This window comes from Vibrio sp. R11-SG3-ISO3-SZ (assembly GCF_059834345.1).
In genome coordinates this window covers 1-57,671 of sequence record NZ_JCBDGX010000130.1, presented here as the reverse complement: position 1 = coordinate 57,671, position 57,671 = coordinate 1, and the positions used below count along the sequence as shown (strand labels likewise).

Sequence of the window (57,671 nt, the reverse complement as noted above, 5' to 3'; positions counted from 1 at the left end):
GCAAGCCAGAAGTGGGCGTTGATCATGCCAACAGAGTACATACGTTGCTGACCGAACAGACGCGGAACCAAGTGGTAAACCGAACCAATCGACACCATAGCAACCCAACCTAACGCCCCTGAGTGCACGTGACCGATTGTCCAGTCAGTGTAGTGGGAAAGGGCATTGACGGTCTTAATCGACATCATCGGGCCTTCAAAGGTTGACATGCCATAAAACGACAGAGATACGATGAGGAAACGCAAAATTGGGTCATAACGAAGTTTGTGCCATGCGCCAGATAGCGTCATGATGCCGTTGATCATGCCACCCCAAGAAGGTGCGAACAGTACGAGAGACATCACCATACCGAGCGACTGAGTCCAGTCAGGCAGAGCCGTGTAGTGAAGGTGGTGTGGGCCTGCCCAGATGTATAGCGAGACCAATGCCCAGAAGTGAACAATCGATAAACGGTATGAATAAACGGGACGTTCAGCTTGCTTCGGAACAAAGTAGTACATCATGCCAAGGAAGCCAGCGGTCAGTAGGAAACCTACCGCGTTGTGTCCGTACCACCATTGTACCATTGCATCAACGGCACCGGAGTAGACAGAGTAAGACTTACCCATAGAAACCGGAATCGCCATGCTGTTGACAATATGCAATACAGCGACAGTGATGATGAACGCACCAAAGAACCAGTTTGCCACGTAGATGTGTGATGTTTTACGCGTAATCAGTGTGCCGAAGAACACTACTGCGTAAGCCACCCAGACAACAGCGATCGCAATATCGATCGGCCATTCTAGTTCCGCGTACTCTTTACCCGAGGTAAAACCGAGTGGGAGAGTGATCGCGGCTGCGAGGATAATTGCCTGCCAACCCCAGAAGGTGAAGGCGACGAGAGGGCCACCAAATAGACGTGTTTGACAAGTTCTCTGTACAACGTAATAAGACGTTGCGAATAGGGCACTTGTACCAAACGCAAAAATAACCGCATTAGTATGCAGAGGACGTAAGCGACTGTACGTCAACCACGGCGTATCAAAGTTTAGCTGTGGCCAAACTAATTGAGCGGCAATCAAAACACCAACAGCCATGCCGACGATACCCCAGAGAATAGTCACTAAGGTAAACTGACGGACGACCGTATAGTTGTAGTTTTGTTCTAGCTGCTTTTCTTGGCTCATTTGCATGCTTCCAATTTCTAATTAACTACACTTTACTTCCAACACGACACATGTCGTAATGCCACCCAAAACCTCAAGAAAATGTCGCCAATCTCAGTTGGTTAAATAATCTTGCCAGTTTTTAAAAAAAGTGGCACTTTCAGCCGCCAACTATACTTCATTTAACAATTCAATGACAGCATAGTAACCTTACACTTGGTCAGGTTTTGGCCTTTTATTTTAAAAGTTTGAAGTTTGTTACACGGAGAACCCAACAGAATGGCTGCCCAAAAACTAACAAGAGGTCGTTTTGCTCAAATAATCATCATGTTAACCCTGCTTCTGACGGCGTTTTTCTGGCGTACTATCACGCACAAAGATGCGATAGAAGTGGTGTGCGAACTCAAACCCGCGTGCACATTTGTTGTCGAAAACGACCGCTTCACCGCAAAATTTGAGGCAAACGAGATTATCATCACCAAGCCCAATACAAACTGGCTGCTAAAATCGTTAGAATCACCGCAAACAATTACGGAAAGTGATACTGACTGGAGACTCGAGGCTACCGTCAATGAAGCGTTAAGTCTAAGCTTGCAAGACCTCAACAAGACCAAAGAAGCGACAATCAAGTTTCGAATGTAACTGAGCCCAAATTTGGGAAAATTAACGTCCTACAATCCATTTTGATAGCCAATGGCTCGAACAGTGAGATGTTAAATTTGACGCGAACGAGAGAGAAAACGTGCGAGTTCTTCGTCGAAATCACAAATTATGGTATCGCTCAGCACTAATAATCAGCTTTGGAAATCTTTGATTAACAAACTGATTATTAGGTATTTTATGGTAAATGAAATTATGTTTAATGGAATAGCTTATGGGATGGGTAGATTGGATAGGGAGTGGTCTTTCCTGTGTTTTTCTAAAGTACATTTAACATAATATACATAATGCGTACTGTTATGTAGGCACAATCAAGTTGTGTCAGATTCTAGTCTAGCTATTTATAGTTATCCTTATTTGCTTAATTAAATTTTTGAGCTTTGAGGACCTCAACCGATGCTAATTCCCATGAGTGGCCAAGAAATTAATCGCTTCTAAATACGATACCGCCTTCATCAAATCCAAGGCAGACATCCTAAAACGTTTATCGAGTCAGCTAAGTCAATATAGCGTCTTTTCTTTGGCACATTTCCCCCGGGGCGATCCTAGTAACCGACATTATCCCGCTGCTTTTCTTGGTTCAACTGCGAAGATTTGAGTTTAGATTTTTCGTGCCAGTTTGCTTATCAGGTTAATTGGTGGTTTGTATTTACCTCAAACAAATTAGTTATAGTGCCTAATATCTACTAACATGGATATGAATGATGGCGTGTGGGATTGAGGATTTGTAACGCTTTCCTTTGGGGATCACTTTCTTTGACTGGTCACATACCTGATGATCACCAGATGAGTTAACTCGGATAACTTTCAGATACTTATCGTCAAATTTGGTGTGTACGTATACGTCACAAAAGCCTTGAACACCAGATTTGTTTAACTGCTTTAGCACTTGTTTCTTGATCTTTTTTGCTACAGTGTAACGCTCTGCATCATCAGCAAAAGCTGAGAATGCGTGAAAGAAACAAAAGAGAAAGATTAGTAAAGATTTCATGTGGTCACCTCCTCTACCACCTTACTTATTGCAAGGTGGCGTGGTGAGACTAGATGACCGTTTTACGACGAGGCACTTTAATTATCATGCGAAAGCCATACGTTAATGGGCTTTCTTTCCGGATTTCGATTTAAACCCTTGGTGTGGAAATACATTTCTAATGCGTTGCTGGACCTTTTTAGGAACTTGCTTAGAGAACACAAGTTTAGTCCCGGTACGTTGTTGATACACTTTCAACTCCCCATCAAAAGGCGTTCTTTCCGCAATCTCTAAGACATTGTGGCGAAAGCTTGGTGGGAAATGGCCTTTCTCGCTTTCTAATTTACCGTTTACGAACTTCGCTTTTAAAATCGGTCTATCGACGGCGACTAACCAAAAGATAACGACCGCCGCAATGACAATCACATACAACATACAAACCCCTTAATCTAACAGCTTACTTAAATCTTCTTTCAAGCTACTCACCGTCTTACTCGCTTTTTCGCTGCGTGATGCTTCGGTGAGTAAGTATTCGATAGCATCTGACAAGGTACACCCCAACTCATTCGCGCGATAAGACAGTTTCTCCCACACACGATAATCAAGATCGATGGACTTCTTCTTGGTGTGGATTTGTTCTGCATTGAAGTGACGCTTTCTTTTGGCTCGGATTGCTTGCTTTAACTTGATGTCCAACTCGGGCGACATGTGTTTGTCTATCCATTCAAGAACCTTTACTGGCTCGTGCTGGATTTGCTGAAGAGACTTAACAGCGGTCTCGGCTTCACTTCGATCAACATAGCGTGTAATCGACTCACCGGCCTTCCATTTGTTGATGAGATAAGTCCACTTCCATCCGCATTCCAAGTTTTCCAATTGTTGGTATTTCATGTCAGCCGTTCCCTAGTCGTTCTTCCCCTAACCGTTTGAGTGACAGCGTAACTCACAACGCGCTGAGTTGAAAGTGATTTGTGAGCAAATTAAGAGCAAGAGCAATGACACAATACGTTATTGCCCGTTATGCCCCCCGATATGTAACTTATACATGATCCCCCTATATAAGCCGGGCAGTTTTCTATATAATTCCACTCCATTTTTTAATAAAACAATTGGATTTCAATGAAGCAAGAAAGCTGGCGCACTGTGACCCCACACTATGATCATTTTGACGCGGTGTTGGCTCAATTCTCGACTCTACCGCAAGTGAGTTTTCTCGATATTCAAACGCGCCTTAAGCAGACATTGAACACGTTTTGCAAACTGGAACACTATCGTTGCCTAGTGCTTAATGCACCGGATAATGCACACTACCGAAGCCTGCTGAAGCAATCCCTTCACAAGGTTGATGAGTCCAAACATGTTCTATGCTCTGAGTCCATTGACGCATCCTCACTTTTAGGTCACTACAGTTGCAATGAATCTGGTGACGTTGTCACCAAAATAACGGGGCAACTCCAACAAGCGACTGACGACGGAATCGTCATTATCTCTGCCAACTTGCTACTTGCTCACCCTGTTCATTGGCCAGCAATCAAGTCAGCGATAATGGGAGAGTCCTACCCGCTGATCAATAGCAACCCCGCGCGCCCCGCGAATCAAGCCCCTACGGCAATAACCCAAGCAAAACTCATCGTATTGGGCGATCAACACCAACTCGCTGAGCTCGAATACCTAGAACCTGAGCTTTTTAGCCGCCTGGCGATGTACAGCGAGGTGGAGCTAGATGTTGCTCTCAACCAAGCGACCATTGAACGTTACTTGGGCTATCTCTCCTGGTTATCGACACAGTACCAACTTCCAAGCTTGGAGGTAGATGCGGTTAAGCGCGTCATGGTTGCCGGTGCAAGGCACACGGAAGACCAAAGCTTTATGCCACTTGATGTGAGTTGGTATCAATCGATTATTAAAGAGGCACTGCTATTTTCTAAGAGCGATGTCATCACTGCCAACGACATAGAAAGTGCGATTGATGCTAAGTACCAGCGTGAGTCATATCTTTGTGAGCGCGCCCTGTCGGACATCACCGAAGGACAAGTCGTGATTGAAACGCAAGGTGAGTGTGTTGGCCAAGTGAATGGACTCACTGTGATTGATGTCCCAGGACACCCGCTCTCATACGGTGAGCCGGCTCGTATCTCTTGCGTGATTCATTTTGGTGATGGCGACATCTCTGATGTAGAGCGAAAGGCCGAGCTAGGCGGCAATTTACACGCGAAAGGCATGATGATCATGCAAGCGTTCGTCAGCAGCGCACTCAATCTCGATGAACCACTGCCATATTCCGCGTCTGTCGTGTTTGAGCAGTCGTATAGCGAAGTGGATGGTGACAGTGCGACTCTCGCTGAGCTCTGCTCTTTTGTCAGTGCCCTTTCCGAGTACCCTATTAATCAGCAAATTGCCGTAACGGGTGCGGTCGATCAGTTTGGTCGTGTTCAGGCGGTCGGTGGATTAAACGAGAAAATCGAAGGTTTTTATCACGTCTGTAAGCACCAGGGATTCACCGGGCATCAAGGCGTCATTTTACCTAAGACGAACTTAAAACACTTAGCGCTTCACAAAGACGTCATAGAAAGTATCAAGAATAACGAGTTCCATATTTGGTCGGTGTCTACAGTTGATGAGGCCATCCCGTTGATCATGGGTAAGCCCTTCCGAGGAGAAGACGAATCGAGCGTTATCAGCAAAATCGCTGAGCGTATAGAGAGCTTTGAGCGCCATGACCAACCCCTAAGCTTAATGGACAAGATCAAGAGTTGGCTTAGCTAAAGCTTTCTTTTCGTCACATTTTTACTGATCGGAGTTGTTTAGCGTACACGTGTTCACTAACATGCTGCTATCAAAATTTGGAGTAATTGATAATGCAAAACAAACAAGATTCTTATAACCGCGAAGATTTACTGGCATCAAGTCAAGGTGAGCTGTTCGGACCAGGCTACCCTCAGCTTCCTGCACCGAACATGCTAATGATGGATCGCGTCACTAAGATGTCTGAAACAGAAGGTGATTTTGGTAAAGGTTTGATTCTGGCAGAGCTTGATATTACTCCTGACCTTTGGTTCTTTGATTGCCACTTCCCTGGTGACCCAGTGATGCCAGGCTGTCTTGGTCTTGATGCGATGTGGCAATTGGTTGGTTTCTTCCTCGGTTGGGTTGGCGGTAAAGGCAAAGGCCGTGCACTTGGCGTGGGTGAAGTGAAATTCACCGGTCAAATTCTCCCAACAGCGAAGAAAGTGACGTACGAAATTCACATGAAGCGCGTTGTTAACCGTAAGCTTGTTATGGGTCTAGCGGATGGTCGCGTACTTGTCGACGGTAAAGAGATTTACGTAGCGAAAGATCTTAAAGTTGGTCTTTTCCAAGATACGTCTGCTTTCTAACATTCTAAATCTTTTCTCTAGCGACTCACTCGAGTCGCTTTTTTGTGCTCAATCTGGCTAGTTATAGTGCACTAGATATCTACGATAAAGCCCCTTTCGGGGCTTAGTTCCTTGCAGTATGTGGGTTAAGAGTTATTTGTAGAGACCTGACTGCTTGTCGTCCCTGGCATCACGCCAACCACCGAGCCAATACGACCGAGCATCCATCTGCTGATACGGGCAGGCTTCCATTGAGCGGCCATTCAGCCCCGCTTTGTACCCTTGAGATTGAGCTCGCTCTAAGCGGTCACGCTTTTGTCTCTTCATAGTGTCGTCCTCATACATACGGTGTTTCTTAACGTACTACTATTAACTTTTCATGGAGCTTTTGTGACTCCACAGTTAAGAATCGTCGATCAACGGCACTTTCACAAGATATAAAAAAAGCACAGCGTCAAAATTGTGAGGCTGTGCTCTAGTTTAAAATTTAACCTACTTTCTACGGAACCCTAGGAATGAAAGTAGCATCAAAGCAAAGAAACCTAGTGAACCGCCCTGTCTGTCAACGGTGTCAGTAGTCGCGGCGGGACGTGACTCAATCGTTTGACTAGACGAGTTTGGTATAAGTTTAACTGCGACGACTTCACTACCGCTGTCGCAAGATGATTCAATTGAATACGTAGAGAATCCACCAGCACAATAATAAGCAGTGCCCGAAATGACACCTGCATCATTGATATCGGTCGCATCAATAATACGATACTCATTATTTGTATCTGGTGAACTAGCAGAATAGGTGAGGTCATCTAGATAATGACTCGTTTTAATAGGTGTACTATTGCTGCTATCCAGCGTAGTAATGAATGCTCTCTGAGCTCGCGGTTTACCGTTGTACTCGCGGTGCGTTTCAAAATCAACCGCGCCAACCACTAAATCATCATTGTTGATACCACCAGCTTTACCGTTGGCACCGTAGAAAAGCACGTCATCGTTAAACAAAGTTGCAGTGGGAGAAGTGACATCACTGACGTAAAACAGGCCATTTGAATATGAACCATTTACGACAATGTCACGCAGTTTATAGGTTCCTATCGCCTTACCATTTTCATTGACAGCGGATACAACGGAGTTGAGGTAGTTACTAATGCTCCTGTCGCCAGAGTCGAAACCGGATACGAAGGTACTTGACCAACTATTTGCTCCCGTTCTGGTAAATACAGCAGCTCTTAAGTATTCATCACTGTCGCTATTATACCCGACTGCGTACATCGTACCATCTACAGACGCAATATCTCTAGCTGCACCTTGAGGTTGAATACGATCGTTGGACGCGGCTCCAATCCACCCGATTTGCGTTGCTGTACCATCTTCCCAAATGGTTGCTTTGGATGTGTAGTCAGAAGAATTATTAGTGGCTGATATTGACACACTTCCCGCAACATATTTAATACCATCAGATTCAACATACTTCCATGCACGAGAAGTTTCTCCAGATTCTAACGTTGAATTACCAACGAAAGCGGTGTTTCTTCGAGTGGACGTTTGGTAGTTACCTACCGCTTCGCTACTTGATGAAATACTATTAACAACGACATTGCCAAAACTACTTTGAACAGGTTCTGTTACCGTCTCCACAAACGAAGCAGTACCATCAAAATTGTTACTCTCTTCGTTCAAGTAGCCATAAGTATACTGGTTGGTAGCCCAGTTCTCGCACAAAGTATCCGCATACCCAAGATAGTTATAGCAGTAATTTCTGAAATTCGACCAAACATCATCACCTGAGTCAATATAATCGAAACCAAAACGCGTCAAGAATGGGGCCTCATGACGGTATTCAAAGCCTTCATTATAGTTCTTGCCTTCAAATGCAATCTTATGATCTGTTGCATGAGTAGAACTACAATCTGTGTTCCAGCAATTTACTGAAGACGGCTGAATCGCGACACCATAATGTTTGTCGTATCCAGAGTTGTCATATCTCTCTACAACTTTATATAACGCCGCATTAGCACTAAATGCCGCCGATACCGTGGCGGCAATCATGGATATTTTGAAGATCTTACTACTCATCGTATTGTTTAACTTTCCTGTTGCATTGCCTCGAGCTCTTCCCAACGCTCGAAAGCAACGTCTAACTCTTGCTCTGTATGAGCGAGCTTATCTAAAATCGTTTGTGTTTGCTCAGTCGGTTTGGCGAAGAAATCTGGGTCATTCACCTGCCCTTGTAGCGCTTCAATTTGCGCCTCGAGCTCTTCCAACTTAGCGGGTAAGGCTTCTAATTCTCGCTGCAGTTTATAAGATAACTTCTTCGGTTTTGCCTTAGTGACTGCAGATTTGGGAGTTTCCTCAACTTGTTTAACTGCTTTTGCTGAATTTTCCACCACGCGGGCTTGATGCGCTTGTACTCTTTGTTGCTGAGCATCGTGGTAGCCACCAACAAACTCTTCAATCACACCATTACCTTCAAAGATCCAACTGGTCGTCACTGTGTTATCAACAAACTGACGATCGTGGCTCACCAAAAGCAACGTACCCTGATAGTTGGCAAGCAAATCTTCTAAAAGTTCCAGAGTTTCGATATCCAAATCGTTGGTGGGTTCATCCAGCACCAATAAATTGTTCGGTCTGAGGAAGATACGCGCCAGAAGTAGTCGGTTTTTTTCACCGCCAGAGAGCGCTTTTACCGGTGTACGCGCGCGTTTTGGCGCAAACAAGAAATCTTGCAGGTAGCTCAGTGCGTGCCTTGGCTTTCCGCCGACCATCACTTCTTGTTTACCGTCTGCAAGGTTGTCGATCACCGTCTTTTCCGGGTCTAGTATTTCTCGATACTGGTCAAAGTAAGCGACTTCCAGTTTAGTTCCGCAGTGGAGTCTACCGCTATCAGGCTGTAAAGAGCCAAGTAACAGCTTGAGAAGCGTACTCTTCCCACATCCATTCGGCCCAACCAATGCAATCCGATCGCCACGCATGATATTGAAAGAGAAATTGCGCACAATTGGGTTACCCTCAATGGAGTAATTGATGTTCTGCGCTTCGAAAACAATTTTTCCTGAACGCGCAGCGTCATCAATCTGGATATTCGCTTTACCCTGCACTTCTCGCCTGTCGAGACGCTCCTCGCGTAACTTTTTCAGCGCACGAACACGTCCTTCGTTACGCGTACGACGGGCTTTGATGCCCTGACGAATCCAAACCTCTTCTTGCGCCAGTTTCTTATCAAACTCTGCGTTTTGCACCTCCTCAACGCGCAACATCTCTTCTTTTTCTACGAGATAGTTGTCGTAATCTCCAGGAAACGAGGCAAGCTGACCGCGATCGAGATCGACGATGCGTGTCGCCATAGATTTGATAAAAGCGCGGTCGTGGGAGATAAAGATGATAGAACCACGAAAATCTTTCAGGAAGGTTTCTAACCACTCAATCGTGGTCACATCGAGATGGTTAGTCGGCTCATCAAGCAGCAATACATCGGGATCACGCACTAGAGCGCGTGCCAATGCGGCTTTACGCTGCCATCCACCTGACAAGTCGGTCAATTTAGTGTGGCCATCAAGTTTAAGCGCGGCTAGGACGTTTTTAATCCTGTCTTCGAAACGCCACGCACCAGTGTGTTCAAGTTGCTCCTGAATACGGGCTAATTTGTTGATGTTTTGCTCAGATGGATCAACCGCTAATAGATCGAGTTGATCTTGGTAGATCTTAATTTGCTCACCAATTTCAGCCAGTCCACCCGCGACATAATCAAACACGGTGCCTTCTTGATTTCGTGGCGGATCTTGCTCAAGACGGGATACCACCACATCTTGCGTGACGGTCAGTTTACCGTCGTCAAGCAGCACTTCGCCCGCGAGCACTTTCATGAGCGTCGATTTACCAGCGCCATTTCGCCCAACCAAACAGACACGCTCATTGTCTTGTAATGCGAAGTCTGCGTGGTCAAGTAAAGGGTGATCACCGTATGCGAGTAATCCGTTATTGATGGTAAGTAATGCCATTATTCTCTAACCATTGAATCAGTTGTTGTTTGTCAAAGGGCCAATTAAGCTCACTCTCGTTTGCGCGAAGCACAGGAATAGTGACACCGTAACGAGAGAAGAGCTTATCGTCGAACGCGATATCGACGTGCTCAACGAGACGGTCAATGCCGACGCTTTGACAGAGCGAAAACGCCATCTCACAGAGATGGCATCCTTCAGTGCTGTATAAAGTAATCATCGATGCTCTCTATCCTTGTTCATACACCGAGTTTACTGGCGATGCGTGATCAACCAGCAGTTATGAATCTGTTTATTGCGAGCGAAGTCCATCGGCAACGTTTGGTGTGAGATATTCTTTGCCTCCAAACCAAGCTCGGACAGCGCATCATTGTCCATCTTAAAGTGACGCTTGTTGTTGGAGAACACAATCATACCGTCATTGCGCAATAGGCGTTTCAGCTGGCTCATCAGTTGAATGTGATCTCTTTGCACATCGAACGACTGCTCCATGCGCTTTGAGTTCGAGAACGTCGGGGGATCAATGAAGATGAGATCAAACTGAGCCGTCGATTTCTCAAGCCATTGCAAACAATCGGCTTGCTCGAAACGGTGTTGACGCCCCACTTGACCATTCAACGCCATGTTCTCTTTCGCCCAATCTAAATAGGTTTTGGACATGTCGACGGTGGTGGTCGACTTTGCACCACCACACGCAGCGTGGACGGTCGCAGAACCTGTGTACGCAAACAGGTTCAGGAAGTCCTTACCCTTTGCCATCTCTCCCAGTCTGCGACGTGTGATTTTATGATCTAAAAACAGGCCGGTATCGAGATAATCATGTAGGTTCACGAACAGCTTCACGCCGTACTCGGAGACCTCCATTTTTCGCGACTCTTGCGACAACTTCTGATATTGAGCGCGCCCTTTCTGCTTCTCACGGACTTTGAGCACGACTTTATTCGCATCGGTCCCCGTCACTTCAATCGTCGCTCGAATAATGTCGGTTAGACGTCGCTTTGCCGTTTCCTCTGGAATGCTTTTAGGTGCGGCATACTCTTGAATCACCAGGTGATCACAGTACACGTCAATCGCCACGTTGTAATCGGGCAGATCTGCATCGTAGACGCGATAGCAGTCAAGCTCTTCTTTACGCGCCCACTTACCAATTTTCGCAAGATTCTTTTTGAGTCGATTTGAGAAGTCAGGTGCAATACTGCTTTGACGAGTCTCACTCGACTCTGCATCTTTACGTGACTCTGCTGAGCGAGCTGAAATCGAGTAGTTCTTTTGGTGACAGGGTAACGCACCATTATTTAACTTAAACTGTTTCTCTGCACGCATGCGTAAACAGCTAAGCAACTCGTCAGAGCTTGAGAATATTGACGCGTGACAGCCACCAAATTCCGCCTTCAACTGGGCGCCGAACGCCGTATAAAGCGCAATTAAGCCAGGATGCGTACCTAGACGTTCACCGTAAGGTGGGTTACAGATCACGACTCCAGAATCGAAATCCGCTGGGCGTGTCACTTTTGTTGCGTCACTCACCTCAAAGTGGATCAGTCCATCGACACCCGCGCGACGGGCATTATCTTTGGCAATCTGAATCACGCGGCTATCGTTATCAAATCCGTAAAACTTAGAGTCAACTTTCTTGACACCACGACGAGCTTGAACCGCCGCTTCAGATTTAATTTCCGCCCACACCTCAGGTTCGAAATCTTCTAAGGATTCAAAGCCCCACTTTGCGCGTTTGACGCCTGGCGCCATGTTGGCTGCCATCATCGCAGCTTCTATTAGCAAGGTGCCAGAGCCACACATAGGATCAAGTAAGTTACTGCCTGCTTGCCAACCACTGCGTCCGATAATGGCTGCAGCGAGTGTCTCACGCAATGGCGCTCGGCCAGATTCGCTACGGTAACCCCGTTGGTGTAAGCCGCCACCGACCATATCAATACCTAACAAGGCTTTATCTTTGTGTAAGCGGACATGGATACGAAGATCACTATGATCTTTACTGATCGACGGTCTGGGTAAGTTTTTCTTTTCAAAGCAATCGACAACCGCATCTTTGACCTTCATCGCTCCATACTGACTGTTACGAATCTCGCGGTTTGTGCCGTTAAAATCCACGACAAACTTCTTTGAGCTGTGGAAATGGTTGACCCAGTTGACCGCAGAGGCAGCAAGGTAAAGATCCATATCATCATTACAGGTGAACTCTGAAAGCACGCGAACAAAACGTGAGGCCAAACGGCTCCATAGACACACACGATACACTTGCTCATTCGTGGCTTTAAAGCGAACCCCTGCCTGAACAGGTTTCGCGTCCTCTATTCCCAAGTTCGTCAGCTCTTCAACTAACAGGTTCTCCATACCATTGGATGTAACCGCAAGATATTGATGCATAGTGATGTTTATTTCTTTAAAAAATGACCCGGCATTATAACCGACATTCGTTCATTGCGTTACTCCCTGCGCACTTTATCTCACTTAATTACTACGTTAATCGATGATTCATTCACCACTCATCCTGTTTATGGTGCTCCGAACGGCATACCCATGATTTGTCGTACCTAATCCAACTTCACTTTTTGTAAGCAACAACGCTACGTACCTTTCAAGCGAAGTGAATACTTATTTACACTCAAATTGGTGTATACCAGTAGGTATTTTAAGTGTAATTTTATTTCAGAAACACCTCAATAGAGGAATTTTTCGTTGAATTTGATGATTGTAAGGGTTCAGAGCGCGTGGTTTAGCTGGTCACTTGTTGAGCAAAACTGGCAACTAACTCACACTTGTGAGACAGATAAACGTTCAAAATTAAGAAAAAAAATCGGCGCTTGGCCGATGGAAATGAAAAATGAATCAAAGGAATGAATACAACGAGGAAAGTCTTATCGTTAATTCGCTAACAGCTAGCCCACCAGCGCCATAGGCTGCGTTTGAAACTGTTGGTTGGCCACACGCATGCGATCATGCATCACCTTAATGGCTTGGCCAAACTGGAGTGATTTAGAAGGGTTGAGGTGAAATGCTTCGAGACTAACCTGGGCACACAGGCTGGCGCTATCCCCAACTTCCAAAACAATAAAATAACCTTGGCTAAGCTGATTCGACAGATAAACAAAATAGCCCTCTTCAAGGGGTTGTTCACCGTCAGAAATATTGTCGAAAAACCAGCTTTTCGGTTGAACCGGCTTATGGAAACGCTTAGCCGCTACACAGTAGAGTGCGAGCTCAGCTTGACGCGGTTCACTAAGACCAAGGAGAGAGATTTGCTCTTTGTACGTTTGAAATGCAGACGCATCATCAACGCTAAATTCGTTAACGCCAACGGCACAGTCTACGATAAGTTTGCGGGAAAGGTTGGTTTTGAAGACCATGTTGTCACCGAGATCGAGCATAAGGTGCCCTTCGGTGTCATCATAGTACCAAGTCCATTTGTCACTGGGTTTAAGCATCGTTCCGTCTCTTCGCCTGATGGGTTTAGGTAAAACGCTTAATTACCTTTCCAAGTCTTAAGGCTGATTTTATGCACTCATTGGCAAAAAAAAAGAGGAAATGAATTCTCATTTCCTCTTAGATTACTCTATTTATAGTGATATATTTATCAGGTGACGGCGTCACTCTATCCAGAAATACAGGGACAGATTATAGATTTTTGACAATGTCTTTCACTAAGCCAGGGCCGTGGTAGATAAAACCAGAATAAACTTGTACTAGCTTTGCCCCTGCCATCAGTTTTTCTTTGGCGGCGACATATGAGTCGATACCACCCACACCAATCACAGGGATCGCATCCCCCAACTCTTCATGTAAACGTCGCACAACTTCGGTGCTGCGAGATTGCACTGGACGACCACTTAGGCCCCCTGCTTCGTTGGCGTGTTTCATTCCTTCCACAATCGATCGGTCGAGAGTCGTATTAGTCGCAATGACACCATCGATATTGTTCTTAAGGAGCGACTGACAGATCTGGCTGATCTCATCATCGCTCAGATCTGGTGCGATCTTAAGTGCTAATGGCACGTAGTTACTGTGTTTTTCAGCAAGCTCTGCTTGTTTGGCTTTGAGTTCACTCAATAATTCATCGAGCGCTTCACCATATTGCAACGAACGTAGTCCCGGAGTGTTTGGTGAGGAGATGTTGACAGCGATATAACCCGCATATTGGTAAACCTTCTCCATACAGATTAGGTAGTCATCGGCACCTTTTTCGATCGGTGTGTCTTTGTTCTTACCGATATTGATACCAAGTACGCAGTCATACTTGGCTTTTTTAACATTCTCGACAAGATTATCGACGCCGAGGTTGTTGAAACCCATGCGGTTGATGATCCCTTGTGCTTCAACAAGACGAAACAAACGCGGCTTGTCGTTACCCGGTTGCGGACGTGGTGTGACCGTCCCTACTTCGACAAAACCAAAACCCATGGCATCAAAGGCTTCAATACATTCGCCATTTTTGTCCAGACCCGCTGCAAGGCCTACTGGGTTGCGGAAAGTCAGACCCATGCACTCGACTGGGCGATGCGGGAGTTGCTGTCTGTAGAAAAGATCCAATGGTGTGCCGGTAAAACGTTTGAAGTTTTCAATGGCGAGATCGTGTGCCTTCTCGGCATCAAGTTGGAAAAAGCCAGCTCTGGCAAGACGGTAAAGCATTGTGCCTCCGAAAGAAAAAAGCCCCGTATAAACGGGGCAGTATTATTCAACGTTTTACCGAATAATTCAACGATTAACGCAAACGGTTACTCATTGGCAGAGCAGTTTAGGTTGAGGAGCATCAATTCACGCAATGCGACTGAGAACTTGGCGAATTCATGGACTGCCCCCACTTTAAACTCGTTGAGAATATTTTCCCATCGATGCAGCGACACTTCGTTTTTCTCAATCCAGTCTTCGAGTGCTTTCATTACATCAAGATCTTTCGGATCGCAGTTGCAACTCAACACTTGCCCAGTTAACTGACGTTGTTGCCAATCAAGATCCTCTCTAAATGCTGCGCGAGCCAAGGCTTGCCAATGGTTGTCCACGGCTTGAGTATTGATTTGTTTCAAGAACCAGTGGAGAGACAAACGATCGCCCAAGTTGTAGTAGAGTTTTGCACTTTGCTCAACCGATTTGCCTTTTTCACGAGCCACTGTAGATATATCCAGTACTGAGTATAGACTCGACAAACGCGCAACATAACTCGCCAACGCTTCGGATACGCCCTGCTCAATCCAACGGTTTGCCATCTGGTTGTGCTCTTCCACTTCCGCCGGAACCAACATGGTATCAAGTTGCTGTTTGATGGTTTCTACGTCTGCTTTATAGAGATCAATCATGGCTTTGACACATTGGCGACCAGTACGATTACGGATCAACCAACGTGACAGACGACGCAGCGTACGTCTGACATAAAACATCATGTCATACTGAGCGTCGGTCGAGGCATGGTTATCAAGAGCACGAAGTTGCGTGAACACCTCACCCAAACCGAAGATCTCACGTGCGGCGACATACGCATTGGTAATATCGACGACATGTGCTCCCGTCTCCTCACGGAGTCGAGTCACAAAGTTGCACCCTATCTCATTCACCATTTGATTGGCGAGCATGGTGGCAATGATTTCGGCTTTCAGTGGATGGTTGTCCATCTGCTGATCATAGTTACGGCGTAACTCTGTTGGGAAGTATTGGATCAGTTGCTGCGCATGCACCTGATCATTGGCAATGTCGTCATGCACCAATTCTTCTTTCAGAACCATCTTGCCATACGCCACCAGCACAGAGAGCTCAGGGCGAGTCAGTGCTTTACCCTGCTTTTCTCGCTCTAATAAGGTTTCATCGTCAGGAATGTACTCTAACGCTCGATCCAGTTGACCCGCTTTTTCTAACGTATGGATGAAGCGAATTTGTTCCTTAACCAGTGATGTGCCTTGGTGTTCGGTGACAGAGATCGATTCAGATTGGCAATACGCATCTTCAAGGACAATCTCACCGACCTCATCTTCCATCGACTCTAGGATTTGATTGCGCTGTTTAACCGTTAAGTCACCATTCGCCACCAATCCGTTGAGGAAGATCTTAATGTTGACCTCATTGTCCGAGCAATCAACACCGCCGACGTTATCAACAAAGTCAGTATTGACGCGGCCACCTTTCAACGCGTACTCCACTCGACCGAGTTGAGTCATGCCCAAGTTGCCACCTTCACCGACCACTTTAGCGCGCAGATCGCGTCCATCAATACGCAATACATCGTTCGCACGGTCACCAACATCCGAATGCGTCTCCTTAGACGATTTCACGTAAGTACCGATACCGCCGTTCCACAACAAATCGACTTTCATTTGCAGGATCAGTTTGATCAGTTCATTCGGTGCTGCCGACGCTTTCTTCACCCCTAGCATTTTTTGGATCTCAGGGGAAAGAGGAATAGACTTCGACTTGCGTGAGAACACACCGCCGCCTTTGGAGATAAGTTCCGGATTGTAATCTTCCCAACTTGAACGCGGTAGATTAAACAAACGTTGGCGCTCTTCCCAACTGCTCGCAGAATCAGGATCAGGGTCAATGAAAATATGCAAATGGTTAAAGGCAGCCTGCAAGCGGATATGCTTCGATAGCAGCATGCCGTTACCAAACACATCCCCCGCCATATCACCCACACCAATCGCGGTGAAATCCGTCGTTTGACAGTTGATGCCCATTTCACGGAAATGTCGTTTGACCGATTCCCAACCACCCTTGGCCGTAATGCCCATTGCTTTGTGGTCGTAACCGTTCGACCCCCCTGAAGCAAACGCATCCCCTAGCCAGAAGTTATATTCTGCGGAGACTGAGTTCGCCAAATCCGAGAACGTCGCGGTGCCTTTATCCGCTGCAACAACAAGATACGGGTCATCCTCATCATGACGCACGACATGACTTGGCGCGATGACTTCCCCTTCAATGATGTTGTCAGACACATCAAGTAGTGCACGAATAAAGCGTTTGTAACAGCGCTGACCTTCAGCAAAGATTTCGTCACGACCGCTCAGTGTGTGTTGACGTTTACAGACGAAGCCCCCTTTCGCGCCCACCGGCACAATCACGGTGTTTTTCACTTGCTGCGCTTTCACCAAACCTAAAATCTCGGTACGGAAATCTTCTTGACGATCCGACCAACGTAAGCCGCCACGCGCGACTTTTCCGCCACGCAAGTGAACACCTTCAATGTCCGGCGCATAAACGAAAATTTCAAAGGCCGGAACCGGCTGAGGAATATCTGGGATGTTACGCGGCTGAAGTTTTAACGAGAGCCAAGGTTTAGGCTGGTTTTGGTCATCCACTTGATAATAGTTGGTCCGAACCGTCGCGGTGATCATTTCCATGTAACGACGGATGATGCGGTCATCGTCCAAGCTTTCAACGTGATCAAGCTGCTCAGTCATTTTCTCGACTAAGTCCGCTTGTCCTTTTTTGCTACCTTTGAATTTAGGATCAAAGCGCTTAGCAAACAGCATGACTAGGCCTTTGGCAAGATCAGGGTAATGACTCAGTGTTTCTTCAATGTACTGTTGGCTAAATGGGAAGCCGACTTGACGCATGTATCGAGCATAAGCGCGTAGAATCGAGACTTCACGACCAGTTAGCGAAGCGCCAAGAACCAATCGGTTAAAGCCATCGCTCTCTAGGTCTCCCGCCCAGATTGACGCAAAGGCTTGTTGAAAACGATCGCGTGCGACGCGAAGATCAACGGTTTTCTCGCTCTTATGCAGCATCGAGAAATCCAGGATCCAATAAACTTGTCCATTAGCTTTGTGCACTTCGTACGGAGATTCACCGATGACGCGCAGCCCCAAGTTTTCCAACATCGGCATGACATCCGAAAGATGAATCGGCTCATCACGGTGGTAAAGTTTGAGTCTCACCGATTTCGAATCTTTGGCCAGTTCTTGCGGGCGATAGAACAACATGCCCAGTTTGTTGTCGTCACTGAGCGCTTCGAGGCGTTCAATGTCGGCGACGGCCGAGCCTGGCATCACATCTTCTTTGTAGGATCTTGGGAAAGCGCGGTTGTACTCTTTCGACAACGGCAACCCTTTACTCTCACCAAAGTTCGCAACGATCGCATCAGAGAGACGATCATCCCAAGTCGACGATGCTTCCATTAAATTTTGCTCTATTGTTTTCACATCAATGTCCATGTTGTTATTGTCAACACGAACGATGTAGTGGGTTCTTGCCAGTGGGCTTTCAGAGAAGTAAGTGGTGAACTCCACTTCTTGCTCACAACCAAAATACTGTTTCAAGATGCGTTGAGTTTGTCGGCGCAGCTCGGTGTTGTAACGATCTTTTGTCACGTAAACCATGCAGCTAAAGAAACGACCGAACGGGTCTTTGCGCACAAACAGACGCAGCAAGTCACGGTCTTGCATCTGCACCACGCCCATACCGACTTCTAGCAACTCTTCTTCTTTGGCTTGGAGCAGTTCATCACGCGGATAGTTTTCTAGGATATTGTGTAGCGCTTTGTATGAGTAGGAACCTTCGCGATACCCGCTGGCTTTGAGGATTCGCTCGACCTTTTCACGAATCAGTGGAATGCTCGCCACACTTTGGTTGTACACCGCAGAAGTGTAAAGCCCAGTGAAACGATGCTCACCAACCACTTTGCCATTCTCATCAAATTTTTTGATCCCGATGTAATCGGTATACGCAGGACGATGAATACGAGAAGCGACGTTTCCTTTGGTCACAATCAATAAAAAGGGTTTCTTCGCTTCGAGGCGCGCAGAATCAGGGAAGTCAGACAGTTTCACGCTGCGCACACGATCCGGATTGGCAAACAAGCCCAGACCTTGTTCTTTGGTTGGGCGCAGTTCTGTATCGCCGTCTGTAGAGACGAGGTCATACTCTTTGTAACCCATGAACGTGAAGTTGTGATCGCCAAGCCAACGCAAAAAGTTCAGTGTATCTTCATAGCGATCCCCTTCGACGGGAATACGCTCTTTTTGTGCTTCCAGTTGGTTGGTCACTAATTCAAGTTTCTCAACCATTTGACGCCAATCTTTGACCACCATACCGGTATCGGTGAGAATTTTGATCAGCTCATCTTTGAGTGACGTCATCGCCGATTTGTCACTGAGTCTATCCACTTCGATATGAAACAGCGATTGCAACGCGCCCTCACCCTCATTAATCGATTTAATCACCCCTTTGGCACCGCGTTCGATTTGCGTTGGACCATGCAACATCAGATGTGACGCCATGTCTAAACGGCTCAGCGCCATTTTGATTGAGTCGACAAGAAATGGACTGTCGGGGACGACAATTTCAACGATAGTGTGCGTCGATTGCCAACCTTGACGGCTTACCGTCGGGTTAAAGACGCGAACCGATATCTCATCGGGTTTCTTTTCATTGATGTGATGCCACAAACTGACGACCGCACCGTAGAGATCCGATTCGTTTCGTTCAATCAGGTCGTCTTGAGCAATATTACTGAACAGGTGTTGAGCAAGTTGAGTGACTAAAGGTTGATGAGCAAGCTCGAGTTTGTCTTGAATCAGCTTGTAGACTTTTTCAAGCAGAACCGGCATTAGGGTTTCACGCGCGGTCATATTCACACTCCACTATTAGAATTTTTTTAAGTAGGGGGATGTCGTAAGCATCGTTCTTTAGTTGTAAGAATAGTGCTTTACACGGGTAATGCCGCTTTATTGTAAAAGCTTTATTGATAAATGGTTAATTCTTTTAGGAGTGGTAGGAGGTGAAATGTTTGAGAATGTGATTAAGGTTCTATTTAAACTTCTATGAAATCAATCTCTCACAGAACTTCTAACTTAATAAACTTGTTATTTTGGTCAGTTGTTAATCTGAATCGTCCTTTCAAGCCGATTTGACTGACAAACGGTCGAAAACGCATCGCTGGCAGTTGCAAACGAAGTCCATTGTCCGTGGTTACCAATATCTGGCTCGCCGCACCATTGTAGTGGTTTAGAAACGATTGATAAGAGATATTGAGCGAGAAATAGTAGTGGTTCATGAGTTATTAATGCATTACTGTATAAATAAACAGTAGCACAATTACGTGCTACTGTTGGGTAGTGGATGACTTAGGCTTCTAGCGCCTTGCTGACTTTTTCGAACAAGTCTTTGGCAAGGTTATCCATCGATTTCAGCGCTTCTAACTCTTTGCGAATCAGCGCTTGTCTCTGCTCATCGTATTTACCCAGCTTAAGCAGAGGATCAATCAAACGCGACGCCACCTGAGGGTTCGAGCTGTTGAGTTCTCTTAAGATTTCGCCCGCAAACTCATAACCTTTACCAGATTTGTCATGGAAAGCGACAGGGTTCATGTTCAAGAAAGAACCAATCAAACTGCGCGTACGGTTAGGGTTTTTCAAGCTAAACGCACTGTGATTCATAGTCGACCTGATCACATCAAGTGCGTTGCCCGCTGGGTTGGTCCCTTGCAATATGAACCACTTGTCCATCACCAATCCATCATGTTGCCATTGCTCGCTGTAGTCACTCATTAAACGCTCGCGACACGGTAACTGCGCGCTATTTGCTGCGGTCATAGCCGCCATGGTGTCCGTCATGTTGTTGGCCTGATCATATTGCGCTTCAACGAGACGATTCCCCTGCTCTGTATACGCTAAATACGCTAGCGCCGTGTTTCTAAGTGCACGTTGGCCAATCGCTTGATGGTCAACTCGATAGTCACTTTGCACTAGAGCATGGTACAGCGCACTGAACTCATCCTCTAACTGCTGTGCAAGTTGAACTTTAATGCCTTTAAGTACCGCAGCAATGGCATCCACATCGACCTGCTTGTACCAACCTGACACTTCATTGTGACTTGGCAGCGCTAACATCTCTGCAATAAACGCAGGTTCAAGAACATCAGACAAGAGTACGCCGCGGAACGCATCAATCAGCGCATCCGGTAGCGTGACATCGAGATTACCTTGCTGAATACGTTCAACATTACTGCGAATGTATTTTGCTAATAACATTTGGCCTGCATCCCAACGCGCGAAGTCATTGCGAGCATGAACCATAAGGAAGGTTAATTCATCGTCACTGTAATCATACTCCAACTTCACTGGCGCGGAGAACTCTCTCAATAACGATGGGATCGGACGCTCAGCGACGTCTTCGAATACAAAACTCTGCTCACTTTGCGTGACATCGAGAACGTGATGAATCGGCTTTCCGTTACAGCGTAACTCAACAACTGCTCCCGTTGGGGCGTACAACTCGACATCAAATGGAATGTGCAACGCTTGTTTGTCTTGCTGATCCTGCGTCGGCTCAGTCGATTGCTTGACATGCAAGGTAAACGTCTTAGCATCATTGTCGTAATCACTGGTCACACTGACCGTCGGCGTTCCTGACTGGCTGTACCAGAGACGGAATTGCTTGAGATCGACACCCGATGCATCTTCCATGGCGGAAACAAAATCTTCGCAAGTCGCCGCCGTGCCGTCGTGGCGTTCAAAGTAGAGCTTCATCCCTTTTTGGAAGCCCTCTTCACCCAATAACGTGTGCATCATTCGAATAACTTCGCTGCCTTTTTCGTACACGGTTAAGGTGTAGAAGTTATTCATCTCGATCACTTTGTCAGGACGAATTGGGTGAGACATCGGGCTCGCATCTTCGGCAAACTGGGGTCCACGAATAATGCGTACGTTGTTGATACGATTGACAGCGCGCGAACCAAGATCAGAAGAAAACTCTTGATCGCGGAACACGGTCAACCCTTCTTTGAGACTGAGTTGGAACCAGTCACGACAGGTCACGCGGTTACCCGTCCAGTTGTGGAAGTACTCATGGCCAATGACTGCTTCAATACCAAGATAATCGCTATCGGTCGCGGTGTTCTCATTGGCCAACACATACTTGGAATTAAAGATGTTGAGTCCTTTGTTCTCCATTGCGCCCATATTGAAAAAGTCGACAGCGACAATCATGTAAATATCAAGGTCATACTCAAGACCGAAACGCTCTTCGTCCCACTTCATTGAGTTGATTAGGGAGGTCATCGCGTGAGGCGCTCTGTCCAAGTTGCCTTTGTCGACAAAAATCTCTAAATCGACAGGGCGGCCAGAGCGAGTCACGAAGGTGTCGCGCAGAACATCAAAATCCCCAGCGACCAAAGCAAACAGGTACGCCGGCTTAGGGTGTGGGTCTTGCCACTGAACCCAATGACGGCCATGATCTAAATCGCCAGCGGCCACTCGGTTCCCGTTACTCAATAAATACGGGTATTGCGCCTTGTCTGCAATCACTTTAGTGGTGTACTTGGCCAACACATCAGGTCTGTCCAAGTAATAGGTGATTCGACGAAAACCTTCCGCTTCACATTGGGTGCAAAACGCACCACCCGATTTATACAAGCCTTCAAGCGCGGTATTGGCTTCAGGATCAATGTGCGTCACTATGGTCAGTGTAAACTCGCGCGGCAACTGGTTGATGGTCAGCGTGCTCTCCGTCTGCTGATAATCGCTCCAAACCTCACCATTCACTTGCAGCGAAACCAAAGTTAAGTTCTCACCATCGAGCTGTAAGGTACTGCTCTCTTTGCATTGCTGAACTTTAGAGATAGCCGTAACCACCGTTTGGTTATCATGCAAATCAAAGGTGAGGTCTATAGTAGAAATCGTATGAGAAGGCGATTGATAATCTTTGCGATATTTGGCTTGTGGAGTCTGAGCCATGTCTGAATCCTTTTGACTGAATATGAGATGAGCCAACACGGGCATCAAGCACTCGTGGGCAAACGTAATTAGCTTACCTCTAGCCAATCAAAAAAACGAGGTATTGACGACAATAACCTCGCTTTTTATTCATGTAGAACACATTTTGTCTATATATCACCCATCGATTCGCCGATATCACTAGCGAACGCGATCGAGCACCGCATAAAGCGCCCCTTCTTCCATTTCAAGTGTCAAGGTATCACTGTCGAGTACGTAACGTGTTTCGTGCTCGCCATTTTCGTAGAGAAGTACAAGGTGTTCACCTTCTGTGTAATAAACGCCGCGATGCACCGCTTCATCTCCTTCATCGTTGCTGACACGGAACATAAACACAAAGTCGGGTTGCAGCACTAAATCCATCTTATCAACATCACTGGCTGAGACATCGTGCCCGCCTAAACTCTGACTCGACCAAATGCCAGCCAGTGAATTGGAGAGCGCCTTAGTAAATGTCACACCGTTGAGATTAAGCAAATGGTGATTACCCGAATAGCGGTACGCTTGTGGCTCAGAAGAGTTGAGTCCGAGTATTAGGGTATCATCGTTGGCTGTGTAGAGACCTTGCCAATGATCCACCGAGTAGTCTCGCTTCTGAATGTCGATTTGAAACTGATAGTTAGAGCTTAACGAAAGCTTGATGGCGAGAAAGTTTTCTGCTGATTCATCAGGACTCGGATTGACGAGATACCAGTCCCCCAACAAGAAAGGGTGATCAAATTGAGTAAGATCACTGTTGTCGTGTACTTCGGGCGAGAGCCTTTCTGCACTGACCCACGCGCTACCCATTAAAAGAATTAGTCCGATCCATTTCATCACGCATCCCTCACTCTTTTCTTAAAGCTTAGGTAGGGTTTTACGAATACGCGAAAAATTAGATCCAAATCACATTAATTGTCTGCACAAAAAAAGCGAGCACATAGGCTCGCTTGGTGTTATTTGTGGATTACAAGACAGGTAACAGGAAAGATGCCGACTTACTGCAACTTCAACATGTCCACCATGATCGCCACCGACTCATCCAAATAAGCGTCAGGCGCTTCGTAGTCTTTGGGTAAGTCGTCAAGATCGGTGTACGGCTCCTCACCCAATGCTTTTTGACGTAAATTGATGCGAGCCAGGCGTTCTTTATCTGCCTGTTCACTCTCCGCTTTACGCACTTTTTCATTGAGAGACAAAGCGTTGTCATCTTTTTCAGCACGATACTTTTCAATATCTTGCGCGATAAAACCGAACTCTAAATCGTTGGCAATACGCGCTTTGTGCTTGTCGTCTAATGCAGAAATCAAGGCATCGTTACGTGCTAACACGGTGTAATTGGCGCGATCAATACTATCCCAAGGTAGAGCGTTATCTTCGACACTCTCCCCGGTTTCATCCGCGTCTACAGCGGTTGGGAAAGGAATGTCAGGTGCTACACCTTTGTTTTGCGTACTGCCACCATCGATTCGATAGAATTTTTGAATCGTGTACTGCACGTAGCCCAACTCTTTATCAAACAAATCGTAGATATGGTTGAGAGAGCGGTGCTGCTGCACAGTGCCTTTACCAAATGAGTTCTCACCGAGAATGATCGCTCGGCCGTAATCTTGCATCGCAGCGGCAAAAATTTCTGACGCGGACGCACTATAACGGTTAATCAATACCGTCATCGGTCCGTCGTAGCTGATTTTGTCGTCTGTGTCTGCATTCACGTTCACACGGCCATAACTGTCGCGAACTTGCACCACCGGACCGCTAGTAATAAAGAGACCAGATAGCGCAGTGGCTTCGGTTAACGCACCGCCGCCGTTGTTGCGGAGATCGACAATGATGCCATCGACACCTTTCGCTTTCAGTTGGGAGATTTGCTCGTCGGTATCTTTAGATAGGCCGACATAAAAACTCGGCACTTCGAGCACACCAATCTTCTTACCATCACGCTCAATCACTTCTGATTTGACCGCACGATCTTCTAAACGAATTTTGTCGCGCACGATAGTAATGACTTGCGATTTCGCCTCTTTACCCTCAGGCAAGATTTGCAAATTCACCTTAGTGCCTTTCGGCCCTTTGATCAATTGAACCACATCATCAAGGCGCCAACCGATAACATCAACGATCGCTTCACCATCTTGGCCGACACCAATAATACGATCCCCTTCGGACAACTGCTTGCTGTTCGATGCCGGTCCACCAGCCACTAATGAACGAATGACAGTATAGTCATCAGTCATCTGCAACACTGCACCAATTCCTTCGAGCGATAAATTCATCTCAGTTTGAAATTGATCAGCACTGCGCGGAGAGAGGTAACTGGTGTGCGGGTCAACTTCACGCGCAAAGGCATTCATGTACAACTGGAAGGCATCTTCATTGTGCGTTTGGCTGAGACGCTTAAGCGCATTGTTGTAACGTTTCTCAAGCACCTCTTTGATCTCTTTCCACTCTTTACCTGTGAGTTTGAGATTCAATGCATCATACTTAACACGTTTACGCCACAACTCATCCAACTCAGCTTTATCTTTTGGCCAAGCGGCTTTGCTGCGGTCAAGCTCAATGCTTTCATCGACATCAAACGTCATTTCGTCATCAAGCAGCGCCAGAGCAGTTTGAAAACGTTCATAACGACGCTTCATCGACAAGTTATAGACATCAAACGCAATTTGGTTGTTGCCGGATTTGAGCTGATCGTCAATCCCTACCGCCCACTCTTTGAACGAGTCAATATCCGCTTGAGTAAAGATATTTTTGTTGTAGTCGAGCATTTCGATGTAGCGATCGAAAATGGCTTGAGAGAAGGTATCGTCGAGAGTGAAATGTTTGTAGTGAGAGCGTGTGAATCGAGAAGTCACGCGCTTACTGGCAGTTTCGTGTTGAGTCTCGGGAGCGAGTACGGGTAAGTCTTTTAGACTCAGTTTAGCTTCAAGAGCATGGGCTGAAGACGCTGCCAGCCAGAGGCCAGCAGCAATCAGCGAGAGTTTTGAACGGCATTTCATGCGTAGGAGATTCTCCTTTATGCGCGCAAGTGCTCCGCTTTCACAACCATTTGTAGGCCGTTAGACAGTTGGACGCGCACATCTTCCTTATTGATTTCAACGATAGTCGCAGCCATATTTCCTTTGCCCATGTTCACGTTCACTTGGTTGCCGACGGTCATTTCGTCTGCATTCAATGCGCGCGTTTCTACAGGCTGTTTGGCTTTCTGTTCTTTACTTTGTTGTGGGCGGCGGCTCTGCGGCTTTTTCGCTGCCGGTTTCGCTTTAGCCTTCCCTTCTTCGCGCGCTTTTTGAGCTTGTTCTTTACGACGAGCCTGAACTTTTGCTTTGCTCTCTGCTAGTGCAGTTTTCGCATGTTCAACGTGCTCTTCTTCCAGTTCACCCGCTGGGTTACCGTCTAAATCTACACGTACTGCACCTGGCTTAACACCATGTAGGTAACGCCATGATGAAGTGTACTGTCTTAACGCTGCACGAAGCTGGGTCTTACTCACTTTTGGGTCGTCATTGAGACGGTCCGCAAGATCTTGAAAAATACCGATTTTAAGCGGCTTTGCTTCACCTTCTAAAGTAAAGCACTTAGGGAAACATTCAGCAATATATGCAATCACTTCTTTGCTGTTTTTTAACTTTTCAGTGTTTTCCATGAGGATTCCTGGTTATTGCGGCTTGTCCGCGAGCATTAAGAGTTTTAATTGAGGTATTATAGTGACCTGCAAATGAAAAACCACAGCCAATAGGCAAATTATGCCGCGATAGCGTGCGAATTAAGCAGCTTTTCCACTTCAGTCATCAAAAATGTTAGCCCCTGCTCGTCAATTTCGCTGAAACGCCCTACACTCGGGCTATCAATATCAAGCACGCCTTGGATTTCACCATTGATTGAAAAAGGAATCACGATCTCTGAATTACTCTCGGCGTCACACGCAATGTGGCCCTCGAATTCGTGTACGTCATGGATACGTTGAACGCTGTTAGTGGCGACCGCGGTACCACACACTCCTTTACCAACGGGAATACGTACACACGCAGGCTTGCCTTGGAATGGACCCAATACCAACTCACCGTCTTTCATCAGATAAAAGCCCACCCAGTTAAGGTTCTCCAGCTCCATATTCAATAGCGCACTGACATTGGAGAGATTGGCAATAAGGTCTGTTTCTGATTCGATAAGTGCAACCGCTTGCTTGGTTAAACGTTGGTATTGTTCTATGTTCATTGTATATACATCCGATTGAAAACTAGAGACTTCCACACGGTTTGTGCGTACAATTTGCACAAACCAAATAGTAAGCATTCTCATTATAATGATTGATAATCCCAACACTATTAGCCGTTCTTGGTTGATAACTCAAGTAAAACTTCATAAGACCAAGTTAATCGCTGCGAATTTGGTGGCGATTGCTGCGACTTTAATCAGTGTCCCTATCCCACTCTTGATGCCATTGATGGTCGATGAAGTGCTATTAGACCAACCCGGAGCCGGGCTGCGTGCCATGCAATGGCTCTTGCCGAGTAACTTTCATACCCCTACCGGCTATATAGTGTTGACCTTACTACTGGTCATTGTGATGCGCACGGCAAGCCAGGCGCTGAACATAGTTCAGAGCCGTCAGTTCACTCTGGTCTCCAAAACCATTACTTTTGAAATGCGACGTAAGATGATCGACAAATTGGGTCGCATCAGCATGAAGGAGTACGAGACAAGAGGCAGTGGCGGCATCAATGCCCACTTGATTACCGATGTTGAAACCATTGACCAGTTTATTGGCTCTACGTTAAGCAAGTTCCTGATAAGCCTACTGACCGTACTCGGCACCGCTGTTGTTTTGCTCTGGTTAGATTGGCGCTTGGGCCTGTTCATCTTACTGGTTAATCCGGTGGTCATTTACTTCTCCCGCTTGCTGGGCGGCAAAGTGAAACATCTTAAAAAGCGCGAAAACCAATCGTTCGAGCGCTTTCAAAATCGGTTGATAGAGACACTCGATGGCATCTATCAATTGCGTGCCGCAAATAAAGAAAAAGCGTATCTCAAACAGTTAACCGAACACGCCGATCAAATCCGATCCGATGCTGACAAGTACGCCTGGCAATCGGAAGCGGCAGGGCGTGTCTCCTTCTTACTGTTCCTACTTGGCTTTGAGCTGTTTCGCGCTGTCGCTATGCTTATGGTGCTGTTTAGCGACCTGACGATTGGTCAAATCTTCGCAGTGTTTGGCTATCTGTGGTTTATGCTCAGCCCTGTGCAAGAGTTGTTGGGCATTCAGTTTTCGTGGTACAGCGCAAAAGCAGCACTGACTCGCATCAATACCCTATTGAGTGTTGGCGAAGAACAGCGCCCTGTGTCAACCGTCAACCCATTCACGCCAGACCGAGAAGTGGACGTCTCGATAGAAAAGGTCAACTTTGCTTATAACGAGGAAAACAAGGTGTTACGCGATTTATCGCTCACCATTCCGGCAGGCAATAAAGTCGCACTGGTTGGAGCAAGTGGCGGGGGGAAATCTACCTTAATTCAATTGTTAATCGGTGTTTATCAACCGGACTCTGGCATCATTCGTTTCAATGGTGAGCCATGCCAGGATATCAGTTTCGATATCATTAGAGATCAAATTGCTGTTGTATTACAACAACCTATACTATTTAACGATAGCCTGAGGCATAATCTGACCCTTGGCTCAGACTACCCGGATGAGCAGCTGTGGCAAGCCCTTGAGATTGCTCAAATGCACGATGTCATTCGTCAACTCAGTGAGGGTCTCGAGACGCAAGTGGGCCGCAACGGGATTCGTTTGTCCGGTGGACAGCGCCAACGGTTGGCCATTGCGCGCATGGTGCTGAGCAATCCAAAATTTGTTATTTTGGACGAAGCAACGTCCGCGTTGGATACCGCAACGGAAGCCGCCCTCCACCGTGCTTTGACGGAATTTTTGAAGGGACGCACAACTCTGATCGTTGCTCATCGCTTATCTGCCGTAAAACAGGCGGATCTGATTTACGTTTTAGAAGATGGACAAGTCACTCAGGCAGGGACACATGGCGAACTGGTCGAACAGCAAGGTTTATATCAAACGCTTTACGGCGCTGTACAAACTCACGCCTAAACCGCGCCTTTACAGTGACAACGTCACACAAAGAGGCGCTCAATGAAACGCGCCTCGCCGCTCCACTCTCACACTAGCGAGATTCGCCAAGTTCGTCTTTGTCATGGCTGCGAGCTCGCAGTGGACACCTGTGAGGTAGAACAAGGAAAGAGCGCATTTTGTCCGCGTTGTGGAACGCAACTCTATCGGGGTGGCACCCCTTCTCTCTCTGGCAACTTAGCCATCGCCATCACCTGTTTGATGCTGTTTATTCCCTCGCACTTTTTTGACTTCATCAGTATCCGGTTGTTTGGTGTCATGATCCCAGCGACACTCCCGGCCGGTATTATCGCGCTCATTGATGAAGGCTTTACATGGTTAGCACTGCTGGTGTTTTTTTGCAGTTCGATTGCGCCGTTTTTGGTGTGCTCGAGCGTTCTGCTTGCCCACATTGCCCTCGCCAAGCGCCACTTCTCTTTACTTAAGTGGTCATTGCAAACCATCGCGGCACTCAAGCATTGGGTGATGATTGATGTCTTTCTGGTTAGCGTTGCGATCTCTTGCTTCAAGTTGCAAGACTATTCAGACATCTTCGTCGGTGTCGGGCTTTATGGCCTAGTGCTATTGCAGTTAGCGACCGTGCTACTCTTAACTCGGATTAGTATCCGACGTTATTGGGAAGCCTACCTGCCTGAAGAGACATTAACTCTGGGCGAAAAATCGCTCCACTGCCACCATTGCCACTTGTCACAGCCAGAAGGTACGCACTGTCGCCGCTGCGAAAAACCTATCCATCATCGTAAACCGCGCTCAGTCCAAACAACCTGGGCTTACTTGGTGGCGGCAACGATAGCGATTTTTCCCGCCAACCTGATCCCGATCTCGATATTAATCACCAACGGACAACGTTTAGAAGACACCATCTTCTCGGGCGTTGCTTCATTGGTGAACAATGATATGGCGGGCATTGCGGCCATCATTTTCATCGCAAGTATTGTCGTTCCGGTCGCAAAGATTCTCGGCTTAGCGTACATCTTGCTCGCCATCCATTTTCAACGTTCGATCAATCATATTTATCGAATGAAAATCTACTTTATCGTCAAGTGGATTGGCCGCTGGTCAATGATGGATCTGTTTGTTATCTCCATCATGATGACCTTGGTTGACCGTGGCCAAATTTTGAATTTTACCCCAGGGTACGGCGCCGTCTTTTTTGGTATCGTGGTCATCTTAACCATGCTGGCCGCAGACAGTATCGACCCAAGACTCATTTGGGATAACCACCCTAAAACCTCCTACAAGGACACCCCTTCACATGAGTAATGCTTCGCCCAATCAGAATGCTTACACGCCAGATATTAAGCGCAATAAAGGCTTATCGCCGCTATGGATATTGCCAATTTTGACCATGGCACTGGCAGGTTGGCTGGTGTTTAAAGCCATACAGGATGCAGGCCAGCGCGTGCAGATCTATTTTTCTGATGCACAAGGTTTGGTCGCCGGGCGCACCACCATTCGCTACCAAGGGCTCGAAGTGGGCATGGTGCGCGACATCAACCTGTCGAGCAATCTGGACAACATTTACGTGGATGTCGACATCTATCCCGAAGCGATTCAGTTACTTGGTCAAGATACGCGTTTTTGGATGGTCAAACCGACCGCCAGCCTTTCCGGCATTTCCGGTTTGGATGCTCTGGTCTCAGGGAACTACATTGCGATTCAACCCGGTGATGAAGCGTCTGAACCTAAGAGTGTTTATACCGCGCTGGATCGCGCCCCGTCCGATCTTCTCGCACGTCAAGGGTTAAACATCACCTTGAAATCGCGCGATCTGGGTGGAATCTCTATCGGATCACAGATCGTCTATCGAAAAATCCCAATTGGCGAAGTCTACAGCTACAAATTGGATGACGACGCGAAGAACGTTCTCATCAAAGCGTCAATCCGCGAGCAATATCGCCACATCATTACCAATCAGAGCCGCTTTTGGAACGTCAGTGGCATTGGCGCCAATATTGGCTTTGAAGGGGTTGATGTGCGCCTGGAAAGCTTGAGCGCCCTGCTCAGCGGTTCTATTGCAGTTGACTCCCCCGATGGCGGAGAGCCCGTCGAAGACAACGAAGAGTTTCGTTTGTACCGTGACCTAAAGACCGCTGGACGCGGTATTGCCATCCAAATTGCGCTACCTGACGACAACCATATCAAGGCCTCAGGGGCGCCCATTATGTACCGTGGTATTGAGGTCGGGCAGATTACCGGATTGCAGCTCAGTGAAGGACGCGAAAAAATCATCGCTTCCGCCGCGATTCAACCAGCATTCAGCGATATGCTCACCACCGGCAGTCGTTTTGTTCTCGAAGAGGCGAAAGTCTCGCTATCGGGTGTGGAAAACTTGGCTAACTTAGTCCAAGGTAATTACCTCACCTTGATCCCCGGAGATGGTCAGCGCGCAAGGCAGTTTAACGCCGTGCGTCAATTTGAATTTAACAAGCAGCAAGCACGTTCAATTGCGCTGCAACTGACGTCCAACAACTCGTTTGGATTAGATGCCGGGGCGAACATCCTCTATAAAGGCATCACGGTTGGCTCCATCACGCAGGTATCACTCATTAATGATCAAGTCATTTTCGACCTGCTGATTGACGCGGAATATTCCGAATTAATCCGTTCTCAAAACCGATTTTTTGTCACCGGCAGTGCTAGCGCTGAGCTCACCGAATCTGGACTCAACATCTCTGTTCCGCCGGCTAAACAGCTGTTGACAGGCTCGGTGAGTTTTGTCAGTGAAGGCAGTGGTGAAGCCAAAGAGCGCTATCCGCTGTATGCGAGTCAGTCTTTGGCTGAGCTTGCCAAATACAATGTCTCTGGCTGGCAAACCCTTACACTGTTTGCCCCCGAATTGCCCTCAATAAGCAAAGGTAGCCCACTGCTTTATCGCAACTTGCAAGTCGGCAGCGTCTCGGATTTTCGCTTGGTTGACGGTGGTGTGATCATCGATGCGAATATCGAAAATCAATACAAACACCTGTTGAGTGAGCAAACCGTGTTCTGGAATCGCTCTGGCGTCGAGGTGGATGCCTCTTTAACGGGAGTCAACATTACCGCTGCGCCACTGAAAACCATCATCCAAGGTGGGATTGCTTTTGATTCCTTGCCGGGGGTCGACAACCGCCAAAAAGACAAGTGGTTGCTGTACAAAGATTTCAAAACCGCACGTAAATACGGCCAACGTGTCACCTTGCACTTTGACGGCAGCACAACGATCACAGCAGGCACACCTATCCACTACAACGGTGTCCAAGTCGGCGAAGTCACGCTTGTCACCCCCATATTTTCCAACGGAGAGTTCTCAAAGGGCGGCGTTGAAATTCAAGCTCGCATCTTGCCGGAATACGCCCAAACCATTGCGGTTTCAGGGTCGCACTTTTGGCAATCACAGGCAGAGATTGGCCTCTCGGGAGTAAAAAACATCCACAATCTGATCACGCCAAGTATCAATGTTGAGCCTGGCAATGGCCAGCCCCAACATCAGTTCGCGCTTAACACTGCGCCTCAAATTCATAAGGGTGTGCAATTTAGATTGCAAACCGAAAGCCGAGGCTCAGTCACCAGTGGCACCCCGATTTTGTATCGTGAGATCGAGGTGGGCCAAGTGCGAGCAGTATCGTTAGGTGAATTTGCCGATCGCGTCGATATCGACATTGATATTCTGCCGGAATACGCCTACCTAGTGCGCCGTAATAGCGTATTTTGGAACACCTCTGGTGTGGATGTCTCGATTGGACTAACCGGTGCCAATATCAAAGCAGGTACGGTTGAAAGCATAGTGCGAGGCGGGATCACCTTTGCTACACCACAACAAGCACAGCTCGAGCCGATAGCTCAAGATGGCCACACCTTCTACCTACACCCGAAAGCAGAGGAGAGCTGGCGCAGCTGGCGAACGGTGATACCAAAACCTTAGCCAAGACCTATCACCTATCATCAGTAAAAGCGCAGCCAAGTGGCTGCGTTTTTGCTACACTCTCGGCAAATTTTCTACTTAGAGATGCAGAGTGCACCAAAACGTTTATCTCCCTGACGACTTTCTCGCTGAAATGCAAACCATCCTTCCGTCTCATTTGACGATGGATGACTTCATCGCCGCTTGCCAACGACCACTTAGAAAAAGTGTCCGCGTCAACACTCTCAAGACCACAGTGGACGATTTTAAAGCGCTGGCTGAGCAGCAAGGATGGGTATTGACCCCAGTGCCTTGGTGTGAAGAAGGATTTTGGATTGATGCTGATGAAACCCGCGTGCCACTGGGGAATCGTGCTCAACACATGTCGGGGCTGTTTTACATCCAAGAAGCCAGTTCCATGATGCCTGTCTCTGCGCTCTTTTCTGGTGATGACACCTTTCAGGCGGTGCTCGATATGGCGGCGGCACCGGGGTCAAAAACGACACAAATCGCTGCGCTGATGGACAATGAAGGTGTATTGGTGGCGAACGAGTTTTCCGCTAGCCGCGTGAAAGTACTCCATGCGAATATTGAGCGCTGCGGTATTCGTAACGCCGCATTGACCAACTTCGATGGCCGCGTGTTTGGTGGTTGGCTGCCAGAGCAGTTCGATGCCGTTCTCATCGACGCACCCTGCTCTGGCGAAGGTACGGTTCGCAAAGATGCCGAAGCGATGAAAAACTGGAGTAAAGCGTCAGTGCTATCCATCGCCGAGACGCAAAAAGATCTGATCGAAAGTGCTTTTCACGCCCTAAAACCGGGCGGTGTCATGGTCTACTCGACCTGTACGCTCAGCGTGGAAGAGAACCAGCAAGTCTGCCAGCACTTAAAGTTAACCTTTGGCGAGTTGGTGGAATTTGAAAGCCTTGAATCCTTATTCCCGGGTGCTGACGAAGCGCTAACCGCCGAAGGCTTTTTGCACATATTCCCTCAAGTCTATGACTGTGAAGGATTCTTTGTGGCAAAAATACGTAAAACTGGCACTGCGACACCACCTGATGTAAAAAAACGCCTCGGTAAATTTCCGTTTCAGAAAGCATCGGCAAAAGAGCAGCAAGCGATCGCTAGCGCACTGCAAGACGCGCTGTCTGTTTCGCTGCCTCAACACACCACGATTTGGCTGCGTGACAACGATGTTTGGTTGTTCCCCGATGCGCTCGAGCCAATGCTCGGCGAACTGCGCTTTTCACGTATGGGAATAAAAATCGCCGAAGCGCATAAGAAAGGCTATCGCTGGCAACACCAAGTCGCCACCGCACTGGCAAAGGGGAATGAAGCGAACAGTGTCGAACTTTCTATTGATGACGCCAGAGAGTGGTACATGGGAAGAGATGTGAGACCGGGGCAAACAGGCAAAGGTGAAGTGCTGGTCAAATACGGTAACGATGTGATTGGACTCGGGAAATGGGTCGGAAATCGAATCAAAAATGGCCTACCTAGAGAGCTGGTAAGAGACAAAAATCTGTTTTAATCCCTAAACCAAGGTATGAAATTTCGTCATTGCCTGGCGCTATACTTATCTTGAACTACAATTGAAGTATTGATTGGTGATGAATATCAGACAGTTAGCGCAGGCTCTGTAGGAGCCCTTCCCCTAGGCCCAAAGCATGATCCGCTTCGGGCCTTTTTTTCTCAAGTCGATTAATCAGCGAGATAAATCCCATCTTGCTCGATACGAATACGACCTTGCTTGTAAAGACCGCCAATGGTTTTCTTGTACGTCCCTTTACTGGTTCGAAACGTTGAGAAAATGGCTTCTGGCGATGACTTATCATTAAGAGGGAGAAAGCCGCCCTTTTTCTCCAATAACTCAAGCACTTTCTCACTCAAGTCATCCATTTTGCCTACACCGACTTTTTGCAGCGAGAGATCGATTTTGCCATCTTCACGGATCGCTTTGATGTAGCCTTTAAGACGCTTACCAATAAAGAGTTTTCCAAACACGTCAGACTTAAAGATCATGCCCCAGTGTTGGCCTTCAACGATCGCTTTAAAGCCTAAGTCGCTGCGCTCTGCAATCAACAGCTCGACTTGCTGGTTTTTGCTATAAGGCGCAGGCGTTTTATCCAGCAGTTTGTTGAATTTGGTGGTTCCGACGATGCGCCCAGATGCTTTGTCAGTGTAGACGTACACCAACACAGTTTGACCTTCTTTAAAGCGGGCACGCTGCTCACTGAACGGGATCAACAGATCCTTTCCTTTAATTCCCCAATTGGCGAAAGCACCGGTGCTGTTGACCCCTTGGATTTCCATCAGCCCCCACTGGCCCACTTCGGCAATCGGAGTTTCAGTCGTCGCCACCAACTGGTTGTCGGAATCAAAGTAGAGAAACGCATCAATAAATTGGCCCACTTCCGCGTCTTTTGGCGCAAAGCGATTTGGCAGCAAAGAGGTGCCGTATTCTCCAGCATCCAAAAATAGTCCAAAGTCGGCTTTTTTTACAATTTCTAAGTGGTTTACCTTACCAACGTTAATCATTTCAACGGTCTCTTGCTAAATTTGCGGCGATTATACCCAATCTCTGATATGCTTTCGCCAGCTAATTTGAACTTTATGGAGATTTTCTTGGTCACGGTAGACAAACAAGATGGCATCACTCTCAAAATTTCTCACGCAATGGCTTCGACCAAGAAGTCGGATCTCGACCTCTACTTTTTCATTCCCGGTGAGCTTGGCTTAAACGCTGACATCGTCAAAGAGAGTGAATTCTATTACGAGTCTCTGGCGCAAAAACGCGCTTATTTCAGTGATAAAACTCTGCTTCCGCTCGTGCACAGTCGACTTGCCAAACGAGGACGACTCTCTTCAACTCAGTACCGCGTCAGTTTAAGTTTGTTCGCTTACCAATATGTGATTGCGTTAGATAAAGCGGTCAGCGAATTGAACAAACACAACTCCGAATCCGTCACCACCGATGAAGTAGACGAAGTCATCGAACTCTCTCTCGATATTTTGAAAAAGCTGCGTCGGAGTATTCCGTATGAAGAGGGGCTGAAACGCTACTACGCCAACATCGATAACTACCTCTCTTGGTACACCGGGCAAAGGCTGATGTCATTGGTTGCCCACATGCCACGTGACAGTGAATACAAGACGCTCAAAGAGCGCTTGCTCACTATCGTTGAGAAAGAAGCTGCGCACCGAAAACTCAACAACTACAACTCAGAAAGCGTTAGAGGCGATGTGACCCGCTTGAGTAACAAAATGCGCTTATTAAGACGTTTGATAGAACATCCCATCGTCCTGCAAGAAAAAACGCAATCATTGGGCAACAATCTAAAGCGAATTGTGAAAGGCAGTGCAACGGGGTTTGTGATGGTGTTTGTCACCATTACCGCGATTCTGGCTCGTGATTATTGGGGTGAGATCACCGCATCGTTCATCATTTTGATGTCATTTGTCTACGCGCTACGCGAGATATTTAAAGACGATCTTCGAGACGTCATGTGGCGCTGGATTCGACGTGGCCGACCTAAGTGGCGTAAAACCTACCTGGATCCGACAACCAAAAAGACCGTCGGGCAAAAACTCGAATGGCTTGATTATCTTGGGCTCGACAAACTTCCCGACCGCATCAAGTCGATTCGCAAAAAGCGCGTCGTCCAACGGGAAGAACAAATTTTACACTATCGTTCAGAGACGGAGATGACTACATCGAAGTTTATGAGCGGTTATGAAGAAACGCGCGAAACCTTGTTACTCAGCATGCGACCGTTTACCCGTTTGATGGATAAGGGCTCAAACAAAATTTATACTCTGAACAACAGTCAGGTGAGCCGCGAATCCGTTGAAAAGCGTCACCTGCTCAACTTGATTGTCAAAGAAGACAATCACGACGGAAACCCAAACTATTACCGTTGGAAAATCGTGCTCAACCGCAGCAAAATCGTTGCGATTGAGCAAATTGAGGTGGATGACTTCACTCACCCCTTCGCTTTAGTGACAGAGTAAGTAAGAATTCCGCCATCGGCTCATCGCCATGTAGGCTTGGGCAGAGGGCGGTAATTTTCACCGCTTGGTTGACACGCTCACCGGTCGCGAACGTCTCATCAAGCATCTTGTCAATCAGCTCCCCATCGTCACAGACAAAGTGGACATCCGCCTCAGGTCGCTTTAAGAATTGCCCTTCCACCGCTTTAAAAGCCAGAGACACCTGCTTGCCTCGCGCCTGAGCTTTACTCATCGCCATGAAACCGCCTGCGACGTCAGCACCAACCGCCAAGACACCAAAATACATACTGCCGAGATGATTTTTAGTCCGTCTTTTTAGTGGAATTTTTACCTCTACGCGCTGCTCATCCAGTTGGAGAATTTTAGGTCGACAGAGCCAAATTAGGGGGACTTTGAGAAAGCCAAAATAATTGAGGTAAAAGTTCGCTTTAGTAAGAGGGCTTAACATAGACTGGTCCGACTAGTGGATTTAGAACCAGTTGAATATGGAAGGCGTGCAATGTCAACATTTTGTTAACATTGCACTTTCAGATAGTGAGATAACTCAGATTACTTAGTCAGTTACACCGTCACAACAAGTTCGATGTGTTCACGTTCGACCAAATACTCTTGGATTTTTGCGTAGTTCAAGAGGCCACTGCTGGTTAGGATTACCGGCTTATTGACGCTCTCTGCCGCTTTGGTCGTCATGTCAATCAGTTGTAGCACCGCTTCACTTTGTGGTTCAAACAAATAGTGCAGTGTCTCGTCTAGACGATCGATACCCAGCGTATATTGGGTTAGGTTTTCCAAATTAATCATGACGCCATCAAAATAGTGCAATAGACGCTCGGCCATCAGCGCAGAAGACGGTACATCAACAGTATAAAGCACCTTGAGCCCGTCAAGGCCGCGCGGCAGTCCTTGCTCGGCAAGCAAATCGATGATCTTCGCGGCATCAGATAAAGCACGAACAAACGGCACCACAATCTCAACCTGATGACCTTGCACTCTTAATGCTTTGATCACATCGCACTCTAGGACAAAACTGGCGCTAAACTCTGGCTGGGCATAACGAGACACGCCACGCATACCGAGTGCTGGATTCACCACCTCAGGCTCCACATCACCACCCAATAGCGAACGCATTGCATGGCTGTCCGCATTACTTAGCGATACACGCACAACTTTGTGCTCAGGGGAGATGGCGTCAGAGATGATTGAGACCAAGGTAGAAACAAAGTGCGTCTTGAGATCTTGTTCACCCAACATCGCATCGATAGAGCTACGTTGTAGTGGATCGAGCGGCGATGTGGCTGACTCAAAGCTAGGATGGTAAAAAATGTGCTCTAGGATGAGCTCAGATAAGGAAACAAAGAGGTGTTGTCCACCTTGTTGACCGTCGACCTTTGGTAGGGCGTCGCCACTACTCAATGCAGAATGCAAATTGCTTGAACCGGATAAACTCATTACTGCTCCGTACTTAGATTATTATTGTGATATTTGAAACATACCGACTCGCGCCAGTGAAGACAAGGGCAAAACAGAATTTAAAACTAACATTTTTGAATAGTTTTTCAGATCTACGCTTCGCACTTGAAGAGTTTCAGGATAAGTAGTTTATTACTTGATTCGTTTCCGTTATCTTTAGCGCTTCGCAATAAAAAGAACAGGCTCTGGTATGCCATTAAAAACCGATGAATTAAGAACGCAGCCTTTAGGCCCTATGCCAACTCCGGCAGAACTTGGAAGCGCCCACCCGATTACTGATGATGTCGCCGAGCGTATTGCTGTTTCGCGCCGTCAAATTGAACAAATTCTCACTGGTGAAGACTCTCGCCTACTCGTAATTGTTGGCCCGTGCTCGGTACACGACACAGAGGCGGCGATCGACTACGCACAGCGTCTGTCTACGATTCAAGCGCAATATAAAGACGAGCTTTTTATCGTCATGCGCACTTATTTCGAGAAACCGCGCACCGTCGTAGGCTGGAAAGGCTTAATTACAGACCCTAACCTAGACGGTTCGTACGCGCTGGAAACTGGTCTTAACAAAGCACGTAAACTCCTGCTTGATATTAATAAACTTGGCTTGGCAACCGCCACTGAGTTCTTAGATATGATCACCGGCCAGTACATCGCTGACTTAATCACTTGGGGTGCGATTGGCGCGCGCACGACAGAGTCACAAATTCACCGTGAAATGGCGTCTGCCCTCTCTTGCCCTGTCGGTTTCAAAAACGGCACCAACGGCAATGTTAAAATCGCCATCGATGCGATTCGTGCCTCTATGGCCTCGCACTACTTCTACTCGCCAGACAAAAATGGACGCATGACGGTCTATCGCACGAGCGGTAACCCATACGGCCATATCATTCTTCGCGGTGGTGACACAGGGCCGAACTTTGATGCGGCATCGGTCGCGCAAGCTTGTGAGCAACTCGCTCAATTTGATTTACCGCAGCGTCTTGTGGTCGACTTCAGCCATGCCAACTGTGAAAAGCAGCATCGCAAACAGCTGGATGTGGCAAAGGACATCTGTGAGCAGATCCGTTCAGGAAAGCATCAGATTGCCGGTATTATGGCCGAAAGTTTTATTGTCGAAGGCAACCAATCCATGTGTGACCTCAACAATCTCACTTATGGTCAATCCATCACCGACCCATGTTTAGGCTGGGATGACACTGTGCAGATGCTAGACATGCTCGCCGACGCTGTGAAAGCGCGACCTTAATCAACGACTATTTCGGAGTACATTATGCCCTCTTTTGACATTATCTCAGAAATCGACGCGGTTGAATTGCGCAACGCCGTCGACAACGCATCACGTGAACTATCGACTCGCTTCGACTTTCGTGGCGTTGAGGCGACGTTTGAACTGCAAAAAGACGAATCCGTGAAACTGAATGCCGAAGGTGAATTCCAGCTCAAGCAAATGCGTGACATTTTACGCTCTAACCTCACTAAGCGCGGTGTAGACGTCAATGCAATGGAAGCGAAGCCCGAAGAGGCCTCCGGTCGCAACTGGCACCAAGTCATCATTTTTAAGCAAGGCATTGAAACGCCAGTTGCGAAGAAAATTGTCAAGCACATCAAGGACTCTAAGATCAAAGTCCAAGCCTCTATTCAAGGTGAAAAAGTGCGCGTCACTGGTAAAAAACGTGATGATTTACAAGCGACGATGGCACTCATCCGCGAAGCAGAACTCGGCCAACCTTTCCAGTTTGAAAACTTTCGTGACTAGAGATTAACGAAGCCATGCTCACATAGCAGTGAGTAATTCGCACAAACCCGCTGAACAGCGGGTTTGTTTTTTTCTAAACAGACAAAACGCAAGGGTTAGCGCTTTGCTGCGATCGTGGCTTGTTTAATCGTTAAATCATTACCCTGTAACAACTTGGTGTCACTTGCCCCGGCCTCAACCAAGACAACCACTTTCAGCCCTTCCTGTTTGGCAGACATCAAGTACTGAGCAAGGTCGGCGCTACTTTCAAAAGGCGTGCGCTCAGCATCGCGGCGAACCAAATCGACAAACGCGAAAGGACAGTTCTCACTATGAAGCACGAGTTCCGCTTCTTGCATGATTTTCAGCGCTTTTAGCGACAATAACTCGACATCTTCACCACATTCAATCCAGACAGTCGAAGCGGGTTTGGTGATGCCTTCACTGAGTAAGGCTTGATAGTGCGTTTCAAGCTCATCAAGGCTGGTCATCTCTTGCACATTTGAGTTGGCAAAAAACGCTTCCCAAAATGTTCGTCTTTCATCAACGCTAGCGAGATGTTGCTTAATATCATTACGCTTTGAGGCTGCAAAGTCAGCTTGCAGTGATAAGTTGTGAGGTAAAATCGACTCGAGCTTTTCGCGGATATTTCTCACTAGCACAGGGGAAGCACCACCGCTAGAGATGGCGATTTGAATTCGACCACGATTCACTATCGAGGGAGTAATGAAATCACAATAAGGTTGGTCATCCACGACATTGACGAGCAGGCGTTTCTTTTTCGCATCGAAATGGACCTGATGATTTAACTCAGGATTGTCTGTGGTTGCCCATACTTGGAGGTAATGTTGATCTAACAGCTCACTCGAATAGAAGCTTTGTATCCAGCGACAACGTTCCTGCTCCACCAAGCGTGCTAAATAGGGCTCAATCTTGGGTGACACAATGGTCACATCGGCGCCAGCTCTCACTAAGCTGTCCACTTTTCGACTGGCGACCTCGCCCCCTCCCACCACAAGAACTGGCTGGTGATTGAGGTTTATAAACAGCGGAAAATACTGCATTTCAATCCTTGGTAAACCATTTGTACTAGCTCATGATACTACCAAAAATGGGGCATCGTGTTCACCCTACCTTGACAATTAAAATAATATTACTCTGAATTTAACCTTGTTCGCAGTCATTCATACCAATTCAGCATCCTGGCAACAATTGATAGTCTGATCATTTAGAATTATTAGCTATCACATTCTGACGCACCAATCTGATCCCTAGTTGCACTATTTACATTCAGATAACATTTCGCCATTCTAATCATTGTTGAGGTTTGTGATTTCATTCAAAAATTCTTTTAAATTATGAAGTTGAGAATTTCGAGATCCTTACCTACGCTTATAAACGATTGATTTGGTTACCAGTGGTGCAATCAGCTCAGTCAATAAATACTAAGACACAACATATTTCACTCGTTTTTTCAGGTTCTGCCTGACTTAACATGGATCATACAGGAAGGATACAAATGGCACATAAACTAACAGTTCTTGCTTCTGTCGTAGCTGCATCTACTGCTCTGATGTCTACAAGCGCATCTGCAGCTGATAGCACGTTGGATAAAGTGACTAAACAAGATTTTATTACTTGTGGTGTAAGTACTGGTCTACCGGGCTTCTCAAACCCAAACTCTAAGGGTGAATGGGAAGGCATCGACGTGGAATACTGTCAAGCACTTGCTGCAGCCGTACTGGGTGACAAAACAAAAGTTAAATACGTTCCGCTCACTGCAAAAGAGCGTTTCACTGCACTTCAATCCGGTGAAATCGATGTACTGTCACGTAACACAACGTGGACATTGCACCGTGATACGGCGCTTGGTCTTAACTTCGTTGGCGTAAACTACTACGACGGCCAAGGCTTTATGGTTAAAAAAGACCTAGGTCTTACGAGTGCTAAAGAGCTGGACGGCGCATCAGTATGTGTTCAGTCAGGAACAACTACCGAACTTAACCTAGCGGACTACTTCCGCAACAATGGCATGTCATACAAGCCAGTGGTATTTGATACCGCAGCGCAAACCTCAAAAGGTTTCGATGCAGGCCGTTGCGACGTGCTAACAACTGACCAATCTGGTCTGTACGCACTTCGCTTAAATCTACAAGATCCGAGCTCAGCGCAGGTTCTACCAGAAATCATTTCTAAAGAGCCCCTAGGCCCAGTGGTTCGTCAGGGTGATGATCAGTGGTTTAACGTTGCAAAATGGACTCTTTCTGCCATGGTCAACGCAGAAGAATACGGTATTACATCTAAGAATGCAGATGAAATGCTGAAGTCTGAAGATCCAAACATCAAACGTATTCTTGGTGTTGACGGTCCTAAAGGTAAAGGCCTAGGTATCCGTGATGATTGGGGTTACCAAGTCATCAAGCAAGTGGGTAACTACGGCGAGAGCTTTGAGCGTACCGTAGGTACAGGATCTCCACTACAGATCTCTCGTGGTGTGAACGCTCTGTGGAATGCAGGCGGCTTTATGTACGCTCCACCAATCCGTTAATCGCAGTACATAACAACAAGCAAAGAAAGGGCGGTCTCCCCGCCCTTTTATTAAAAATGGATTTGAGGTTATAGCTGTATGAAACCTACTGATACTGTTGCTGGTAAGTCAGGTAGTGCGCCTGCTTCCAATGCAAACCTTCTCTACAATCCCACTTTTCGATCGGTCGTCTTCCAAATCATTGCGATAGTCGCCTTGGTCTTTTTCTTTTACACAATAGTCAATAATGCCTTAACGAACCTCGGAGCTAGGGGCATTGCCACTGGTTTTGATTTCCTCGGACAAGAAGCGGGCTTTGGGATTGGCCTCACCCTTGTTGAATATGATGAAACCTTCTCTTATGGAAGAACCTTTTTAGTTGGCTTACTGAACACCGCATTGGTCTCTTTCTTGGGGATCATTCTTGCGACTGTGATTGGTTTTGCCATGGGTATCGCACGTCTCTCCAGCAACTGGTTGGTCAGTCGACTTGCGGCAGTCTATATCGAAATTTTCCGTAACGTCCCCCTGTTACTGCAAATTTTCTTTTGGTATTTCGCCGTTCTGCAAGCACTGCCTTCAGCGCGCCAGAGCCTAAGCTTAGGGGAAGCTATTTTCCTTAACGTTCGCGGTCTGTATTTTCCAGCCCCTGTTTTCGGTGAAGGGTCATCTGTCGTGGTCGCTGCCTTTGTGTTCGGCGTAGTCGCGACGCTATTTGTTGCCATTTGGGCCAAAAATAAACAAAAGCTCACCGGACAGCAAACCCCAGTTGGGCGAATCGCGTTAGGGTTAATCGTTGCGTTACCCGTTGTGACCTACTTTGTGATGGGCTCGCCTATTCACGCAGAATACCCTGAACTGAAGGGCTTTAACTTCCGTGGTGGCATCAGCATCATCCCTGAACTTGCAGCACTTCTGCTTGCGTTGAGTATTTATACCGCGTCCTTTATTGCAGAAATCGTACGTTCCGGTATAAACGCGGTGAACCACGGTCAGACGGAAGCGGCCATGTCGCTAGGTTTACCTCGCTCACGTACGTTGAAGCTCGTCGTCATTCCACAGGCGCTGCGTATCATTATTCCTCCGCTCACAAGTCAATACTTGAACCTGACTAAAAACTCATCGCTCGCAATGGCGATTGGTTATCCTGATTTGGTTTCAGTATTTGCAGGTACAACGCTTAACCAGACCGGTCAGGCAATTGAGATTATCGCGATGACCATGGGCGTATACCTGACTCTCAGCTTGCTCACGTCAGCACTGATGAACTTGTACAACAAAAAAGTCGCTTTGGTGGAGAGATAGAATGAAAGTACATCAATTTCAACCTAGCCTACCGCCACCGGCAAATACTGTGGGTGTGATGGGATGGCTGCGTAAGAACTTATTTAACGGCCCGGTCAACTCCGTGGTTACCGTCATACTTGCCTATGTCGCCTTCAGCTTGATCTGGAACATCGTCGATTGGGCACTGATTAACGCTGATTGGGTTGGCACAACTCGTGACGCTTGTAGTCGAGACGGTGCATGTTGGGTATTTATCAGCGTACGCTGGGAACAGTTTATGTATGGTTTCTACCCGCAAGAAGAGCTTTGGCGCCCTCGCCTGTTCTACTTCACGCTAGCAGTGTTTACTGTGTTGCTCGCATACGAGAAGACACCTAAACGTACTTGGATATGGCTGTTCTTTGTCAACGTCTACCCGTTTTTAATTGCAGGCCTTCTGTACGGTGGATTCTTCGGCCTAGAAGTCGTTGAGACACACAAATGGGGCGGACTTCTGGTCACATTGATCATCGCTCTGGTCGGTATCGTCGTCTCACTTCCAATTGGTGTTGCTCTTGCACTCGGAAGACGCTCAGATATGCCGATTATTCGCAGCATCTGTACCGTTTACATCGAAGTATGGCGTGGTGTGCCACTGATCACTGTTCTATTCATGGCGTCGGTAATGCTGCCATTGTTCCTGTCGGAAGGTTCGGAGACAGACAAATTGCTACGCGCTTTGATTGGTGTGGTGATGTTCAGTTCTGCCTACATGGCTGAGGTTATCCGTGGTGGTTTACAAGCCATTCCAAAAGGCCAGTATGAAGCAGCGGATGCGCTTGGCTTAAGCTACTGGAAAAAGACAGGACTGATCATATTGCCTCAGGCACTTAAGATCACCATTCCTTCTATCGTGAACACCTTTATTGGCCTCTTCAAAGACACCAGTCTTGTATTGATTATCGGTATGTTTGACGTACTCGGTATTGGCCAAGCCGCAAACACTGACCCCGAGTGGTTAGGTTTTGCTACGGAAAGTTATGTTTTTGTCGCGTTAGTGTTCTGGGTATTTTGTTTCGGCATGTCGAGATATTCGATTTGGCTAGAGAACAAACTCCATACCGGTCACAAACGATAATTTATAAGCTCAAGGACGTATTATGACGCAACAACAAGATTACATGATCCAACTTAAGGATATGAACAAGTGGTATGGTGAGTTTCATGTACTGAAAAACATCAACCTCAATGTCAAAAAAGGCGAGAAAATCGTTATTTGTGGCCCATCAGGTTCTGGTAAGTCCACGATGATTCGCTGTATTAACCGCTTAGAAGAGCACCAGAAAGGCCAAATCATCGTTTCTGGTAACGAGCTGACAGAAGACCTCAAGAACATTGAGGCAGTTAGACGCGAAGTCGGCATGTGTTTTCAACACTTCAACCTCTTCCCTCACCTCACTGTGCTAGAAAACTGTACGCTAGCACCGATTTGGGTCAAGAAGATGCCAAAAGAAGAAGCGGAAGCCGTCGCGATGAAGTACCTTGAACGCGTGAAGATCCCTGATCAAGCGGATAAATACCCAGGTCAGCTCTCTGGTGGTCAGCAGCAGCGCGTTGCGATTGCTCGCTCGTTGTGTATGAGCCCGCAAGTGATGCTGTTTGACGAACCGACGTCGGCACTCGACCCAGAAATGGTGCGAGAAGTGTTGGATGTGATGGTTGAACTGGCCGGTGAAGGGATGACCATGCTTTGTGTCACCCACGAAATGGGGTTTGCGAAAGAGGTCGCCGATCGCGTTATCTTCATGGACGCGGGCGAAATCATCGAAGAAAACAACCCAGTTGATTTCTTTGAAAATCCGCAATCGGATCGAACTCAAAACTTCCTAGCACAAATTCTCCATCATTGATTGATGGGTAAGCAAAGGGCGACTTCGGTCGCCCTTTTTGATTGTTATATTGTGTTACATCTTTCAAAATACTTAAGTTTCTATTTCTATTATTATTTTACTAACGACTAGACTCCTTGGGGCTTGATCTTTTTACTGATAAGCCTCATATATGTCGGTATAAACATAAAACTTCACGAGGAAGATTATGAACAGTCCTATGTTTACCCGCACTTCTACACAAGAAAGTGCTCTACAAACCAATAAGGTGTTGCGTAATACCTACGCACTCCTTTCTATGACCCTGCTTTGGTCAGCGGTCGTGGCTGGTGTGTCTATGGCGATGAATCTACCTCGCCCTGGCCTTATCATCATGCTGGTCGGCTTCTACGGTCTGCTATTCCTAACGGAGAAAAACCGCAATAACAGCATGGGCTTGGTATTTACATTCCTATTCACTGGCTTCCTAGGGTACACACTCGGTCCGATTCTCAACGCGTATGTTGGCGCAGGCATGGGTGATGTTATCGTTACCGCATTAGGTGGTACTGCATTGGCGTTTCTTGGCGCTTCTGCTTACGCACTAACCACTAAACGTGACCTTTCTTTCCTAGGTGGCGTGCTTATGGCGGGCTTTGTTGTCTTGCTTATCGGCATGGTGGCGAACATCTTCCTGCAAATGCCGATGTTGTACCTCGCAATGAGCGGTATGTTTGTCCTCTTCTCTACCGGTGTGATTTTGCTAACGACGCAGCAAATCGTTCGTGGTGGTGAGACAAACTACATCTCAGCAACAGTGAGCTTGTACGTTTCTATCTACAACCTCTTCATCAGCCTTTTGAGCATTCTAGGTGTGATGAACGACGATTAATCGTCTCGCAATAGCAACATCGTTTAGAGCCCCGACATTATGTTGGGGCTTTTTGTTATGACCGCCCCGCGAAGTGTTAGGATTGTGTCATGTGCAAAGCTACGCTAACCTATAGCCGTTTTGAATCCAGCAAGGTAATAAGATGTTCGAATACAAGGGCAAAACGATTGAGACTGACGCACAAGGTTACCTCAAAGATCATAAGGATTGGGAGGAAGCGATGATCCCCACCTTGGCTGAAATGGAAGGAATAGAACTGACCGATGCCCACCTTGAAGTGATCTTATTTGTGCGTCACTTCTATGAAGAGTTTAATACGTCGCCTGCGGTCAGAATGCTCGTCAAAGCGATGGAAAAAGCACATGGTCCAGAGAAAGGAAACAGTAAATACCTGTTTAAGCTGTTTAAACAAGGCCCAGCCAAACAAGCGACAAAATTAGCCGGATTACCCAAGCCAGCGAAATGCCTATAGCCACCTGTTTAGTACGTAGTCATGGATGGCATCAGAGAATTTCAAACCCTTTAAAGTCTCGATAGGTTAACGGTTCCGAAATCATTGACTCCACATGTGACGTTTTGGGACCGTGCGTTAGCCAAGAGGCCATCTGTTCAATGGCCTCTTCCTCACCACACACGACCACTTCAACATCACCGTTGTTCAAATTCTTCGCGTAGCCGGCTAGCCCTAGAGTCATTCCTTGATAAGAGGTGTGATAGCGAAAACCTACCCCTTGAACTGTCCCCGATACGATAAACCGCTTGCATTGCACCGCCATAATATCATCCTCTTAATGCCTCTTACTCGTCAGTATGAACCAAAGTCAACCATTTGGGATTGAGCTCGCTCCCAACAGCAAACATCCAATAGAAGGGGTTTTATTTGATTTTCCCGGTGACATCCTCGAAAATACCCGACCTTTGTTTCAAAACTAATGAGCACAGTAATGACAGCAGCGATTTACCTTGTGAAAGGCCGTGATAAATCACTAAAACGTAAGCACCCTTGGATTTTCTCGCGCGGTATTGAGAGAGTCGAAGGCAAACCCCAGCTCGGTGAAACGGTGGATGTCTATGCCCAAAATGGCCAATGGTTGGCGAAAGCCGCCTATTCTCCAAATTCTCAAATTCGTGCTCGAGTTTGGTCTTTTGAACAACAGCCCATTGACCACGCTTTTTTTGTCAAGCGTATTCAAGATGCACAATTGCTTCGCCAAGATACCATCGAACGCGACGGGTTAACGGGTTACCGCCTTATCGCGGCTGAATCTGATGGCTTACCCGGCATTACTATCGATAAGTACCAGAACTATTTGGTCTGTCAGCTATTAAGTGCCGGTGCCGAATATCAGAAATCGGTGCTTGTCTCTGCGCTCACTAAAGTCTTTCCTGATTGCCATATCTACGAGCGATCAGATGTTGCGGTGCGTAAAAAAGAAGGATTAGAGGAAACAACCGGAGTTCTTCACGGTGAGTTACCCCCACCATCAGTTGTCATTGAAGAAAACGGCGTCAAAATCAGCGTAGACATTGTTAACGGCCACAAAACCGGTTTCTACCTCGACCAGCGTGACAGCCGACAGCAAGCCACCAAATACGTTAAAGACAAAGAAGTCCTTAACTGTTTCTCCTACACTGGTGGCTTTGGCCTCTATGCACTCAAAGGTGGCGCAAAACGCGTAATCAATGCAGATGTTTCTCAACTGGCATTAGACACGGCGAAGTACAACGCCGAGCTGAACGAATTTGATATTTCAAAAAAGCGCGCGGTATTTCTTAATGCAGACGTGTTCAAGCTATTGCGTGAATACCGAGATCAAGGCACTCAATTTGATGTCATCATCATGGACCCGCCAAAGTTTGTCTCAAGCAAGAACAATTTAACCTCCGGCGCGAATGGCTACAAAGACATCAACATGCTCGCGATGCAAATTTTAAAGCCTGGCGGCACACTGCTCACCTACTCCTGTTCAGGCCTTATGAGTGGTGAGTTATTTCAGAAAGTCATTGCTGACGCCGCTATCGATTCCGGCCGCCAAGTGAAGTTTGTTGAACGTTTTGAGCAAGCGGCGGACCACCCTACTGATAGCGCTTATCCAGAAGGTTTCTACCTGAAAGGGTTTGCGTGTAAGGTGCTTTGAAGATTTAACATTGTTTCTAAAAGCAGAGCCGACCATTGAGGTCGGCTCTTTTACCTTTAGTCCTTGATAATCAGAATGTCTTTAAGCTGATCGGTCAAGTCTGCACTATTCCATCCTTCAAGCTCTATCGTCACTCTATCATCGCCTTTCGTCACGACTATCTCTGCATGATTGTCATCCGCATCGGTGTCTTCCACTTTTACATACTGGCTAATAATATCGTCGACAGATCTATCATCACCTTCAAACAACTCGGAAAGATCAATCTTGTCACCTTCATCTTTGCTGAAGTCTTTAATCACATCGACTGAACCGTCTAAGTCGCCGTCAACCCACTTGAAGATATCAGCTCCTTCCCCCCCTGTAAGGATGTCGTCACCTAATCTGCCAATGAGAGTGTCGTCTCCACCTTGTCCATATAGAATATCGCTACCCATCCCACCGTCAAGCGTATCGCTTTGTCCAAGTACACTATTGGTATCATCAAGTGTTTCTTCAAATAGCTTAAACGTGTCATGGTTTTCAACGACAAATTGATGTAACTCTTCATCGCTTGGCTCAAAACCATTTCTCAGCGTCAAGAATTGTTTCAGTCCATCTAAACCTAGACTTTTCTCAGCTGGACTGCCGACATCCTCCCAAGGTAAGTAATCAGTGTTAATCGCATCGCCAGAGATGATGTCATCACCCCGACCACCAAGAATATGATCACTATCCATCTCTCTGTAAGTGATGTACGAGATTTCTCCTTCTAGCACTGCTACGAGTTGATCTCCGGAGGTTACTACTTCTACTTGACCTAGTGGTACTTGAGTGCTTTCAAAAATAGAAATGGTCGCATCCAACTTAACGCCATCCAACTCACCGTGCCCGCGGCTTCCATTTTCCAGATCTAAAGCTAGTCTGTATGTTCCAGCGTCAATTATCTCAATCGACATATCACTTGTACTACTAACTGGTCCAACGCTTGTTTCCCATTGATCTCCAGCTAACTTTTCAATATTCCATTGGAAGGTGTCATTCTTTCCTAATTGCTCTGTAATAGAAAAATCAAGCACCAAAGAGGCAGACTGATTGATACCGATATTAAATTCATTTCCTGTGACAGTTTTAGGGTCATCTTTTCCACTCACAACGATATCTATAGTTTGTTCCACTATAGAAGAAACTTGACGGATGTCAGCATAATCCGAGTCAACGATATTAGTGTTGTCAAACATACGAAGAATATGTGTTTCACTACTATCAGTCGCGATACCAATCGCCTTTACTTTACTGATCGCTGTAAGTTCGTTGTAGGCAGTGATCGCTTTACTTAGATCTTCGTCGTCAGTTCTTCCACCAGAGATGCTTGAATCACCGGTATAGGTAGTCGGCTTACCGTCGGTGACAAACAAGGTTAGATTGTCTGCATCAGTACTCGAATCACCCAAACTATCAAACCAGTTTTTCGCTGAATCAAATGCCGCTTCGTAGTTAGTCGCGCCATCAGCAGACAAAAGATTTATTGCCGCCTCTAACGCACTCCAATTGTTATCTTGAATGTCAGAAATACTAACACTTGCTGAAGAAGAAAAGCCGATAAGGGCAATGTTAATCGCGCCTGAATGCGTATCCAACCCTTCAACAAAGCTCATCAACGCCGCTTTCATAACACCAAGTCGAGTACTGCCATCAAAGCCTTCCTTCATGCTGCCTGAAACATCAGCCAAGATCGCAATGTTGTAAGTCTTCGCTGGCGTAATAGTTATATCTATCCCACCAACATCACCAATGATTACATCATCAGCACTATCGCCGAGTAACTGTTGTTCTGACGAGTTGTCTACAATGAATTTATCCGTGGCAAAAGTAGCAAACTCAGAGTCGGACCCAGTAGCTTGGCTGCCATTGTGATCTTGAGCTACGGCACAAGCTGTCACCGTAAAGTCCAAGCTACCCGTATAGTTAGGAGTAACTTTTAATTGAATAGTATCGATGGTTGTGCTGAAGTTATTGTCCTTGTTAAGGTCGACGGTAATGTTGAACGTCTGTAAACCATTGTTTTCTAACACTGGGTCAACTTTAACGCCTCCAACATACAATTCCACACCGACTGGTATACCTGCGATTTCGACTCGGTTATCAACTAGGTGCTCAGAACCATCTTTGTCCTGCAATTCAACGTCAATTGTTAAAGGCATCATACTACTCTTAACAACAGTTGCTGTACCATTTTCATTATCTAACTTAACAATGCCATCGCTAAAAATTACTTGTTCAATAAAGTAAAGCGTATCTCCAGCCCCAGTTTCACTAGGTAAGCTTGTCTCAGTACCATTAGTGTTGATAACTCTAAATCGATTGCCCCCTTCCACTTGCTCATATGTAATTGTGAAATCAGAAATTGAGCCTTCGTAAATAACAGTATCAATAGCTCTGATTTCCTCACCATTATCGTCATAACCTAGGTGATCATTAAATGTGTGGTCTGAGTCAGAGTTGGCTCCTTTAAACGTATCGTCTAAACTACCACCGATGAAAACATCCGAGCCTTTGTAATTGCCGGTATAATGTACAGCGAGAGGTTGTTCTGGAGTTCCAGGAGCGCCAGGGTACTTGTCCTGCGCAATAAACAAGTTACTGTCCCTATTACTTGCTTCGAGGAAACCGTTATCTTGGTCATGCGTACCTTGAAATATATCTCCATTAACATTCAGTAGCTTGCCGCTCGCATGTAACTCCAATATAGAGTCTTTATCTGTGGGGTAAGGAAATAAGGCATTAGATTGTCTGATATCATCCAACGTGATGGTGACTATCGGAGCATCTGCCACTGGAGTGATTTCAACCGTAAGCGTATGGCTACTCGTTTGACCATCTATCGTCACTTCAAACCCAACGCGAGCGTAATCACCATGCGTGTTGCCAACTAGAGTGTCATTAAAGCCATTAAAGCCAGACTCGTGCTCAAGCGCTTTGAAACCGATGATGCCGGATTCAATAAGCGCGCTGGTTACTTGGCTACTGCTGATTGGTTGCCAGTCAGGCTCGTAACTAGTGCCTACATTCTTAAAGAAGACATTATTCGGTGAAGACGTAATTTTTAGTCCATCGCCCGACTGGATACCAAAGTCATTTAGTGACAATAGTAATACTGCGTCCTCTGCTCCCTCTACTTGATTGTCCAAGGTACCATCAGGATTGTAATCAATGACTTTGATTGTCGTTTCTGCGACTGCTGACAACTGACCTTTATCATCCGTTACTGTTACTTCGATAACGCGATCTGTGTTGTCTGGGTCATCACTGGTATTGCTGAATGTAATGGCTTTAAGTGCCGCTTCAAACTCATCTGCTATTAACGAACTGCCGTTTAGAGCAGTAATGACTAAAAGACCTGGGGTCGAATAGTCGACTGAGAACTGGCCACCTATACGCGAGTAATCAACAACATCACCCGACTGAGCATTCGTCAACTTAACGGACATGGACGTGACTAAGTTGTGGTCGTCAAAAATATCCGCATCAACATCTGCGATAGCAACAGCATCTTGCCCTTCAACATAAGTCGCCGAATAATCAATACCATCATCAATTGGACGGATAGCGATAACTAAGTCGTTATAGTCTTTATCACCATTATTGACCGGCAAATCTTCGATCTTAATTTCCGACATATCGTCAGAAATTTGGAACTGTGATTTATGTGCATCAACATGGCTAAAGTAGGCAGTTTGATCACTTTCACTACCATTGATATACAGCTTTCCTTGTGCATCAACCGTCAACACATCACTTGATTCAATGGCGCCAGCTCCGTCGGACAGTAGGAAAAACTCTACATTATCTAGAGAGTTAAGTAGCGCTAGTGCCTGCTTATCTGCAACACTGTTGGTATTGCCAATAAGAACGTTGAGCTCAGCTGTTCCGGTGTTGCTGTCCCAGCTATAGTAACCAAACACATTGCTATAACCAGCACTTTCTGAAACCATATCGATCTGATACTGGGTACCATTTAGGTCCACTTCTGGTCGATCGTTATTTAAGATATCCCCAGAAGCAGCGACGCCACCAACAGCTATGTTGTAGGCTTCTGTCGGTTCAGGCACACCATCTAGAGCAGTTGGTATAACAATGTCGAAAGAGTCTACATTCGGCGGTACAAACAATTCGCCAGTGTAGGAATTATAAGTAACACCATTGGTAAAGGTAGCTTTGCTTAAAACAACATCTTGATTGTCTGCGGTGCCTACGCTACCAAACTCAACAGAAAGCAATTGAGAAAGCGTAGAGCTACCAGATAAATTCACGGTAAAGCTTAGTGATTCACCTTCGCTGACTTGGTTAGCGTTCACATCGATAGAGTCAACACTGACTGCTGGCACGTCTGGATTGACGATAATCGTAATGTTCGCCGTATCTGTGCCACCATTACCATCTGAAATAGTGTACTCAAATGTCTCTTCACCACTGAAAGTATTATCAAAGTCAAAGACAACATACTCACCATCACGAGAGATATAAGCTTTTGTATCGCCAAATCCAGTGATTGTTATCTCGTCGCCATCTAAGTCGAAATCATTAGATAGGATCTCTGAAATTGGGATACGGATTTCACCTTCGCTTTGATTCACCGCATAAGCGCCCGTGCCTGTCGCTTCAAAGCCAACTAGGAAGTAATCTGATGAATCGGTATTTTTCGCTTCGCCCTCGACAAAATCAGTCGCTTCAAAGACCACGGTATCGAACGCAACATCAAGGTCATAACTAAATGAACCTTCATGCCCGGACTCAAGACTGAACACACCACTTTGAACGGGCTTACCGTCTAGGTAGGCAGTCCACATACCTTGCTCACCAGCGGCACCTTCACCTGAGACAAGGTGTGATACTGCAAAGGAGAAGCTTGTGGCTGGTTTAGGAAGACTAATAGCTATCTTCTCAGACTCGCCAGTTGCACGGTTGTACTGCAACTGAGCAGCTGGACCACCGTTAATACTGCCTTCTACTCCTAACTCATAACCATCGGTTACGGTCAGTTCTTTACTTGTGTTTGCATTCTGGCTGAAGTCACCAGACTTGCCAACATAACCAGAAACAGTAACCCCCTCCAAATTCCAGGTGGCGCGATCTTCTGCGAATGTCCCTAACTGAACAGTGTATGTTTGCGGATCATCATTCGCATCTGGGGCATTGTTGATCGTAACCGTTGACTCTTCACTGTAGTTTTTGTCGGAGTCTATTGCTCGATAATCAAACGAATCATCAGAGCGAGTATCAATATAACGAAGTTCCCAGTTTCCTTTGCCCTCGGTAGACAAATCAACAGATTGGATCATCGCTCCATCTGGCAGCATGAAAGAGTCTGAAGGTATAGTCACTTCGTGGAACAAGTCTGTATTGCCACTGGTGTCTTTTTGGTACTCAAATGGGGAATTGTGGACGTTGTTATCAGCATCCACCCAAGTCACCAGAATCGTCACTTTCGATTCATTGCCGTTATTTAGGTCCTTATCGAAGTAGCTACCAAGGCCATCTAAGCCAAGAGTAATGCGGTCGGCAGGGCGGCTATCAAAGTTAATCGAAACAGTCTCACCTTTCTGAATGCCATTACCTTGACCAACACCGATTCCGTAACCGACATGGTTTGCGTTTTCGTTGTATTGTACAAGGTTGTTATCACCGTTCCCTTGTTTACTTGCTGTAACGGTTATCACATCACCATCGGCAAGCGTGAGCTTACGAACCGAAGGATCATCTGTTGCTTCACCCCAATTGTGGAAGTTGTTTGTAGTAGGCGAATGACTATCAACATCTTGCTCGTCTTTAACGCCAAGTAGGAAACCTTCACTATTTTCGTTTCGGATGTACTCAATCAAGTTAGGATCTTCAAACACCTTACCTTCTTTGACTAAGTTACCGTTTTCGTCAAAAACGGCTAGGTCATCCTTGGTAATGACATCATCACCGTATTTTAATACACCGTGATCGGGTAGCTCAGTAATAACAACACCAACGCTTGTAGCCGCATTGTTATCATTGTCGTCTTCATTGTCAGAGATATGGTCTGAACCATCGCCTTCAATGATGCCATTGCCATCATTGAAAATAACTCTAGCCGTGCCGGACTCACCGACGTTGATAGAGAAGTCTTCCGACTCAGGTGGGTTGTCTTTGCTATCATCAATTGCGACATCTCTGTTCGCCGATGCAGTCTCTAGCTGCTCAAAAACATCTTTGTCATCATGTTTTACCGATACGACACTAACATTGAACTGTTGGCCTTGTTCGTACTCATTATCTTGTACTGTCTCAATAGTAAAGTTGGCAGTTTTCGAACCAGCAGCGATTTCAACTTCAATGACTTCAACAATATCCTGGTTATCGGCATTGGTGTAAGTGTATTCAAGAGTAATCACACTCTTCTCAGGTACCGCTTCACTTAGAGTGATGGTAAATGGTGTCGTAATGTCACCTTCCATTACCGTACTTGGGCCTTCTAAGGTAACCGTAACTGTATCTTTTTGTGTGGTGACTGTCTCATCAATAATCTTCGCTTCAGCTGAATCATTTCCTGGTACTTCAACGTACTCACTGCTAGAAGACACTTTAAGGGTAACGGTCTCTTCTCCTTCTAGAAGACTATCGTCAATCACTTTGACGAACACTTCGATACTATCTTTTCCTTGTTCGATAACAAGAGCAGCAAGCTCATCGGCTGTTAGAGCTTTATAATCATTTCCGTCTTTTGCATAAATCTTATCTTCGTAATCAATACCTTTTGTCGCCGTATCGCCTGTGGCGCCGAGGGTAAGATCAAGACCGACATTCTCAGAAACAAGGTCATCTAGATTAATTTCGAATGATAAGTAGGACTCATCACCTTCAGTCACTGGTTGGCCTGCCGTCACTGTCAGCTCAGCAACAGGTAAAACATCTACATTTACAGTGATAGTGTCTGTACCACCATTGCCATCTGAGACGGTAATCACAAATGAGTCTTTACCATCAAACTCTGGGTCTGGTGTGTAAGTCCAATTGCCATCAGCATCAATGTCCACTTTACCATTGCTTGGTTTGTCAGCGGTGTAGGTAAGGTCATCCCCATCAGCATCAGTCGCTTTTACTTTGCCCGATACGGGCGCGTCTTCTTTAGTAGAAGTGCTGATCGTTTCATCGTCACCCAATGGTAGTTCTTTATCATCAACGAACTCAGGTGCATCATTAATTGGTTTTACATTAATGGTAACGATGGCGGTATCTGTGCCACCTTTGCGATCAGAAATTTCGTATTCAAATGTCGTTACACCATTAAAGTTTTCAGCGGGTTCAAAAACCACCTTGCCGTCAACAATTTCAACCTTACCGTGACTAGAATCCGTAATCGAAACCGATGTAATTGCTATATCATCACCATCGATATCAAAATCGTTAGCAAGAAGTTGAGAATGTGGAATCTCAAGAGTTGTATCTTCGTCTGTTGTTAGGTCGACAAGAATTTCCTGAAGCTTGATATTATCAAGGTAAGTGCCACTGTTATCGCCTTTACCACCAACTTCGACGAAGCTTATCGTGTTGTCACCTAACGCACCAGTCACCTCAAAGGTATGCGTTTCCATCGAATTACCGTCAGGCGTGATAGTTGCAATTACAACGCCATTCCAGACCACTTGCAATTGCGCAGTGTGGTTGTTCCCTTTCGCCCCAATGTCGAGTGAGATTTGGTAAGGTTTACCTTCTTCAACACCTTCGACGGTCTGAGACAATGTAACATTGTCACCTCTACTTCCTTCACCTTCCATATCGATGAAGTGGTCAAGGTCGGTCTCTACTCGATTATAACCATCGTCAACCAAATCCAATTCACCAGAGTTGGCATCAAATACCCAACCCTCTAGGCTGCTTGCTCTATCGCCCCAACCAGGAGCACTGTTACTACTGGTGAAATCTTCGAAACTACCGTTAACAATCAAGTTATCTCCAAGAGTATGAACGTCGTCAGTAGCTACTGGAGGATCGTTAACTGGAGTGACATTGATAAATACGGTTGCTGTAGATCTTTCGCCACTAGTATCCGCGATAACATAATCGTAACTGGCAACACCATTGAAGTCTTTAGCTGGAGTGAACACTATTTCGCCATCAATGAGTTCAACTGTTCCGTTTCCATCGACCCTGTTTACGACGTCTACAATAGATAGCTCATCACCATCTGGATCGGTATCATTAGCCAGCAGGTCTTCAGGCGTAAAGCGAATTTCTGTGTCTTCTTGAGTTTGGTAACCAGAGGTGTTTTCTACTGAGATATTATCGATGTATGCACCGAAGGTATTGTCACTACCCGTGCCAGTAAAAGACAGAGTGGTAGTAGAGTCAGACACAGTTTCATCAAAGCCTATGGTATACCAACCATTACTTGGATCTTGTGTAACAGTGAGACCCTCGACTTGATCGCCATTACCAGAAGTAACAACAATATTTCCGTTTGGATCCGAGACAACAACGACAGTGGTATCACCAAACGTCGCGGTAAGGCCACTGTCTCCTTCATAGCTTGGTCGAGGTTTATAATCAAATGTGACCGTATGTGTAGAGCCTTCTTTAGTGTCTAATTCTCTTGAAATACTCACTAGCTCATGACCATCAAGCTCCGCATGAGCATTACCATCCGACGCGGAAGAGCCGCCAACGTTGCCTGTTTGGATCTCTAACTCTGCTTTATCGCCATCTGAGTTAGTAATTGTCCATCCGTTGTAGTCAGCAAACGTATCCCATTTACCGTTTACTAAAGCACTTTCTTCGAACGATTCATGGAATATGAGGCCTTTGCCATAGTCATTAACAGCGGTAGGTGCATCGTTAGTGCCCTCTATGGTCACGGTTACTGCGCTCGGTGTGCCGTCGATTGAAAACACTTCGAAGGTTTCTTG

General features: G+C 46.5%; 41 protein-coding genes (1 of these 41 running past the window's edge). 17 read left to right on the top strand and 24 right to left on the bottom strand.

Going from position 1 to position 57,671, the window contains the following annotated elements:
* A protein-coding gene (ccoN, locus tag AC6R1O_RS15345; protein WP_334555362.1) for a cytochrome-c oxidase, cbb3-type subunit I crosses the window boundary here: on the bottom strand, positions 1-1,169 show its 5' portion. It extends 259 nt beyond the left edge of the window; only the first 1,169 of its 1,428 coding nucleotides appear in the window; the start codon lies at positions 1,167-1,169; the stop codon falls past the left edge of the window.
* A 258-nt stretch (positions 1,170-1,427) separates the two neighbouring features.
* On the opposite strand from ccoN, the gene AC6R1O_RS15340 reads away from it, so the two are divergent.
* A complete protein-coding gene (locus AC6R1O_RS15340; RefSeq protein WP_500633386.1) occupies positions 1,428-1,790 on the top strand; it encodes a hypothetical protein in 363 nt (120 codons plus the stop codon).
* Positions 1,791-2,484: 694 nt separating this feature from the next.
* Here the strand turns inward: AC6R1O_RS15340 and AC6R1O_RS15335 are convergent.
* The 3 genes from AC6R1O_RS15335 to matP form a co-directional block, all read right to left on the bottom strand.
* Entirely contained in the window at positions 2,485-2,799 is a 315-nt protein-coding gene (locus tag AC6R1O_RS15335) for a hypothetical protein (RefSeq protein WP_500631058.1), read from the bottom strand.
* A gap of 102 nt (positions 2,800-2,901) precedes the next feature.
* The gene (locus AC6R1O_RS15330; protein ID WP_487901990.1) at positions 2,902-3,213 is read right to left on the bottom strand and encodes a DUF3634 family protein; all 312 of its coding nucleotides are present in this window, start codon (positions 3,211-3,213) and stop codon (positions 2,902-2,904) included.
* 9 nt (positions 3,214-3,222) lie between these two features.
* A complete protein-coding gene (matP, locus tag AC6R1O_RS15325; protein ID WP_500631057.1) occupies positions 3,223-3,669 on the bottom strand; it encodes a macrodomain Ter protein MatP in 447 nt (148 codons plus the stop codon).
* A gap of 228 nt (positions 3,670-3,897) precedes the next feature.
* On the opposite strand from matP, the gene AC6R1O_RS15320 reads away from it, so the two are divergent.
* On the top strand, positions 3,898-5,544 hold the full coding sequence (locus AC6R1O_RS15320; protein ID WP_500633387.1) for a S16 family serine protease: 1,647 nt from the start codon (positions 3,898-3,900) through the stop codon (positions 5,542-5,544).
* Between the two features lie 92 nt (positions 5,545-5,636).
* A complete protein-coding gene (gene fabA / locus AC6R1O_RS15315; protein WP_500633388.1) occupies positions 5,637-6,155 on the top strand; it encodes a bifunctional 3-hydroxydecanoyl-ACP dehydratase/trans-2-decenoyl-ACP isomerase in 519 nt (172 codons plus the stop codon).
* Between the two features lie 132 nt (positions 6,156-6,287).
* Here the strand turns inward: fabA and rmf are convergent, their stop codons facing one another.
* The 14 genes from rmf to AC6R1O_RS15245 all read right to left on the bottom strand — a co-directional run bounded on the left by rmf (position 6,288) and on the right by AC6R1O_RS15245 (position 27,048).
* Positions 6,288-6,461 carry a ribosome modulation factor gene (gene rmf, locus AC6R1O_RS15310; protein ID WP_334555374.1) on the bottom strand — a complete coding sequence of 58 codons (174 nt, stop codon included), beginning with the start codon at positions 6,459-6,461 and terminating at the stop codon, positions 6,288-6,290.
* A gap of 165 nt (positions 6,462-6,626) precedes the next feature.
* Entirely contained in the window at positions 6,627-8,207 is a 1,581-nt protein-coding gene (locus tag AC6R1O_RS15305) for a DUF3466 family protein (RefSeq protein ID WP_500633389.1), read from the bottom strand.
* Positions 8,208-8,215: 8 nt separating this feature from the next.
* A complete protein-coding gene (locus AC6R1O_RS15300; RefSeq protein ID WP_500657328.1) occupies positions 8,216-10,132 on the bottom strand; it encodes an ABC transporter ATP-binding protein in 1,917 nt (638 codons plus the stop codon).
* A complete protein-coding gene (locus AC6R1O_RS15295) occupies positions 10,110-10,352 on the bottom strand; it encodes a glutaredoxin family protein (protein WP_487901995.1) in 243 nt (80 codons plus the stop codon). Before AC6R1O_RS15295 ends, AC6R1O_RS15300 begins: the two co-directional genes overlap by 23 nt.
* A 32-nt stretch (positions 10,353-10,384) precedes the next feature.
* On the bottom strand, positions 10,385-12,520 hold the full coding sequence (gene rlmKL, locus AC6R1O_RS15290; protein ID WP_500657327.1) for a bifunctional 23S rRNA (guanine(2069)-N(7))-methyltransferase RlmK/23S rRNA (guanine(2445)-N(2))-methyltransferase RlmL: 2,136 nt from the start codon (positions 12,518-12,520) through the stop codon (positions 10,385-10,387).
* 512 nt (positions 12,521-13,032) lie between these two features.
* Positions 13,033-13,578 (bottom strand): cell division protein ZapC, encoded by a 546-nt coding sequence (locus AC6R1O_RS15285; protein ID WP_500633392.1) that lies wholly within the window; start codon positions 13,576-13,578, stop codon positions 13,033-13,035.
* A 190-nt stretch (positions 13,579-13,768) separates the two neighbouring features.
* Positions 13,769-14,779, bottom strand: a complete 1,011-nt coding sequence (gene pyrD, locus AC6R1O_RS15280; protein WP_500631052.1) for a quinone-dependent dihydroorotate dehydrogenase — start codon at positions 14,777-14,779, stop codon at positions 13,769-13,771.
* Positions 14,780-14,865: 86 nt separating this feature from the next.
* Entirely contained in the window at positions 14,866-19,707 is a 4,842-nt protein-coding gene (locus tag AC6R1O_RS15275; protein ID WP_500657325.1) for an NAD-glutamate dehydrogenase, read from the bottom strand.
* Positions 19,708-19,913: 206 nt separating this feature from the next.
* Positions 19,914-20,132 carry a DUF2835 domain-containing protein gene (locus tag AC6R1O_RS15270; RefSeq protein WP_334555382.1) on the bottom strand — a complete coding sequence of 73 codons (219 nt, stop codon included), beginning with the start codon at positions 20,130-20,132 and terminating at the stop codon, positions 19,914-19,916.
* A 70-nt stretch (positions 20,133-20,202) separates the two neighbouring features.
* Positions 20,203-22,812, bottom strand: coding sequence for an aminopeptidase N (gene pepN / locus AC6R1O_RS15265; RefSeq protein WP_500657324.1), 2,610 nt, complete (start codon positions 22,810-22,812; stop codon positions 20,203-20,205).
* Positions 22,813-22,992: 180 nt separating this feature from the next.
* Entirely contained in the window at positions 22,993-23,667 is a 675-nt protein-coding gene (locus AC6R1O_RS15260; protein ID WP_487902002.1) for a hypothetical protein, read from the bottom strand.
* A gap of 161 nt (positions 23,668-23,828) precedes the next feature.
* The gene (gene prc / locus AC6R1O_RS15255; RefSeq protein ID WP_500631049.1) at positions 23,829-25,829 is read right to left on the bottom strand and encodes a carboxy terminal-processing peptidase; all 2,001 of its coding nucleotides are present in this window, start codon (positions 25,827-25,829) and stop codon (positions 23,829-23,831) included.
* A gap of 17 nt (positions 25,830-25,846) precedes the next feature.
* Positions 25,847-26,476 (bottom strand): RNA chaperone ProQ, encoded by a 630-nt coding sequence (gene proQ, locus AC6R1O_RS15250; RefSeq protein WP_334555385.1) that lies wholly within the window; start codon positions 26,474-26,476, stop codon positions 25,847-25,849.
* 98 nt (positions 26,477-26,574) lie between these two features.
* Positions 26,575-27,048 (bottom strand): free L-methionine (R)-S-oxide reductase MsrC, encoded by a 474-nt coding sequence (locus AC6R1O_RS15245; RefSeq protein WP_334555386.1) that lies wholly within the window; start codon positions 27,046-27,048, stop codon positions 26,575-26,577.
* A gap of 88 nt (positions 27,049-27,136) precedes the next feature.
* Here AC6R1O_RS15245 and AC6R1O_RS15240 point away from each other — a divergent pair, with 88 nt between their 5' ends.
* The 4 genes from AC6R1O_RS15240 (at position 27,137) to rsmF (ending at position 34,386) form a co-directional block, all read left to right on the top strand.
* The gene (locus AC6R1O_RS15240) at positions 27,137-28,933 is read left to right on the top strand and encodes an ABC transporter ATP-binding protein (protein ID WP_500633285.1); all 1,797 of its coding nucleotides are present in this window, start codon (positions 27,137-27,139) and stop codon (positions 28,931-28,933) included.
* 42 nt (positions 28,934-28,975) lie between these two features.
* The gene (locus tag AC6R1O_RS15235) at positions 28,976-30,235 is read left to right on the top strand and encodes a PqiA/YebS family transporter subunit (RefSeq protein WP_500631047.1); all 1,260 of its coding nucleotides are present in this window, start codon (positions 28,976-28,978) and stop codon (positions 30,233-30,235) included.
* Entirely contained in the window at positions 30,228-32,876 is a 2,649-nt protein-coding gene (locus tag AC6R1O_RS15230) for an MlaD family protein (protein WP_500633284.1), read from the top strand. Before AC6R1O_RS15235 ends, AC6R1O_RS15230 begins: the two co-directional genes overlap by 8 nt.
* A gap of 91 nt (positions 32,877-32,967) precedes the next feature.
* Positions 32,968-34,386, top strand: a complete 1,419-nt coding sequence (gene rsmF / locus AC6R1O_RS15225) for a 16S rRNA (cytosine(1407)-C(5))-methyltransferase RsmF (protein WP_500633283.1) — start codon at positions 32,968-32,970, stop codon at positions 34,384-34,386.
* 170 nt (positions 34,387-34,556) lie between these two features.
* Here rsmF and AC6R1O_RS15220 read toward each other — a convergent pair whose 3' ends face one another.
* A complete protein-coding gene (locus tag AC6R1O_RS15220) occupies positions 34,557-35,393 on the bottom strand; it encodes a CvfB family protein (RefSeq protein ID WP_334555391.1) in 837 nt (278 codons plus the stop codon).
* 87 nt (positions 35,394-35,480) lie between these two features.
* Here AC6R1O_RS15220 and AC6R1O_RS15215 point away from each other — a divergent pair, with 87 nt between their 5' ends.
* The gene (locus AC6R1O_RS15215) at positions 35,481-36,866 is read left to right on the top strand and encodes a hypothetical protein (RefSeq protein WP_500633282.1); all 1,386 of its coding nucleotides are present in this window, start codon (positions 35,481-35,483) and stop codon (positions 36,864-36,866) included.
* On the opposite strand, the gene AC6R1O_RS15210 is transcribed toward AC6R1O_RS15215, so the two are convergent.
* The gene (locus tag AC6R1O_RS15210; protein WP_487902009.1) at positions 36,835-37,314 is read right to left on the bottom strand and encodes a PaaI family thioesterase; all 480 of its coding nucleotides are present in this window, start codon (positions 37,312-37,314) and stop codon (positions 36,835-36,837) included. The genes AC6R1O_RS15215 and AC6R1O_RS15210 overlap by 32 nt on opposite strands.
* A gap of 113 nt (positions 37,315-37,427) precedes the next feature.
* Positions 37,428-38,315, bottom strand: a complete 888-nt coding sequence (locus AC6R1O_RS15205) for a putative PEP-binding protein (protein WP_500633281.1) — start codon at positions 38,313-38,315, stop codon at positions 37,428-37,430.
* Between the two features lie 211 nt (positions 38,316-38,526).
* On the opposite strand from AC6R1O_RS15205, the gene AC6R1O_RS15200 reads away from it, so the two are divergent.
* Entirely contained in the window at positions 38,527-39,579 is a 1,053-nt protein-coding gene (locus AC6R1O_RS15200) for a 3-deoxy-7-phosphoheptulonate synthase (RefSeq protein WP_500633280.1), read from the top strand.
* A 24-nt stretch (positions 39,580-39,603) separates the two neighbouring features.
* The gene (locus tag AC6R1O_RS15195; protein WP_500633279.1) at positions 39,604-40,089 is read left to right on the top strand and encodes a YajQ family cyclic di-GMP-binding protein; all 486 of its coding nucleotides are present in this window, start codon (positions 39,604-39,606) and stop codon (positions 40,087-40,089) included.
* A gap of 95 nt (positions 40,090-40,184) precedes the next feature.
* Here the strand turns inward: AC6R1O_RS15195 and AC6R1O_RS15190 are convergent, their stop codons facing one another.
* The gene (locus tag AC6R1O_RS15190; protein ID WP_500657323.1) at positions 40,185-41,132 is read right to left on the bottom strand and encodes a precorrin-2 dehydrogenase/sirohydrochlorin ferrochelatase family protein; all 948 of its coding nucleotides are present in this window, start codon (positions 41,130-41,132) and stop codon (positions 40,185-40,187) included.
* Positions 41,133-41,587: 455 nt separating this feature from the next.
* On the opposite strand from AC6R1O_RS15190, the gene AC6R1O_RS15185 reads away from it, so the two are divergent.
* From AC6R1O_RS15185 to AC6R1O_RS15160, 6 genes are all read left to right on the top strand, one after another.
* A complete protein-coding gene (locus tag AC6R1O_RS15185) occupies positions 41,588-42,616 on the top strand; it encodes an amino acid ABC transporter substrate-binding protein (protein ID WP_500630149.1) in 1,029 nt (342 codons plus the stop codon).
* A gap of 78 nt (positions 42,617-42,694) precedes the next feature.
* Positions 42,695-43,900, top strand: coding sequence for an amino acid ABC transporter permease (locus AC6R1O_RS15180; protein ID WP_500630148.1), 1,206 nt, complete (start codon positions 42,695-42,697; stop codon positions 43,898-43,900).
* A gap of 1 nt (position 43,901) precedes the next feature.
* Positions 43,902-44,999, top strand: coding sequence for an amino acid ABC transporter permease (locus AC6R1O_RS15175; RefSeq protein WP_500630147.1), 1,098 nt, complete (start codon positions 43,902-43,904; stop codon positions 44,997-44,999).
* A 22-nt stretch (positions 45,000-45,021) separates the two neighbouring features.
* Entirely contained in the window at positions 45,022-45,771 is a 750-nt protein-coding gene (locus AC6R1O_RS15170) for an amino acid ABC transporter ATP-binding protein (protein ID WP_500626443.1), read from the top strand.
* Positions 45,772-45,958: 187 nt separating this feature from the next.
* Positions 45,959-46,621 carry a Bax inhibitor-1/YccA family protein gene (locus AC6R1O_RS15165; RefSeq protein ID WP_334555402.1) on the top strand — a complete coding sequence of 221 codons (663 nt, stop codon included), beginning with the start codon at positions 45,959-45,961 and terminating at the stop codon, positions 46,619-46,621.
* 142 nt (positions 46,622-46,763) lie between these two features.
* A complete protein-coding gene (locus AC6R1O_RS15160; RefSeq protein ID WP_500626442.1) occupies positions 46,764-47,093 on the top strand; it encodes a TusE/DsrC/DsvC family sulfur relay protein in 330 nt (109 codons plus the stop codon).
* Between the two features lie 31 nt (positions 47,094-47,124).
* On the opposite strand, the gene yccX is transcribed toward AC6R1O_RS15160, so the two are convergent.
* The gene (gene yccX / locus AC6R1O_RS15155; RefSeq protein WP_500657322.1) at positions 47,125-47,397 is read right to left on the bottom strand and encodes an acylphosphatase; all 273 of its coding nucleotides are present in this window, start codon (positions 47,395-47,397) and stop codon (positions 47,125-47,127) included.
* A gap of 168 nt (positions 47,398-47,565) precedes the next feature.
* On the opposite strand from yccX, the gene AC6R1O_RS15150 reads away from it, so the two are divergent.
* Positions 47,566-48,759 (top strand): class I SAM-dependent methyltransferase, encoded by a 1,194-nt coding sequence (locus AC6R1O_RS15150; protein WP_500657321.1) that lies wholly within the window; start codon positions 47,566-47,568, stop codon positions 48,757-48,759.
* Between the two features lie 56 nt (positions 48,760-48,815).
* Here the strand turns inward: AC6R1O_RS15150 and AC6R1O_RS15145 are convergent, their stop codons facing one another.
* Positions 48,816-57,656 (bottom strand): tandem-95 repeat protein, encoded by an 8,841-nt coding sequence (locus tag AC6R1O_RS15145; RefSeq protein ID WP_500657320.1) that lies wholly within the window; start codon positions 57,654-57,656, stop codon positions 48,816-48,818.
* Positions 57,657-57,671: the final 15 nt, after the last annotated feature.

Excerpts from the sequence above, each read along its gene's own strand:
- AC6R1O_RS15340 (WP_500633386.1), top strand. The coding sequence starts at position 1,428 with ATGGCTGCCCAAAAACTAACAAGAGGTCGTTTTGCTCAAATAATCATC.
- AC6R1O_RS15180 (WP_500630148.1), top strand. The coding sequence starts at position 42,695 with ATGAAACCTACTGATACTGTTGCTGGTAAGTCAGGTAGTGCGCCTGCT.
- pyrD (WP_500631052.1), bottom strand. The coding sequence starts at position 14,779 with ATGCTTTACCGTCTTGCCAGAGCTGGCTTTTTCCAACTTGATGCCGAG.
- AC6R1O_RS15210 (WP_487902009.1), bottom strand. The coding sequence starts at position 37,314 with ATGTTAAGCCCTCTTACTAAAGCGAACTTTTACCTCAATTATTTTGGC.
- AC6R1O_RS15235 (WP_500631047.1), top strand. The coding sequence starts at position 28,976 with ATGAAACGCGCCTCGCCGCTCCACTCTCACACTAGCGAGATTCGCCAA.
- AC6R1O_RS15220 (WP_334555391.1), bottom strand. The coding sequence starts at position 35,393 with ATGATTAACGTTGGTAAGGTAAACCACTTAGAAATTGTAAAAAAAGCC.
- AC6R1O_RS15230 (WP_500633284.1), top strand. The coding sequence starts at position 30,228 with ATGAGTAATGCTTCGCCCAATCAGAATGCTTACACGCCAGATATTAAG.
- AC6R1O_RS15165 (WP_334555402.1), top strand. The coding sequence starts at position 45,959 with ATGAACAGTCCTATGTTTACCCGCACTTCTACACAAGAAAGTGCTCTA.
- yccX (WP_500657322.1), bottom strand. The coding sequence starts at position 47,397 with ATGGCGGTGCAATGCAAGCGGTTTATCGTATCGGGGACAGTTCAAGGG.
- AC6R1O_RS15245 (WP_334555386.1), bottom strand. The coding sequence starts at position 27,048 with ATGAACATAGAACAATACCAACGTTTAACCAAGCAAGCGGTTGCACTT.
- pepN (WP_500657324.1), bottom strand. The coding sequence starts at position 22,812 with ATGGCTCAGACTCCACAAGCCAAATATCGCAAAGATTATCAATCGCCT.
- AC6R1O_RS15150 (WP_500657321.1), top strand. The coding sequence starts at position 47,566 with ATGACAGCAGCGATTTACCTTGTGAAAGGCCGTGATAAATCACTAAAA.
- matP (WP_500631057.1), bottom strand. The coding sequence starts at position 3,669 with ATGAAATACCAACAATTGGAAAACTTGGAATGCGGATGGAAGTGGACT.
- AC6R1O_RS15240 (WP_500633285.1), top strand. The coding sequence starts at position 27,137 with ATGATTGATAATCCCAACACTATTAGCCGTTCTTGGTTGATAACTCAA.
- AC6R1O_RS15275 (WP_500657325.1), bottom strand. The coding sequence starts at position 19,707 with ATGACCGCGCGTGAAACCCTAATGCCGGTTCTGCTTGAAAAAGTCTAC.
- AC6R1O_RS15170 (WP_500626443.1), top strand. The coding sequence starts at position 45,022 with ATGACGCAACAACAAGATTACATGATCCAACTTAAGGATATGAACAAG.
- AC6R1O_RS15270 (WP_334555382.1), bottom strand. The coding sequence starts at position 20,132 with ATGAACCACTACTATTTCTCGCTCAATATCTCTTATCAATCGTTTCTA.
- AC6R1O_RS15285 (WP_500633392.1), bottom strand. The coding sequence starts at position 13,578 with ATGCTTAAACCCAGTGACAAATGGACTTGGTACTATGATGACACCGAA.
- AC6R1O_RS15190 (WP_500657323.1), bottom strand. The coding sequence starts at position 41,132 with ATGCAGTATTTTCCGCTGTTTATAAACCTCAATCACCAGCCAGTTCTT.
- AC6R1O_RS15160 (WP_500626442.1), top strand. The coding sequence starts at position 46,764 with ATGTTCGAATACAAGGGCAAAACGATTGAGACTGACGCACAAGGTTAC.
- fabA (WP_500633388.1), top strand. The coding sequence starts at position 5,637 with ATGCAAAACAAACAAGATTCTTATAACCGCGAAGATTTACTGGCATCA.
- AC6R1O_RS15305 (WP_500633389.1), bottom strand. The coding sequence starts at position 8,207 with ATGAGTAGTAAGATCTTCAAAATATCCATGATTGCCGCCACGGTATCG.
- AC6R1O_RS15330 (WP_487901990.1), bottom strand. The coding sequence starts at position 3,213 with ATGTTGTATGTGATTGTCATTGCGGCGGTCGTTATCTTTTGGTTAGTC.
- rlmKL (WP_500657327.1), bottom strand. The coding sequence starts at position 12,520 with ATGCATCAATATCTTGCGGTTACATCCAATGGTATGGAGAACCTGTTA.
- proQ (WP_334555385.1), bottom strand. The coding sequence starts at position 26,476 with ATGGAAAACACTGAAAAGTTAAAAAACAGCAAAGAAGTGATTGCATAT.
- AC6R1O_RS15200 (WP_500633280.1), top strand. The coding sequence starts at position 38,527 with ATGCCATTAAAAACCGATGAATTAAGAACGCAGCCTTTAGGCCCTATG.
- AC6R1O_RS15185 (WP_500630149.1), top strand. The coding sequence starts at position 41,588 with ATGGCACATAAACTAACAGTTCTTGCTTCTGTCGTAGCTGCATCTACT.
- AC6R1O_RS15295 (WP_487901995.1), bottom strand. The coding sequence starts at position 10,352 with ATGATTACTTTATACAGCACTGAAGGATGCCATCTCTGTGAGATGGCG.
- rmf (WP_334555374.1), bottom strand. The coding sequence starts at position 6,461 with ATGAAGAGACAAAAGCGTGACCGCTTAGAGCGAGCTCAATCTCAAGGG.
- AC6R1O_RS15260 (WP_487902002.1), bottom strand. The coding sequence starts at position 23,667 with ATGAAATGGATCGGACTAATTCTTTTAATGGGTAGCGCGTGGGTCAGT.
- AC6R1O_RS15335 (WP_500631058.1), bottom strand. The coding sequence starts at position 2,799 with ATGAAATCTTTACTAATCTTTCTCTTTTGTTTCTTTCACGCATTCTCA.
- prc (WP_500631049.1), bottom strand. The coding sequence starts at position 25,829 with ATGAAATGCCGTTCAAAACTCTCGCTGATTGCTGCTGGCCTCTGGCTG.
- AC6R1O_RS15320 (WP_500633387.1), top strand. The coding sequence starts at position 3,898 with ATGAAGCAAGAAAGCTGGCGCACTGTGACCCCACACTATGATCATTTT.
- AC6R1O_RS15195 (WP_500633279.1), top strand. The coding sequence starts at position 39,604 with ATGCCCTCTTTTGACATTATCTCAGAAATCGACGCGGTTGAATTGCGC.
- AC6R1O_RS15300 (WP_500657328.1), bottom strand. The coding sequence starts at position 10,132 with ATGGCATTACTTACCATCAATAACGGATTACTCGCATACGGTGATCAC.
- AC6R1O_RS15175 (WP_500630147.1), top strand. The coding sequence starts at position 43,902 with ATGAAAGTACATCAATTTCAACCTAGCCTACCGCCACCGGCAAATACT.
- AC6R1O_RS15205 (WP_500633281.1), bottom strand. The coding sequence starts at position 38,315 with ATGAGTTTATCCGGTTCAAGCAATTTGCATTCTGCATTGAGTAGTGGC.